The 46,233-nt window shown below is 44.4% G+C and carries 41 protein-coding genes and 1 riboswitch (1 of these 42 cut by a window edge); of the genes, 27 read left to right on the forward strand and 14 right to left on the reverse strand.

The window, feature by feature from the left end; all coding sequences use genetic code 11:
- On the forward strand, window positions 1-1,259 hold the 3' end of the coding sequence (locus RWY97_RS02775) for a hybrid sensor histidine kinase/response regulator transcription factor (protein WP_315565391.1). It extends 1,633 nt beyond the left edge of the window; 1,259 of the gene's 2,892 nt are visible here — the last part of the coding sequence; the start codon falls outside the window, past its left edge; its stop codon occupies window positions 1,257-1,259.
- Between the two features lie 14 nt (window positions 1,260-1,273).
- Here RWY97_RS02775 and RWY97_RS02780 read toward each other — a convergent pair whose 3' ends face one another.
- Window positions 1,274-1,759, reverse strand: a complete 486-nt coding sequence (locus RWY97_RS02780) for a PaaI family thioesterase (protein WP_021584546.1) — start codon at window positions 1,757-1,759, stop codon at window positions 1,274-1,276.
- Window positions 1,760-1,839: 80 nt separating this feature from the next.
- Between RWY97_RS02780 and RWY97_RS02785 the strand changes: the two genes are divergently transcribed.
- The 3 genes from RWY97_RS02785 to coaW all read left to right on the forward strand — a co-directional run bounded on the left by RWY97_RS02785 (window position 1,840) and on the right by coaW (window position 4,424).
- Window positions 1,840-2,511 carry a B3/B4 domain-containing protein gene (locus RWY97_RS02785; RefSeq protein ID WP_021584493.1) on the forward strand — a complete coding sequence of 224 codons (672 nt, stop codon included), beginning with the start codon at window positions 1,840-1,842 and terminating at the stop codon, window positions 2,509-2,511.
- 395 nt (window positions 2,512-2,906) lie between these two features.
- Complete coding sequence (locus RWY97_RS02790) at window positions 2,907-3,320, forward strand: hypothetical protein (protein WP_148295382.1); 414 nt, start codon at window positions 2,907-2,909, stop codon at window positions 3,318-3,320.
- Window positions 3,321-3,593: 273 nt separating this feature from the next.
- Complete coding sequence (gene coaW, locus RWY97_RS02795) at window positions 3,594-4,424, forward strand: type II pantothenate kinase (RefSeq protein ID WP_024991967.1); 831 nt, start codon at window positions 3,594-3,596, stop codon at window positions 4,422-4,424.
- 74 nt (window positions 4,425-4,498) lie between these two features.
- Here the strand turns inward: coaW and RWY97_RS02800 are convergent, their stop codons facing one another.
- Window positions 4,499-5,971: an SLC13 family permease gene (locus RWY97_RS02800; protein WP_021584569.1), complete on the reverse strand. Its 1,473-nt coding sequence runs from the start codon at window positions 5,969-5,971 to the stop codon at window positions 4,499-4,501.
- A gap of 118 nt (window positions 5,972-6,089) precedes the next feature.
- Window positions 6,090-6,275, forward strand: a riboswitch (cobalamin riboswitch).
- A gap of 65 nt (window positions 6,276-6,340) precedes the next feature.
- Between RWY97_RS02800 and RWY97_RS02805 the strand changes: the two genes are divergently transcribed.
- From RWY97_RS02805 to RWY97_RS02815, 3 genes are all read left to right on the forward strand, one after another.
- Complete coding sequence (locus RWY97_RS02805) at window positions 6,341-8,326, forward strand: TonB-dependent receptor plug domain-containing protein (protein WP_315565395.1); 1,986 nt, start codon at window positions 6,341-6,343, stop codon at window positions 8,324-8,326.
- Between the two features lie 239 nt (window positions 8,327-8,565).
- Complete coding sequence (locus RWY97_RS02810) at window positions 8,566-9,633, forward strand: YncE family protein (RefSeq protein WP_315565397.1); 1,068 nt, start codon at window positions 8,566-8,568, stop codon at window positions 9,631-9,633.
- Window positions 9,634-9,636: 3 nt separating this feature from the next.
- Window positions 9,637-10,776 (forward strand): ABC transporter substrate-binding protein, encoded by a 1,140-nt coding sequence (locus RWY97_RS02815; protein ID WP_315565399.1) that lies wholly within the window; start codon window positions 9,637-9,639, stop codon window positions 10,774-10,776.
- A 659-nt stretch (window positions 10,777-11,435) separates the two neighbouring features.
- Here the strand turns inward: RWY97_RS02815 and RWY97_RS02820 are convergent.
- From RWY97_RS02820 to RWY97_RS02830, 3 genes are all read right to left on the reverse strand, one after another.
- Window positions 11,436-11,786, reverse strand: coding sequence for a polymorphic toxin-type HINT domain-containing protein (locus tag RWY97_RS02820; protein ID WP_315565401.1), 351 nt, complete (start codon window positions 11,784-11,786; stop codon window positions 11,436-11,438).
- Window positions 11,787-11,795: 9 nt separating this feature from the next.
- Window positions 11,796-12,065, reverse strand: coding sequence for a hypothetical protein (locus tag RWY97_RS02825; protein WP_315565403.1), 270 nt, complete (start codon window positions 12,063-12,065; stop codon window positions 11,796-11,798).
- A gap of 629 nt (window positions 12,066-12,694) precedes the next feature.
- Window positions 12,695-14,527 (reverse strand): starch-binding protein, encoded by a 1,833-nt coding sequence (locus tag RWY97_RS02830; protein WP_315565404.1) that lies wholly within the window; start codon window positions 14,525-14,527, stop codon window positions 12,695-12,697.
- Between the two features lie 209 nt (window positions 14,528-14,736).
- Between RWY97_RS02830 and RWY97_RS02835 the strand changes: the two genes are divergently transcribed.
- The 4 genes from RWY97_RS02835 to RWY97_RS02850 all read left to right on the forward strand — a co-directional run bounded on the left by RWY97_RS02835 (window position 14,737) and on the right by RWY97_RS02850 (window position 17,673).
- Window positions 14,737-15,246 carry an RNA polymerase sigma factor gene (locus RWY97_RS02835; RefSeq protein ID WP_315565405.1) on the forward strand — a complete coding sequence of 170 codons (510 nt, stop codon included), beginning with the start codon at window positions 14,737-14,739 and terminating at the stop codon, window positions 15,244-15,246.
- Window positions 15,243-15,866 carry a PG0215 family putative anti-sigma factor gene (locus tag RWY97_RS02840; protein ID WP_315565407.1) on the forward strand — a complete coding sequence of 208 codons (624 nt, stop codon included), beginning with the start codon at window positions 15,243-15,245 and terminating at the stop codon, window positions 15,864-15,866. The genes RWY97_RS02835 and RWY97_RS02840 overlap by 4 nt, the downstream gene beginning before the upstream one ends.
- Before the next feature lie 11 nt (window positions 15,867-15,877).
- Window positions 15,878-16,867 (forward strand): hypothetical protein, encoded by a 990-nt coding sequence (locus tag RWY97_RS02845; RefSeq protein WP_315565408.1) that lies wholly within the window; start codon window positions 15,878-15,880, stop codon window positions 16,865-16,867.
- Between the two features lie 305 nt (window positions 16,868-17,172).
- Window positions 17,173-17,673, forward strand: coding sequence for a DUF4251 domain-containing protein (locus tag RWY97_RS02850; RefSeq protein ID WP_021584590.1), 501 nt, complete (start codon window positions 17,173-17,175; stop codon window positions 17,671-17,673).
- Window positions 17,674-18,098: 425 nt separating this feature from the next.
- Here the strand turns inward: RWY97_RS02850 and RWY97_RS02855 are convergent, their stop codons facing one another.
- The 7 genes from RWY97_RS02855 to RWY97_RS02885 form a co-directional block, all read right to left on the reverse strand.
- Window positions 18,099-18,848, reverse strand: coding sequence for an exodeoxyribonuclease III (locus RWY97_RS02855; protein WP_021582962.1), 750 nt, complete (start codon window positions 18,846-18,848; stop codon window positions 18,099-18,101).
- A gap of 1 nt (window position 18,849) precedes the next feature.
- On the reverse strand, window positions 18,850-19,539 hold the full coding sequence (locus tag RWY97_RS02860; protein ID WP_024991791.1) for a DUF4840 domain-containing protein: 690 nt from the start codon (window positions 19,537-19,539) through the stop codon (window positions 18,850-18,852).
- 78 nt (window positions 19,540-19,617) lie between these two features.
- Window positions 19,618-20,211 (reverse strand): GTP cyclohydrolase I FolE, encoded by a 594-nt coding sequence (gene folE / locus RWY97_RS02865; RefSeq protein WP_021582944.1) that lies wholly within the window; start codon window positions 20,209-20,211, stop codon window positions 19,618-19,620.
- A gap of 133 nt (window positions 20,212-20,344) precedes the next feature.
- A complete protein-coding gene (locus tag RWY97_RS02870; RefSeq protein ID WP_024991792.1) occupies window positions 20,345-21,001 on the reverse strand; it encodes an SPOR domain-containing protein in 657 nt (218 codons plus the stop codon).
- A 102-nt stretch (window positions 21,002-21,103) separates the two neighbouring features.
- Window positions 21,104-23,173 (reverse strand): BT_3928 family protein, encoded by a 2,070-nt coding sequence (locus tag RWY97_RS02875; RefSeq protein WP_315565413.1) that lies wholly within the window; start codon window positions 23,171-23,173, stop codon window positions 21,104-21,106.
- Entirely contained in the window at window positions 23,170-23,766 is a 597-nt protein-coding gene (locus RWY97_RS02880) for a DUF1599 domain-containing protein (RefSeq protein ID WP_051305164.1), read from the reverse strand. Before RWY97_RS02880 ends, RWY97_RS02875 begins: the two co-directional genes overlap by 4 nt.
- A 154-nt stretch (window positions 23,767-23,920) precedes the next feature.
- Entirely contained in the window at window positions 23,921-24,325 is a 405-nt protein-coding gene (locus RWY97_RS02885; protein ID WP_315565416.1) for a hypothetical protein, read from the reverse strand.
- A 572-nt stretch (window positions 24,326-24,897) separates the two neighbouring features.
- Between RWY97_RS02885 and RWY97_RS02890 the strand changes: the two genes are divergently transcribed.
- The 14 genes from RWY97_RS02890 to RWY97_RS02955 all read left to right on the forward strand — a co-directional run bounded on the left by RWY97_RS02890 (window position 24,898) and on the right by RWY97_RS02955 (window position 42,193).
- Window positions 24,898-25,419, forward strand: coding sequence for a hypothetical protein (locus RWY97_RS02890; protein WP_315565418.1), 522 nt, complete (start codon window positions 24,898-24,900; stop codon window positions 25,417-25,419).
- Between the two features lie 251 nt (window positions 25,420-25,670).
- On the forward strand, window positions 25,671-27,107 hold the full coding sequence (locus RWY97_RS02895) for a CCA tRNA nucleotidyltransferase (protein ID WP_315565449.1): 1,437 nt from the start codon (window positions 25,671-25,673) through the stop codon (window positions 27,105-27,107).
- A gap of 590 nt (window positions 27,108-27,697) precedes the next feature.
- Window positions 27,698-28,891 carry an efflux RND transporter periplasmic adaptor subunit gene (locus tag RWY97_RS02900; protein ID WP_315565420.1) on the forward strand — a complete coding sequence of 398 codons (1,194 nt, stop codon included), beginning with the start codon at window positions 27,698-27,700 and terminating at the stop codon, window positions 28,889-28,891.
- A 70-nt stretch (window positions 28,892-28,961) separates the two neighbouring features.
- Window positions 28,962-32,192 carry an efflux RND transporter permease subunit gene (locus RWY97_RS02905; RefSeq protein ID WP_315565421.1) on the forward strand — a complete coding sequence of 1,077 codons (3,231 nt, stop codon included), beginning with the start codon at window positions 28,962-28,964 and terminating at the stop codon, window positions 32,190-32,192.
- Between the two features lie 9 nt (window positions 32,193-32,201).
- Window positions 32,202-33,590, forward strand: a complete 1,389-nt coding sequence (locus RWY97_RS02910) for an efflux transporter outer membrane subunit (RefSeq protein WP_315565423.1) — start codon at window positions 32,202-32,204, stop codon at window positions 33,588-33,590.
- 108 nt (window positions 33,591-33,698) lie between these two features.
- The gene (lpxA, locus tag RWY97_RS02915) at window positions 33,699-34,481 is read left to right on the forward strand and encodes an acyl-ACP--UDP-N-acetylglucosamine O-acyltransferase (protein WP_315565425.1); all 783 of its coding nucleotides are present in this window, start codon (window positions 33,699-33,701) and stop codon (window positions 34,479-34,481) included.
- Window positions 34,482-34,960: 479 nt separating this feature from the next.
- A complete protein-coding gene (locus RWY97_RS02920) occupies window positions 34,961-35,842 on the forward strand; it encodes a cell division protein FtsX (RefSeq protein ID WP_314739177.1) in 882 nt (293 codons plus the stop codon).
- A 72-nt stretch (window positions 35,843-35,914) separates the two neighbouring features.
- Window positions 35,915-36,151, forward strand: a complete 237-nt coding sequence (locus RWY97_RS02925) for a DUF3098 domain-containing protein (RefSeq protein ID WP_021582958.1) — start codon at window positions 35,915-35,917, stop codon at window positions 36,149-36,151.
- Entirely contained in the window at window positions 36,151-37,011 is an 861-nt protein-coding gene (locus tag RWY97_RS02930) for an undecaprenyl-diphosphate phosphatase (protein ID WP_315565428.1), read from the forward strand. The genes RWY97_RS02925 and RWY97_RS02930 overlap by 1 nt, the downstream gene beginning before the upstream one ends.
- Window positions 37,012-37,713: a tRNA pseudouridine(55) synthase TruB gene (gene truB, locus RWY97_RS02935; protein ID WP_024991804.1), complete on the forward strand. Its 702-nt coding sequence runs from the start codon at window positions 37,012-37,014 to the stop codon at window positions 37,711-37,713. It begins immediately after the preceding gene.
- Between the two features lie 13 nt (window positions 37,714-37,726).
- Window positions 37,727-38,908, forward strand: coding sequence for a tRNA preQ1(34) S-adenosylmethionine ribosyltransferase-isomerase QueA (gene queA / locus RWY97_RS02940; RefSeq protein WP_021582928.1), 1,182 nt, complete (start codon window positions 37,727-37,729; stop codon window positions 38,906-38,908).
- Between the two features lie 9 nt (window positions 38,909-38,917).
- Window positions 38,918-39,325: a 2-amino-4-hydroxy-6-hydroxymethyldihydropteridine diphosphokinase gene (gene folK / locus RWY97_RS02945; protein ID WP_021582949.1), complete on the forward strand. Its 408-nt coding sequence runs from the start codon at window positions 38,918-38,920 to the stop codon at window positions 39,323-39,325.
- A gap of 4 nt (window positions 39,326-39,329) precedes the next feature.
- Window positions 39,330-40,721 (forward strand): SGNH/GDSL hydrolase family protein, encoded by a 1,392-nt coding sequence (locus RWY97_RS02950; protein WP_315565431.1) that lies wholly within the window; start codon window positions 39,330-39,332, stop codon window positions 40,719-40,721.
- Window positions 40,718-42,193: an MBOAT family O-acyltransferase gene (locus tag RWY97_RS02955; RefSeq protein ID WP_024991806.1), complete on the forward strand. Its 1,476-nt coding sequence runs from the start codon at window positions 40,718-40,720 to the stop codon at window positions 42,191-42,193. Before RWY97_RS02950 ends, RWY97_RS02955 begins: the two co-directional genes overlap by 4 nt.
- 105 nt (window positions 42,194-42,298) lie before the next feature.
- Here the strand turns inward: RWY97_RS02955 and rpsO are convergent, their stop codons facing one another.
- Window positions 42,299-42,568 carry a 30S ribosomal protein S15 gene (gene rpsO / locus RWY97_RS02960; protein WP_021582939.1) on the reverse strand — a complete coding sequence of 90 codons (270 nt, stop codon included), beginning with the start codon at window positions 42,566-42,568 and terminating at the stop codon, window positions 42,299-42,301.
- A 193-nt stretch (window positions 42,569-42,761) separates the two neighbouring features.
- On the opposite strand from rpsO, the gene typA reads away from it, so the two are divergent.
- Together typA and RWY97_RS02970 are read left to right on the forward strand one after the other, a co-directional pair.
- Complete coding sequence (gene typA, locus RWY97_RS02965; protein ID WP_021582943.1) at window positions 42,762-44,570, forward strand: translational GTPase TypA; 1,809 nt, start codon at window positions 42,762-42,764, stop codon at window positions 44,568-44,570.
- Between the two features lie 120 nt (window positions 44,571-44,690).
- Window positions 44,691-45,395 (forward strand): porin family protein, encoded by a 705-nt coding sequence (locus RWY97_RS02970; protein WP_315565433.1) that lies wholly within the window; start codon window positions 44,691-44,693, stop codon window positions 45,393-45,395.
- A 352-nt stretch (window positions 45,396-45,747) separates the two neighbouring features.
- Here RWY97_RS02970 and RWY97_RS02975 read toward each other — a convergent pair whose 3' ends face one another.
- Window positions 45,748-45,981 (reverse strand): MmcQ/YjbR family DNA-binding protein, encoded by a 234-nt coding sequence (locus tag RWY97_RS02975; protein ID WP_315565435.1) that lies wholly within the window; start codon window positions 45,979-45,981, stop codon window positions 45,748-45,750.
- Window positions 45,982-46,233: the final 252 nt, after the last annotated feature.

Below are 46,233 nucleotides of genomic sequence, written 5' to 3' on the forward strand. Positions count from 1 at the left end.
ATGCCCACAGCCGTGGCATCGATTTGCAGTTTATCTCGAAAGGCGACACCGTGATGGATTTCGTGCCCGACTATGTGAATAAGGTGCTGAACAATCTGATCTCCAACGCTTTGAAGTTCACGCCACAATACGGCAAAGTGAGCCTCAGCGTATGGCGCGAAGGTGAACGTGTACTGCTCGATATAGCCGATACGGGCAAAGGTATTCCGGCAGAAAGTCTCGCCCACGTCTTCGAACCATTTTATCAGGCCGAAAGCGAAGCGGCCCATCTCGGCACAGGTGTGGGATTGGCTTTGGTAAAGCAGATTGTTGATGCGGTGGGCGGTACTATTGAGATCGAAAGTACATTGGGTAAGGGCACGACATTTCATCTCTCCATTCCCGTCCGTCATGGTAAAAACATTCATGCTGCTGTCGGAACAGAAGAAGCTGTGAACACACCTCTGTTGCCCGAATGTCCCGTCACACCGAATGACAGCGAAGCAGAAGACAATGACAGTCAAAGGTTGCTCATTATCGAAGATAACAGCGATGTGGCTGCCTATATCGGTTCACAGTTGGCCGACCGTTACGCCATCTATTATGCATCGGATGGCCGTGGGGGATTGGAAAAAGCAAAGGAGCTCGTGCCCGATCTCATCATTACCGACTTAATGATGCCGGGTATGGACGGGTTGGAAGTGTGCCGGCGGGTGCGTGGCAACGAGATTATCAACCACGTGCCTATTATCATTGTTACGGCGAAAATTAGTGAAGAAGACCGCGTCAGAGGGTTGGAAGCCGGGGCCGACGCCTATCTTACCAAACCGTTTAGCAGCCAAGAATTACGTATGCGTGTGGAGAAGCTGGTGGAACAGCGCCGACTGCTACGGGAAAAATATTCGCAGGGAACGGAGAATAAGGAAGAAAATACATTACAAGATGTCGCCGATCACCGCTTCCTACTAGCCGTGACAGACCATATCTATCTTCTGCTGAACGCCGGGAAAAATGTGGACGTTACGCAGATTGCATCGAAGATGTGTATGAGCAATAGCCAGTTTTATCGCAAGATGACGGCTCTGACCGGCTATACGCCTACAACTTTCATCCAATACATCAAGATCAGGAAAGCGAGACAGCTACTTGACAAGAATCCCCAGATGAATTTCAAGGAAGTGTCTGAACTGAGCGGTTTCTCCGACTATTCCACTTTCGTTCGCGCATTTAAGAACATTTGCGGTGTCAAGCCTACGGAATATGTGAAAGAAACGGAATAAAAAGGCACTGCTTTCTACATCGACAAAAGTTGTTCGTCTTCTACATCACAATGCGTGAAACCCATTTCGCGGGCACGCTCCGTACTCATTGCGTAATATACGAGATCAGCTTCTACACAGACTTCACCCCTGCTGTTTTCTATCGTGGCTGCAATCGACACGAGATTACGTTTTTGTCCGGTGACATGAGCACGTACGGTGAGCTGCGAATCATCTGATTGCAGAGGATGGTTGTAATGCACATCGAGGCGTGTAGTCATTCCTGTGGTCTGCAACTTACGCGTAACCACCCAACCGGCTGTCTCGTCGACCAGCGTAGCCAAGATGCCGCCGTGCATCGTTCCCACCCAACCTTGGTAATGAGTTTGCGGATGCCAGAACGAGATCACATCGTCGCCGTCTTCAAAAAACTCCATTTTCAGGCCAATAGGATTGTCCGGTGCGCATCCGAAACAGTCATATCCCTCTTTATGCAACCAAGGATTCTTAATCTTTCTCATTGCTCTTCCAAATCAAGTAACGCCACAAAGATACTGATAAAATATGAGATTTCTCGCAGATAATCAGTAATTTTGTACCTATGAAAGTGATTGTTTCAAAAGAAATAGAGGCTGTTTGCCCTGGATTCGTAGGTGCGGCAGTTGAGGCAGAGGTTGTTAATTCACCTTATTCGGCAGCTCTTTGGACCGAGATCGACGCTTGGGGCGCACGTTATCGGTCAATGTTGACCACAGAAACGCTGAAAGATCTCAGTGCTGTTGCAGCCACGCGGCAGGTCTATCGGGCGTGCGGTAAAGACCCGTCGCGTTATCGTCCGTCGGCAGAAGCGCTTATTCGGCGACTCTTGCAAGGGAAGAATCTCTATCAAATCAATACGTTGGTGGATGTGATCAATTTGGCCAGCATTGTCTATGGATACAGCATCGGCGGTTTCGACGCCGATAAAATCGTCGGCAATGAATTGACCTTGGGTGTTGGTAAGGCCAAAGAACCTTACGAAGGAATCGGTCGAGGCCCTATCAATATAGAGGGATTACCCGTTTATCGAGACCGAGTGGGCGGTATCGGAACACCTACCAGTGACAACGAACGGACTAAAATCAGCCTTAAAACGCGTCGTCTTTTGATAGTGATCAACGGTTATGACGGCGATGAGGAGCGTGTTTGTGCCAATGTTGGGTTTATCAGGAATTTGCTGAAAACCTATTGTCAGAGTACGGACGATAACTTCACGCTTTTCCGTTTCTCTTAAATACCTTCATTCTTCAACTTTTCTAAGTTTGTGAGTATCAATCCTTCATCCTATTTGTAATAGACTGAAAACCAGCCGCATACAAGATGCCTTGCAATTTGCGGTTAAACGTGCTGCGATTAATCATTACTTGCACGATGAAAAGCCGTTAATCAGTGTCCGATTAACGGCTTTTCGTAGGCGTGTTAGTCCTATAAGGAAAAATTAACAGCTAAAAGTTGTTTTTCTTCATTAAATTGTTTATATTCGCAACATCATTTTCGTTTGAATTAATATGAATGAAACCTTTGATACTCCGCCTGATCATTCAGGCCTCCCAAGATAATGATTGGGAGGGTGAATGTGGCAGTTTGCCGAGAAAACTTATATAAATAATGACTTAAAAAACGACGACAATGAAACGGAAATTTATCTTATGGTCCTGTGTCTTGCTTCTGATGGGCACGTGGATGGGGTGTGACAAGAATAAGGATGACACGCCTGTACAGCCGGAAATGGAAATGATCAGTGGTTACTGGGAATTGATGAAAGCTCACAGAGGATTCGGCCGGATAGAAGAGTATCATTCCCAAGAGGTAGTCTACATCTTTGATGTAAAGGGAAACCTTGAAGTCAAGAATACACAGGGACGGGCTCCATTCTTGAAAGATGGAAATTACAACTATGCTTTTATCCCTGAGCACAAAGGTTACATACGTATCGGCAATGGAGCTCATGGTTATTCTCTCACCCGCAACCGGTTGGAAATATTCGATGATGTAGCAGCTGATGGCCCTCTTTATGAATTTCAGAGAATCATTAATTTCTAATAATTCAGAGCAATGAAAACGAAATTACTTATATTATGTTTTTTATCAATGTGTGTAAACAAGATGTTTTCACAGAGTTTTTTTAACGGAATCTTATTCAAATAATCTTGACATTTATTGATTTACGGTCTTTTGTCGTCTTTTTGCTTTCATTTCTCTTTTCTTTCAACTCATTTTGGCTACATATTTTTTTCTTGGAGCGTCTATTTTTATTTGAAGAAGTGTAAAAAGCAGATATTTTTTCGTATTTTTGCGACATAAAAATATCAGACAATGGCTATTGTAATAGGAATTGATGTAGGCATCAGTACGACCAAGATCGTGGGAATTCGTGAAGATGGGATTGTGGTATCGCCCATCCGTATCAAGGCAACCGACCCCGTGACATCGCTTTACGGTGCTTTCGGAAAGTATCTTCACGACAATAATATTCGGTTGGAAAATGTAGAGCAGGTGATGCTGACAGGGGTGGGCAGTGCCTATATCGACTCACCTATTTATGGTTTGCCCACGGGAAAGGCTGAGGAATTTATCGCTGATGGCTTGGGGGCACGTTATGAGTCGGCACTCGACCGAATGATTGTGGTGAGTATGGGCACGGGAACTTCACTTGTTCAATGCGATGGTGACCATATCGAGCATATCGGCGGTATTGGAATTGGCGGCGGAACACTGCAAGGTTTGGCGCGGATTATGCTTAAAACGGATGATATCAAGCAGATCTCGATGCTGGCGCAAGAGGGAGACATCTCGAATATCAACGTTCTGATCGGAGATATCAGTGCTCATCCGTTGCCCGGACTGCCGATGTCGGCCACGGCATCTCTGTTCGGTAATGCTAACAGCGATGCCTCTCGTGAAGACATTGCGCTGGGAATCATCTGTATGGTTTTGCAGGCTATCGGCAGCAGTACGATTCTTTCGTCGTTGGGTAGCGGCATTCGCGACTTCGTGCTGATAGGAAATCTCACGTTGCTTCCGCAATGTATGGAGGTTTTCCCGGCAATGGAGCAACTCTATGACGTGCATTTCAGCATACCCAAATATAGCGAGTTCTGCACTGCAATAGGGGCAGCGCTCTGTTATATCAATAAGAGAGAATGAGTCGGTGAGATCAACTCGTTCACTTGTTTACTCACCAACTCATTCACTTGTTTATTTTTTCACTTATGTAAAGATTAGCCCAAGAAGTGCATTTTCCCTACAAAGAAGAGTAGGGTGTATCCTAATGCCATACTGATGATACCTACTAAAAGTCCGATTTTCAGCATATCGTTCTGCTTTACCAAGCCGGTGGAGTAGGCTATGGCATTCGGCGGCGTGGAGATCGGCAGACACATCGCGCTGGATGCAGCCAAAGCAATGCCGATAATAATAGTAGAGGTGCCTCCGATGGCATTGAGCCTGTCGCCCATTCCGGTACATACTACGGCCAGAATTGGCACAAGCAGAGCAGCCGTAGCTGTATTTGAAATGAAATTCGACAGGAAATAACAAATCAATCCTGAGATGATCAGAATCACGAGCGGCGACCATTGTCCGAAAGGAATACTGGCAATGGCGGCGTCTGCAAGTCCTGATCCGTTCATCCCGAGGCCGAGTGCGAAACCGCCTGCCACCATCCAAATAACGCTCCAATCGATAGATTGTAAATCCTTACCGTTGATTACGCCCGTGATGGCGAAGACACCGATGGGTATCAATGCGACATTGTTGGCGTCGACACCTGTAAAAATGTCAAGCAACCACATCAGAATGGTAACGATAAACGTACCGGCTACAACCCACATACGCCATCCGTGGTGCACATTACCCGTTATTTCCAATTCGATCGTTTTCTTGGAAAAGGGAAAGAGTTTTTTAAGTACCACCCAACTGATGACCAACAATGTGATAGCAAGCGGGAACATAAATGCCATCCATTGTCCGAAGCTGATGCCGAGATTTAGTCCCTCGGGATTATTCAGCGCCTGCAAAGCAATTGCATTGGGTGGGGTTCCGATAGGAGTGGCCATTCCTCCAATATTGGCAGCAATGGGAATAGAAAGCGTCAAGGCAATGCGCCCCTTTCCGTTTGCAGGCAATGCGGCAAAGACTGGTGTTAGGAAAGTGAGCATCATTGCTGCCGTGGCAGTATTGCTGACGAACATTGAAAAGATGCCCGTGATGAGCAGGAAACCCAATAAAACGCTCTCACTCCTTTTGCCGAAAGGTTTGATGAGATTCTTGGCCAGCAAAACATCTAAACCCGATTTGGTGGCAGCAATTGCAAGAATAAATCCGCCGAGGAAAAGCATAATGACTGGATTGGCGAATGTAGCCATAATATCTTTCGAACTGAGCAATTTTCCGAAAGTACTGCTCTCTTCTCCTTTGAAGATTGATATGCTGTTATCGGATATTGTAAGGCACATCAGGGTAATGATACCTAATGATGTTGCCCACGAGGGGATAGCTTCGGTCAGCCACGACAGTGTGGCGAATACGAAAACCGCAATAACTCGCTGCTGAATGACAGTGAGTCCGTCAATACCGAAGCACGATTGTGGCAGATTCCATACAATAGCCGTGATAACGGCAATTACAATCAACTCAATGACTTTCTTACTTTCGATGTGGTTGGTCAGTACATTTGATTTTTCTTCTGACATAGTTTTGATCGTTTAACTAAAAGATTCAATGGGCACAAAGATAGTACTTTTCGCCGAAAAGCGGACTCATTGTAAGCAAAAATATTTGTATTTTAGTCAAGAAAGGTATTTTTTTTCGTACCTTTGTGGTGTGATCGGTTCATCATCAGTGATTAAAAAGGAATCAGGTGTAAATCCTGAACAGTCCCGCTGCTGTAAGCTGTCCTTTATCAAAGTACGAACAAAGATGCCACTGATTCTTTTCGGGAAGGCGTTCGTGTTCGGGCAGCAAAGTTAGAAGATCTGCCCATCGCGTGTGATTTCCCACAACTTGAGGAAAGAACGGGAAAATGTTAATAATTCATTCTGTAGAATAAAAGAGACGGACAGATGAGATTCAGGTTTCATATTCTGTTCTTATTGCTGTTGGTAGGGTTTCCTACTTACGGTCAGCAGATAGATACATTGCATGCGTATATGCTTGACAGTGTAGAGATTTCGGCTGCCAAAGCAGATAATCTGATTAAGTCAACAGTTCCGGTACAAGCATTGAGCAATGAGAAAATGCTGCAATTAGGCATTCAAGGGATTGCAGATGCTTTATTGCATATTGCGGGGATCACGGTTAGAGATTACGGAGGAGCCGGTGGTATGAAAACTGTGTCGGTAAGGGGAATAGGCAGTCGACATACAGGTGTGATTTATGACGGTGTGACTTTGAGCGATTGTCAAACGGGAGAGATAGATCTTTCGCGTTATGCCCTTGATTATGTATCGAATCTCTCACTGACGATCGGCGACGGTGATGATATTTTCATTCCGGCACGTAATGTGACCGCTGCGGCCAATGTGAGCTTTCGAACATTTCAGCCTCCTGCCGGCGATCGCTCTGCACATCTTCGAACACAGATAGCCTTGGGCTCTTGGGGGACGGTGAATCCGTCTTTTGGTATCGGCAAGCGTTTCAGTCGACAATTCGCTTGTGTTGCAATGGCCGAATATACTTATTCAAACAATAATTATCCTTTTACGCTTTATAATGTAGATTTAGTTACACGCGAACGCCGGAACAACAGTCGGATGAACGCCGGACACATAGAGACCAACGCCGTTTATGATTTCAATGATCGTCATTCGCTCTTCGGTAAAATATATTATTACGACAACGACAGGCAATTGCCGGGCATTGTGCATTACTATACCGATGAAAACAATGAGACATTGCGTGAACGTAACGCTTTCGTTCAGTTGCAATACCGCGGCAGATTCGGTAACCACTGGTCGTTGCTAATGACAGGTAAATTCAATTGGGCTATGTCCGACTATCACAACGGACAGCCTGGCGGAGGCGTTATCAGTGCGCAGTACTGGCAAAGAGAAAGTTATGGCTCGACCGCATTGCTTTATACACCCGTTCGTTGGTTAGCCGTTGACTATTCGATAGATTACGTTTGGCAGAATTTAAACAGTAGCCTGTCTGTTGCCGAACGTCCGTTCAGACATTCTCTTTTGCAGAGCCTTTCGTCTAAGATGACACTCGGACGTGTCACCGCGATAGCTCGATTGCTTGGTTCTGCTTATTTCAATGGGGCTAAAGGTGGAAAATCAGGACAGGATGAGTGCCGATTATCACCCTCGATAAGCCTTTCTTATCGATTGATACCGCACCAGGAATTTTACCTCAGAGCCTTTTGGAAAAGCATCTTTCGTATTCCCACGTTCAACGAACTTTATTATTATCACATCGGAAGTACCGATTTGAAGCCCGAGAAGGCCGAGCAGTTCAATCTCGGCATAACTTATGCTACGCCCGACAGGCAGCTTTCTTGGTTTGTGCGGCTTACGCTCGATGTCTATGTGAATAATGTGAAAGACAAAATTATTGCTATTCCGTTCAATATGTTCGTATGGAGGATGATGAATATGGCGAAGGTCAGAGCTTACGGGACGGATGTGACGGTAGATATCAAACGGCGAATCGCTATGCGCCAATCGATCGGTCTCACGGCTAATTATTCGTGGCAACGGGCTGAGAATCGCATTAATCCGGAGTCGGAATATTACAAGAACCAGATTGCCTACACACCCGTACATTCTTTTTCAGTTACATTGACGTGGCTAAACCCGTGGGCCAATTGGGCCGTTTCAATGGATGGGCAGAGCGAACGATGGGCGACGAGGGAACATAGCACGGGAACTTCTATTGCCGGATATACAGAAATGGATGTCAATGTCTATCGATCGTTCTCCTTAGGCAAGGGTATTTTGACGGCAAGGGTAGGCATGATGAATGCCACGGACAAGCAATACAGCATTGTGGCCCATTATCCGATGCCAGGCCGTTCGTGGCGAGTTGCGGTAAAGTATGAATTTTAGGATAGATGAAAGATAAAGGATTATGCAAGTTTGAGATAAGCATCTTCTTAGACGAGGTATCGCCCGGCTTACCCCGCGGGTGGTATGCAAAGACACCCTATGAGTGGGGTAAAAAGCATTGTCTGATGATATCTGTTATACCCTTTCGGAATTCACTCGCAAAATACCAGCTTATCTCGAACTGGCGTAAGGATCGATACCTACAAACTTATAAACTCACAAACTCAAAATAATCAAGTATGAAGAAGTATGTATTAAATTTCTTGTGGCTGTTTATAGCCCTCTCGGTAATCACGTCTTGTAGCGATGATGATAATAAGGGTAGGAGAGAACCGGTAACAGTAACCGACGGTGTGTTCGTTTTGAATCAAGGCAATTTCTATTCTAAGATCGACGGTTCGCTCGATTATCTGAACTATTCTACGAACATCATAACTCGCGATGCGTTTAAAAGAATGAATGGTCGTTCGTTAGGTGGAACACCCAATGATGCTGTTATTGTGGGTGGAAAGATGTATGTGGCAGTAGCTGATGAAAACCGGGTGGAGATATTGGATGTAAAGACGCTGAAAGCAGCGACTCCCGTTAGAATCAAGTCGCCCCGAGCTCTTGTCGCCGACAATCGTTTCGTCTATGTGACGAGCTACGCCGGTACGGTGTCTAAAATTGATGCATCTACCGGGAAAATTGTTGCGACATCGGTCAAGATAGGTGCCAATCTTGAAGGTATTACCATTTTGAACGGTCGACTCTATGTGTGCAATGCCTATAATCCCGATTATACCTATAATACCAATGTTGTCAAACTCAGTGCTTCTGACCTGTCTAAACAGACGGACATTACCGTTGCGGCTAATCCGAACCGGATATTGAACGACGGAACTAATGTCTATGTCATCAGTTGGGGTAATTATAAGGATGTGTCACCCTGCTTGCAGAAGATTGATCCGACCGACAAGGTGACAAAATTAGCCGATGGAGCTACTTATATGGCATATCGGCAGGGAAAGATCTATCTCGTGAGCAACGCCTTTTCCAAACCGACTTACACGGTATATGACTTGGCTAAGTCGACCACCTCTACGTTTACAGAAGGAAAAGAGTTATTCACACCTTACGCTATCGGTGTAGATCCCGTTACAGGCAAAGTATTTATCACCTCTTACAGCAAGGATCCCGATACTGGAAAGACCAGTTATACCACCGACGGATATATCGTAGAATATGCTCCTACGGGTGCTTCTCTTGGTAAATTCTCGGTTGGTATAGGTCCTGGGACCTTACTCTTTGCATCTCACGAGGAGTAACAGATGCGCCTAACGTTTTGTTTTCTCTTATGGGCAGTGGCATTGCTGTCATCGTGCGGCAGTCGGAAAATCGACCGACCAAGCGGTGATGGCGATACCATTCGCTTTACATATGCTTCTCAGATCGCAGCTGTCAGGTATAAAGACTATACGGTCGTTACCCTGAAAAATCCATGGCGGGCGGGTCAAGTGTTGCATACCTACGTCTTGGTGAACAGAGCCGATTCGGCTCGTGTAAAGAATTTGCCCCACGGAACGGTAGTATATATCCCCGTACAGCATAGTGTTGTGTTTACGACAGCGCATTGTCAATTGTTGGAATATCTGCATTCGGGCGATGCCATCGTGGGTGTTTGCGACTTGAAGTACATCCTGATACCGACAATTCGGCAGCGAGTGGAAAATAGAAAGATTATCGATTGCGGCGAGGGAATGACACCCGCAATAGAGAAGATCATCGACTTGCATCCACAGGCTTTGTTAGTCTCTCCCTTTGAGAATAGTGGTGGCTTCGGAAAGTTGGATAAGCTCGATATTCCGATTATTGAGTGTGCCGATTATATGGAAACTTCTTCCTTGGGAAGAGCCGAATGGATGAAGTTCTACGGATTGCTTTATGGGTGTGAGCAGCGTGCAGACTCGCTGTTTGCAGTCGTAGAAAGCAATTATAATCGTTTGAAAGCCATAGCTCGGAAGATGTCGCTCGGGCGTTCGGTGCTGCTTGAACGTAAGACTGGAAGCGTGTGGTATTGTCCCGGTGGACAGAGCACGATCGGCCGTATGATTGCCGATGCTAATGCCCGTTACGTCTTTTCGGCCGACACACACAGCGGATCGTTGGCTCTACCGTTTGAAACCGTGCTCGACAAAGCGGGAGATTCGGATGTCTGGCTCATCAAAACATTCGGCGAGAAGATGTCGTCTAAGAAAGATCTGTTGGCTGAGTATCAAGGATACAGTGCACTGAAAGCCTTTAAAACGGAGCAGATCTTTGTCTGTAATACCGCAGAGCGACCTTATTTTGAAGAGACGCCATTCCGCCCCGATTATTTGTTAGAAGAGTTGATCGGCATTCTCCACACAACCGATTCTCATTCTTACCAGAAAGGCAGGGGCTATTTTTCGCAAATCGGCGGTTTGTAATTTTGTTTCGCCATTGTACGAATTACGCCGATTCTCCGTCAAGACGTGAGTTTTGGATAAAATAAGTGCTTATATTAGGGGGCTCTCTTGACAAGTATACGACCAGTGCCCCACTACTCGTATAGGAGTGCCCCACAGGTATACGACTTGTCGTCTCATCCTTCCGTATCTTACGTCAATTCGGGATAAGAAAATACCCCAAAAGCAACTCTATCATTTATCTGCGAATGGAAAGAGAAGATTTTTTTGTGAGAAAGCGGCTCAATCCATCAGAAAATAAAGGAAAAGAAATATTCTCAAGACGACAAGGAAGCGTTAATAATAAGATATATTTTCTCTCTTTCTATCGTAAAATGCAAATAAACATAAACGAATTTCTTCTTTCCATTGGGAAGTGTAAATATATTTAAATTCATTTGCTGTTTCCGATGGAATTAGAAGAAAAACAAAGATTTATGAACAATTCCAGATGGAAACAGAGAAAAAAAAGTATTTTTTCGATCGGTTTCCGCAGATCGAGAATCGAAAAACGAAAAAGTTTGTTCCGCCGGCAGGAAAACAACTTTCCTCTTTCCGCATTCTCTCAAATACTGCTTTCCCCGTTTTACTGTTTTTCCCAGGTGTTCGTCCCATATATTTTAGGCGATTACTTACTTTCTTTATAATTCCGGAAAGACATTCTTAGCATTATGCACGATCCATGCCAACACTCTCACAAAGTAAGTATGCCAGTTAGAGACCTCAAAGTTATAAACTTTCCTCGGCTTATACGAGAACTTTATATCTTTTATTTCGACATCTTCCTTGTTTCTGCTCTTTATCCGGTCGCCTGTTTGCAGATCAGCGGTATCTTTCCAATCGTTTTCTGTAAGGAAAGGATGCTTGTTGGCAATAAGGCATCTCTGTATCTTGATATGCGTGTTGTGGGTCGGGAGGAAGAACGCAGGAGCGGCTTCCTTGTCGCACATCATTAGAACATTCCTGACGATATATTCCAACTGATCTGCCATAACTCTCTCTTAAACGATGTCAGTATCACTGGAAGATATGATCACACTTAAGAGAGTCGGCTTTCTCGCCGATGAGGTGTACAGTGTCAGAGGCTTTCCCAGCCACGCAGCACTGTCTTTCAAGTCGTGCACATACCGGTTGGCGCCTGTTTCTATGTCTATGACCAGCTCGAAGCAGTGGTGTGTATTGAGACTCTGTTTAAGTTTGAAGGACTTGAAAGCAAAAAGCCGACGGCCATCGATGCTGACGGAAGTCTTTTTGTCTATTAATTCTCCCATATATTTTATATTTATTAATAATCATATTAAGAAGCAAATTGACAAGATTTGTGAGGAAAGAGAAAGAAGATACAAAGCCTTGTCTGTTTCGATTTCAAAAATAGATAAAAACAGCTATAAGGATGATAGAGTAAAAATGATGAAATATAGAAGAAATTAATACTGTGAGCTTCTTTAGTGGATTCCATAAGTAAATGCTCATTAGTAAGCAAGATACTTCCCAAGTAACAGTTAATCGCAACACAACTGACGGTTAAATACTGTGCATTGTTTTATCGTTTTCTTTCAAAGTTAGATAAAAGAGTCCTATTGATAATGAAATTCGTAAAAGGAATGTTTAAATTGTTTTTTATACGTCTGTTTTGAAAATATATAAAAACAGAAAGGAAAAGCAGGGGTATTTTTACGATCGGGAAGGTATGCGTTGATTAATTTATATACTTTATTGTTTTTAATTGGCTATTTGTAATAAACGAGAAGTATATGAGGAGACGACAGGAAGTCTTATACTTCTCGTTGTCTCCTCGTATACTTCTCACGATAGGGTCCCGATAAGATAGCAGATCCTGAAAGGTGGGTGGAACGATCGCCCGGGAAATCCCACAGATCAGTGCTATGATTTGTGTACTTTATTTCACTACATACTTTTTCTTTCCTACGACATAAATGCCTTTATCAAGGTCTTGCAGGGGAGCTACTGGATTGGCATCGTGGCGCACGAGGCGCCCGTCAATCGTGTAAACTTTCATTGCTTTTCTTTTATCGTCTGTCCCTATGGTACGAGAAATCCCTGTTGTTGTACCTTTTACAGTGCCTTTCCATCCATCTAAACTATAATAACCGCCATTGACAAAAGTAAGGTTCGTCGTCTGTGGGTTACCATTGTTGCTGAATATGATACCTTCATTGGAAGCGATGGAGTTGATGGAAGCTTCATTCCAAGTCCATTTCCATACGGCTTTTCCTTCCGTGGTCGTTCCCACTTTGGTACAGGCCGTTCCCGGCCACTTACCGCCCGTGTAGTTGTGGGTTTTATCCCAACGCCAGCAGAAGACAGTATTTGTCCAATTGGAAGGCGCCTCAAAGAAAGCACAGGTCTCTCCTTCGTTGACTTTACAAAAATCGGGAGCAGTGAATGGCGGTGTATCTTCTTGAATGTCATTAATGGTCGAGATATCCACATTCTCACTCACATAGTACTTGAAATTCTCTCCCTCTACCGCAAGTTTATAACCGGCTAAATCGATACCTGTCGTAGTACCGAGCAGCAACAAAGTTTTGCCTATTGTACCCTGCACGTTAAGAATAAAACCATCGGCTTGTGCCATAGCGTTGAGAATGGTACTTTGATTGTTCAACCCCACGACTTTGCGTGCCGTGATGAGCTTCTTGATAATTGTTTTATGTGCCTTCCAATGACTCAGAAACACGCACGGTGTACCCGGCATTGCCAGAATATAAGCGTTGGCAGCAGTAACATTGGCATAGAGGGGTGCCCCGCCGCTTTCGGAAGATCTACCTGTATCGTGGTTGTCTACGAATGTGACGGAATATCGACTGTATGCTGCATCGTTGGTCAGGCTGCTTTCGGCAAGTCTGTTCCATTTTCCATTACCCAGTGCATCATTGATTGCATATTTCATCGGGAAATCGAATGCTGCACTTTGGATTACATTATCATATTTGGTTCCGTTAATCCAATTCTTGACTTTCGCCACGTCACCGTCCCAATATTCACCGACCGAATAAGCGGCGCCGACCGTATGATTATAAAGCCCTGTATATTGAGGTGCATAACCTTTCACAAAATCATAACGATAACCGATATAACCGAGATTCTCGTGCAAGTATTTCAGATAATTGATAACGTTTTTCTGCACATTGGTCCCTGTATGATCAAGATCGCGTGCACCGCTCCATCCTTCACCGGTATCTTTATTGGGTCCGACAATTTTTCCGTTTTGAGCAGCCTCGTCGTCAGAACAAATATCGACAGGTGTGAGTTGCCAACTTACGCCGTTCACCTTTTCTGTGGGAAAATCTGTCCAGTCGCTGGCACCGTTCCGATGATTGATCACCACATCCTCGATAAACCCCGTACCTTTTGTTTTGAACGTTTGGATCATTTTTCGCAGTGCAGCTTCAGTTCCGAATGCACTCTTATGATCGTACCAGTAAACGGGATGATACCCCATATTTTTTGTTAAAGAGCCAGCATAAGCAGAATTAGGCACCCAAATCAGATTGAAATACTGTGACAACTCATTGGCCTGCAACTCGAGTTTCGTCCATTGCGTGTCATCGTAACTGTCCCAATAAAAACCTTGCAACATTACACCGCCGTAATTGGCAGGCCATCCCTGTGCAAATACGCATACAGATGAGGTAAGCATCGCAAATAAAATTGTAAGAAACTGTTTCATAAATAAATGGCGTTTGATTTTCGCTACTAAATTAGCCATTACTTTGTGAATAACGAACCTTGATGCAGATCAATATACAGGATTCGGTGTGTAAACGATTGCACGCGTATCCGAATTAGTAAGATTCGATATGAAAGCAATCATGTGGTCGAGTATTTGTCTCGATTATCGGTATATAATAGATAATTAATGTTAACTGCTGTTTGTTTTTTTCTCTTTTATACGTTTTATAAACGAACAGCAAACCAATGACGCAAAACGAGTTTGAACATATCGCCAAAACAATCCGTGCGCAAGCGGTGAATGTAAGTCAATGTTGCGGTGCCGATTCGGTCGGAGCCGAAGATATCGCACAAGATACGATGCTGAAACTTTGGATGATACACGACACGCTTTCGGGACAAAAGGAGATGAGGGCATTAGCCGTTACAATTGCCAAGCGATTGACCATCGACAGTCATCGACGACAACACACGGAGCCGATCGATCCGACATACACTGTAATAGATGATTGTCAGCCAGCACCGGACATAGCCTTGGAAGCGAATGAAGATCAAGAATGGTTACGTTGTCGGCTTGACCGACTGCCTGCTACGGAGTTACAGATTCTGCGGATGCGGCAGGTTGAGTTACGAACGAATGACGAGATTGCTGCTATCTTGGGAATTGAACCGACATCGGTGTGTACGATGCTTTCACGTGCTCGCCACCGTTTGTTAGACGATATTAAGAAAAGAATGAAAGGGGAAAGTAAATGAAGACAGACGAAGATATTAAGATACAGATAGATCGGTTTATGGCTGGTGAAACTTCTATCGAAGACGAGGCTCGATTGGCAGAATATTTCCGTACGAATATAGTAAAAGAAGAATTACGACCCTATCAGGAGATGTTTGCCTATTTCGATCGCGGGATGCAGGAGCCGCATACTCACCGCCGACGCGTGCGCCCCTATTTGCTCTCAGTGGCTGCTGCAATTCTTGTCCTACTATTGCTGTTGATATGGCCTAAGGCACAACCGAATCAGAAGATCGTGCAACAAATACCGTCCGAAATGGTAAATCCCGTTGAAATAAGCAATAAGTCGACTCCTGACAAGGCCGTACGTAGTACGCTGCAAGGCGAATCTGTGCGGTCCGTTTATCGCCGATCGCATTATACCATTCGGTCTTCGCGTAAATTGATGGCAATCAATCCTGTTCGGACGAACGAGATGAATGCTGCAACAGAACAATTGATAGAGGAGAAAATGAGCAGTATCGAAGCAGGACAAGAATATATATTACAGCTGATTTCAGCCTTGGCTGATACTCAAAATCAAGACTTGGAACTGATAGTGGCGAGTATGTCGGCCAACAAAAACGAAGATGTTTACTAAAAGATACGGATATGAAAAGATTAATGACACTGACACTGATGATTGCACTGCTGCTGATACCTATTGGCATAGCAGCCCAGAAGAATGTCGTAAAAGCAATCGATCACTTTGTCTCAAATAAAAGTTATGCACAGTATATCACGCCGTCTGTCTCACGAGAGAACGACTCGCGGACTGGCAACCCAATAGCCTATTGCTATCATTATACGTTTGAGATACCGCGCAGCAAACAGAAAGCCTTGGCTGATCTCCGCGCAGCCTTTTACGAGGATATGCCCCAAGCCTATTCTACACTCGTCAAAATGTCCGGAAATACGGGAGGCGAGCGGATGCGCGTTTCTTATGGTGCGAGATTAGAGAAGAGCGTGCTGTTTGGCACGAGGCAAGCGAATAATTATCTTGTAATGGCCGTTGCCGACCCTACCGATTCGTTGCACCGTTTTGTCTATGCATTGGTGTGGAATGAAAACAAAGCAACAGATAAATTCACTGGTTCTATCTATAAGATTTATAGCAAAAATCCGCGAATGAAAACTAATCGGCAGTCAGTATTTGACAATTTTACAATCGATTTTAATGCCGATGAATATCGTGCAGTATTCGACTCATTGGGGAATCTCTATCGCGACTTGCCCAAGAATCTTGATGAGAAAGCACGGATGTGGATGATTCTTTCAGACAAGATTTGGCCGAAGAACCTGTCAAAATATCGTTTAAACAGGGTTTTCTCGTTCGTAGAAGACTCCGTGAAGACCGACCTTGATTTCCTTCATCGTTTTACGTCTCTGCGCACTGCTTATAAGATGTATACCGACAAAGGTAATCTGTCTCTCAAAACAGGGATTGTCAATAAACTGCTCCGCCTGTGTAAAGAGCATGGTTATCTGCTTTCGCCCCATCTGCGTGAGGTTTGTATTGCAGAGTTGCGGAATATGCAGTCGAGTTCCAAGGATAAATTTTTGATCGGATTATTAGACGATGCTATATTAAAACTTAAATAATAAGATAAGATTTGATGTTTTCGATTAGGGAAGGTGGGCAGTGATGTTCGCCTTTTTCTATTGTGTTTAAGTGAGTTCGACGATTTTATCAGCACTGTGTGGTGTTGTACTTCAGATGTTGAAAATATCAGCATTTAGATGCAAGAAGTCGGTAGGTGTAAAGTGAAATAAATAAAAGCAAAGGTGATGAAAATAATTGTAGGAAAATGGTCGAATATCGTAAAATAGTGGTATCTTAGCACAGAAATAGAAGGGGGAGGAGGGTAGAATCGCCTTACTGTCCGTGTAAAAGAAAGGAGACTGAGATGAAAAGATGGATTATTGTTGGTGCATTGGGCTTGTTAGTGTCGGCGTGTACAACATCACGACTTACATATGCAGAAAAGGAAGAGGCGCGTCGAATGTTAGCCCTGCGTGTGTCAGAGGTTCTTGAAAAGCGGCATTTGAGAATCGATGTCGATTATATAATGCCGAAACGAGGAAGCTCGCGCCATTTGAGTTATGGATATTCTTTGGAGGTGCGCGGTGATAGCGTGATTTCGTATTTACCGTATTTCGGTCGGGCTTATCACGTACCTTATGGTGGTGGAAAGGGATTGAATTTCAAAGCTTTACTGTCTAATTATCAGGTAACACGGAGCAAGAAAGATATGACACGTGTTGAATTACGAGTGCAGAATGATGAAGATACCTATGATTATATGATAGATGTGTTCGATAACGGACGTGTATTGTTGGATGTTTCGCCGCAAAATCGTGAGTCGGTCAGTTTTTCCGGTATGTTGAATCTGGACAAGGAGCGTTGAGAGTCGGAGAACTGTTATTGGAATGTCTGTACGTCGTCACGACTGACGCCGGTCGCTATGGAGTCGCCAACAGTTGCAAGACTGTCTGTTACGCTTTATGAATCTCGTTGAGGAGGATTATGGTCGAGCCCCGCTTCTGTACAGTTATTCGAGATTCTATAATGAAAACTTAGCTCCGGAATTTAATGGTTATCTTCTGTTTACTGTGTGTTGCAGTTCTAATTCACCCATTGTGAATGGCGCGGGTAGGCATTATGTCGGCAACATAGCTATCAAGGTGTCGTAGATGGTATTTCTACACCCGTAGATCTGGATGTTTTCGAGAGTGGAACGACGATTTTCGACATTCTGTTTCGATGATGAAAGAAGATAAATAAGGGGTGATATCTTGTTGAGAGATATCACCCCTTATGATGTTCAATGATTTATTTTAGGATTAATTCAATCGGACAATGGTCCGATCCTAATATTTCGGTGTGGATTCGAGCATCCTCCATTCGGTCTTTTAATCGGTCTGAGATCAGGAAATAGTCAATGCGCCATCCCGTATTCTTTTCTCTTGCACGGAAACGGTAAGACCACCACGAATAAGTTATCTGTTCCGGATATTTCGAGCGAAATGTATCGGTAAAACCATTAGTCAGTAATGTTGTCATCTTTTCACGTTCTTCATCCGTGAATCCGGCATTGCGGTGATTGGTCTTCGGATTTTTGAGGTCGATTTCTTCGTGCGCTACATTCATATCTCCACATACGATGACAGGCTTGCGAGCATCTAATTGTAGTAGATAGGTGCGGAAAGCGTCTTCCCAAGTCATTCGATAGTTGAGCCGACGAAGTTCATCTTGCGAGTTGGGGGTATAGACGGTAACGAGAAAGAAGTCATTCATTTCAAGGGTAATGACGCGCCCTTCGTGGTCGTGTTCATCAATGCCGAGTCCGTAAGTGACATTGAGCGGTGGGTGTTTCGTATAAATAGCCGTACCGGAATAGCCTTTTTTATCAGCATAATTCCAATAAGACATATAACCATTGAATTGCAAATCTAATTGACCTGCTTGCATCTTGGTCTCTTGTAAGCAAAAAAAGTCAGCATCAAGGGCTTTGAATGTTTCTTCAAAGCCCTTGTTGACACAGGCCCGCAGGCCATTGACATTCCAGGAAATAAACCTCATTTTATTTCTTACCTTCTACGAGAATGAATGCTCTTCCTTGTGAGTTATCGAACATTGTACCGTCGCTCAGTTTGATTTCTTTCGGTATCAAGAAGAATTGGAGAGCTTTCTTCGGTTTATAATACAGGTTTAAGCTGTTGTAGTTGAGTCCTACGCTTGCCCCTCCCGGTACGAAAGTGGCTGTCAAAGTCTGAGCTGCGCTATTGTGTGTATATGGATAAGAGAGCATCCACGGCTTGCCAGTCCCTAACTTTTGAGGCCATAATATGAAGAAATAAGCATTACCTCCATACAGATTCTTGATATAATTCGACTGAGAATAAAGCCTAATATCGCTGGTGAACTCGGCTGTCAGTTTCTCCAATGCTGTTTTTACCGTTCCGTTGGCAGCGTTTAAAGCAAAGAGTCTGACGGGGAAATCTTTCACTGTAATGATGGAATCCGTACCTACTGTGAAATGAACGACGGCACTGTCTGATTTTATCAGTCGGCCGTTAGGACTTGTGTACAATCTGGCTTTTCCTGTATATGTACCGGCCATTGCGTGGATTTGTGTCGTTTTTTCTGCTGGAGTAAGAGGCACAACAGTTGAGTCGATATCGTTACCGTTGTTACTGATACACGCGTTCAGCGAGAAAGCAGCTGTCACAAGACATGCTGCGGTTAAAAGGTTTTTTGTTAATGCTTTCATTTTTATTTATTATATTAAAATTGTTTATCTGTAAAATGCTGTGTATATCGAAATCTTGCACGAGATATAGTACTTTTTTTATATCTTTTTAGATTCACCTCTCAACAAATTCATAAATTCTTCGCGGGTCTTTGCTTGATTGAAAGCACCGCTGAAATCGCTGGTTGTCGTGATGGCGTTCTGTTTTTCTACACCGCGCATCTGCATACACATATGTTTGGCTTCGATGACGACCATCACGCCCAAGGGGTGCAATGTATTCTCGATACAGTCTTTAATCTGTTGTGTGAGACGCTCTTGCACTTGCAGCCGATGGCTGAAAATATCGACAACTCGCGCTATTTTGCTTAATCCGGTGATGTAACCGTTTGGGATATAGGCAACGTGGGCTTTGCCATAAAAGGGTAGGAGATGATGTTCGCACATCGAAAAGAAGTCGATGTCTTTGACTATCACCATTTGGTTATACTTCTCTTCAAAGAGTGCATCGGTCAGAACCTTATGCGGGTCTTGTGTATATCCGCGCGTTAAAACCTGCATAGCCTTGGCTACTCGTATCGGAGTTTTCTGTAATCCGTCGCGTTCAGGATCTTCTCCAAGCAATTCTAATACGCGCTCGTAATGCGAAGCAAGTTCATCAAGGCCGTCTCTCCATTCTGTTTCTGTATTCATTTCTGAGTTTTTAAGTTTGTAAGTGAGTTTCTAAGTTTATGAGTTTTAATGTTTTGAATTTAGTAAGTTTTAAGTTACAGTGGGTGAAAACTTATAAATTTAAGAACTCGTAAACTCAAATACTAACTCACCGTCACTCTTGCACCGTTATTTTTCCTCGTACCACGATGGACGATTTATAGCCCATTTTTTGTATTTGCAGCAACATTCTACTGGCTTCTTCGTAACTTCGATAGTTACCTACGCGACAGATCCAACGCGGTGAATAGAAGTGAACATAAACGGGTTGGTCGGGAAATCTCATTTTAATAGCATTGCCAATCTGCTGAGCCCGAGTTTTATCCGCCCGTGAATTTCCCCCTGCGAATGCCTGAACCCGGTAGCCGTCAACCTTGTAACTGCTACGCATCACTTTTTTCCGCATATCTACGACGGGAATATCAAACTCGTCATCGTCTTTATTTTCTTTCTTTGTTGTCGTTTCGAGTTTAACGGATTCCTCTTTTTTGATTGAGTCAGGATTGTGATGCTGTGGTTTGATGGGGGATGCCGATTTATTGGCTGCGACTTTCTCTTTAACCGGGATAGATTTGTCTTTTACAAGTGTCGCCTTGACTGGTTGTTTGGTTTGTGGTTTACCGTTAACCAATTCGTCGATTTCCTTGCTCTGGTTAACGGTCATGGTGCCCTGTCCTTTGTCCTTCCGCTGGATGTGTTCAATGAAAGTCTGTGCCTGAACGCATACCGTGGAGCACAGTGCGATCATCAGTGTAGTGACGAATTGTTTCATTTTATCCGGATTCAGTTTATGTGAGCTGTCTCAGGCGAATGGTTTAAGGTGGCAAGATTTGCTTGTCAAACCTTAAACCGATACGCCCTCAACCGTAAGTGATTATTTCTTCCAAGCGTCGATAATTCCTTTGAAGTCGGCTGCTTTCAGTGAGGCACCACCTATCAAACCACCATCGATATCAGGTTTGGAGAACAATTCTGGTGCATTGCTTGCTTTGCAGCTGCCGCCATAAAGAATGGTAGTCTCTTCGGCAACCTCTTTTCCGTATTTTTCTGCAATGACTGAACGCACGAAAGCGTGGATTTCCTCGGCCTGATCTGCCGTTGCAGTCTTACCGGTTCCTATGGCCCAGATAGGTTCGTAAGCAATGATTATATTCTTAAATTCCTCTGCTGACAGATTGAATACACTGCCTTCGAGTTCTGCCTTGCATACTTCATTCTGCTTGTTAGCTTCACGTTCTTCTAAGGTTTCACCGATACAGAAGATCACTTTGAGGTCGTTTTTCAAAGCCAGAAGTACTTTTTCTTTCAGGGTCTCGGGTGTATCATTGTAGTATTGACGGCGTTCCGAGTGACCAAGAATGACATATTGGGCACCGGTACTCTTTACCATCTCTGCCGAAACCTCTCCGGTAAAAGCTCCTTTCTCCTTATCGGCGCAGTTTTCTGCACCCAAATCGATAACATCTTGGTTCAAAACGTCAGCCACAGAAGCCAAATGAATAAACGGTGTGCAGATGATCACGCCGCAGTTAGGCTTTTCTGCTGTCAAGGCTGCATTCAATTCTTTGGCCAAAGCCACACCTTCTTGAAGGTTTAAATTCATCTTCCAGTTACCTGCTACAATTTTCTTTCTCATTTTCTTTTTTCTTTTTAAACGTTGATATATTTTGTTTGAATCTTCTTTTTGTTTCAACCAGCGAGTCCAAGCCCACATCCGGTCGGCTACAGTAAGTAAGAACAGCGGTAGCGCAAACCATAAAAGGATTCTCAATATCTTACTGGGGACGCTGTCGGTAGGTATTTTCCCAATGTCTAACTGCTGTAAAGGAGCATTCAATTCATCGCTTTTAGGCAGATCATTGTGGCTCCATTTGCGAATAATCGTACCGTTTTTGAGTAATACCAAGCCCGGATTACTTCTGATGATTGTCTTTAATGTTGTTTCGTCTGCTGTACAAAAGGGGTATTCAGCGCCTGTAATGTCTTCCCATTTGGTAATTGCTTTCTGCGTGCTTGCCGTCAAGCAATAGAATGGGATATGCTCTTCTTGCGCATATTCGTATACTTGATCGATGGCTCCGAAATTGCTGTCGTCGGCTTGTTCTAAATGAGGTGCAATGAGCAGGAAAGTATATCCTGAATCGGAAAGCACTTCATTGGTAATATCTTGACCGTCACTGAGGCGCTCAATAGTGAAATCGTGAATTGGCGGAACATATCCCGCTTCGGTCTGTACTGTCTTACTATCAACAAATTGCCACGTAGAGTCGGGGTAATCGGCCAATGTAAATACTTTCTCTACACCATTCTTGCGCATCAGAAAGGTTGTTTCAAACTTCGGTTTCGGGGCTCCTGGAGGTATCTTCATTCCAGCTTTGATATTCACCCCGATGCGGTAAGGCCGGAAATCGAACTGCGGTAGCTTGTAAAGGCTGTATCCGGCGGACATCAAAATAAAGATAATCGTGTAGTTGATGATGATCCATTGGTTGCTTTGAGAGATGAATCGCACCATTCTTAACGGCCAGACGGCCACTGTAATGGCACAAATCAACAGTCCAATATTTTTAATCAACGACTCGGTATTGGTCAGCACGATGATTTCTCCGAAACATCCGCAGTCTTTTACAGGGTCGGCTGCGACCAGCCAAACGGTGATAAGTGTCATCACTGACATCAGAACCGCAATTAGCCGAGATGTAAGTCGACGTCGGATTGCGAACAACATCAAGATACCTAATGTGAACTCAACCGCCGATAAACCCACCGAAGTACCCAAAGTTACCCAGTCGGGGATGTAACTGCGCAGGTTCAAGGCTGTGAGATAGTCCTGAATCTTATATTGTGTACCTAAGGGATCGATTGCTTTGACATACCCCGCGAAGATGAATGTTACTGCAATGATCAGTCGGCACAAGTTTACTATAATGCGCTTGACGTTCACACTTCTTGTTCCTGCTCTTTCAATTTGATGGCACCGAATGTTGCATAGTTGACAATGTCCATATAGTTGGCGTCGATTCCCTCTGAAACAAGGGCCTCACCGTTGATGTCTTCCAATTCTTTTATACGTTGGAGTTTGGTCAAAATAAAGTCCGTATAACTGCTGACACGCATTGCTCGCCATGCCTCATCATAGTCGTGGTTCTTCCGAAGCATCAGTTTCAATGCTTCGTTTGCGTACCGATCATAGAGTGTCAGTGCCTCGTCGGGATTAATATCCACCTCATCGGTGAAGCCTTTTGCCAATTGAATCAGCCCCACAATACCGTAGTTGATCAGCGCAATGAACTCCGGGCGAATACCTTCATCTACCATTGCCTCCTTTTTCAACTCCAAAGAACGAATGCGCTTGGCCTTGATGAAAAGTTGATCTGTCAGTGACGAAGGTCTCAGAATACGCCACGATGCACCGTAGTCGTGCAATTTCTTTTCAAAAAGAGCACGACATTCGCCCATCACTGTGGTGAATTGGTCTTCCGTTTTCAACGAATTATCTACCATAAAAGTCTGAAATCTGTGTGCAAATTTACGCATTTCATTTGAGACAACCAAATTAAATGATTTGAGTCATTTGATAATTGAAAATTGAGAATTAATTAATGCGATCTCTGTTTCGTAAATATATAAAATGCAGATGAGTATTAAGGCGGGTCCTGACAGCCGATTCTCAATTCTTAATTTTTAATTCTCAATGTTCCTTTTGTCGTTTATGAATCACGCGCACCGTGCTGCATAGCACGTCGTAGCGTATTTGTAGCGAATCGTGTTTTATTCGCAGGGCAGCCGGATAGACACGGTTGCCATATTGGGCAATCTGCCGTTGTACCGCTTGTAGTGCTGAATCGGTGTGGGCTATGTCGTTTTGCGTTATTTTCAATGACGCTTTCTGCCAGAATTCCAGTGCCTTTTTGCGCGCGTTGATAGCCTTGGGATAGCGCTTGCGGAGAGTTTTAATCGAATCGAGAGCTTGTCGATACTCCTTATTATAATATAGGGTCTCGATGCGGGCGATAGCTTCTGCCGCCCGTTCTTCATCAGTCTGACCGCACGCTATACACAGCGCCACGGTGAAAATCATTACAAGTTTCTTCATAATCAGGGGACAAATCTACAATAAATCGGTGGAAAAATCGAAAGAAACGGGAAGATTAACGTAATTCTTCCATTCATATAAAAGGCTTTCCACAATTAAATTATTCTCTTTTTCTTGCAAGTTTAGAATTTCTTAATTACTTTTGTCGCGGTGGTGGATTCCAAAAGTCTTGTAACACACACACAAGGAATGCTACTTTTACGACAAAATCGTGATAAAAAGTCAATGTCTTTATGGGAAACGATGTATTTATTAGAATTACAGGTCAAGAAACAGTCTCTCCCCTCATAAAGGTGCAATACAAATCCAGAATAGTTTTCTTATTCACAGCGGACCACCTACTTTGCAGGATAGCGGATGGGGAAGCGCCGGGTGCATTGAGATTATTGGAAACTTCTCCGACTTCAAGGAGGACATTAAGACCGTATCAGGAATAGGAGGATATTTGCCGAGTGATGAAATCATTTTCAGATTGATAAAGGCAGGAAAGTTATATATAGAGATTGAGGTAGCTTCCAAACCTAACGTTACCCCAATGTCAAATCAGTTTAAGCTCAAGATATAAAAGCAATATGAAGAGATTTGCATTATATTTCGTATGTCTGACTTGTATGCTTTGCAATTGCAAAGCGCAAACAGCACCGTCGCCAGCAAAAGATATGACACGGCAATATATGTATGAAAATCAGCTGGTGGATTCCATGGGATACCGAAATACGCCAACTTACCGTGTTATATCCGTTGAGAACACTTATACACTGCGATGGACAGGCAAGACTTTTACCGGCGTGCACAAAAACAAAGCTAATCTATGGCTTATCAGTGCCGTGGTGAAAGGTATGAATACCAAATGGCTGAACCATTCCATTTCGATTGCGACAAAAGATGTATGGGTGCTTAAAGACAGTATTCAGAAAGATGTAATAACCATTGTTGCCTTGAAGTCTGCCGAGACGGGGTGGAACATCAATACCTTTAACAGGGAATATTTTATGATAGTCGAATGCAAAGCGCCCTTGTATGTAGTTCCATACTTTTATAAACGGCAGTGTTTACGTCATCTGCATTATCTCATCATTCCAAATTGTGGGTAATGAGGTGCGTCCCGTCATCGACAGAAAAATCTTGTATGAAGATATATTGAAGCCACTTATGAATAAAGTTTTCCTGTAAAGGAATGTATCTTTTCGATTCTTTCCGGTGTTTCAGATAATTGGAAAGAATTGGAGAAAAGCAGAATGGGAGTATTCCTGGCACTCATTTGTGAAAATAAAAGAGGTAATCTGCAAGGTATATTTTGCTTTTCGACCGATTTGTCGTAATTTTGCAGGCAAATAAAAAGATGATGAGAAATCTCACAGATGCCGATTTGGCAAAGCTACTCGATAAAGACATATTCCATCAAATATCTGAAGCGGCCGACTCATTGGGCCTGGATTGTTATGTCGTCGGTGGCTATGTACGCGACCTTTTTCTTGAACGCAACTCCGGCGATATTGATGTTGTGGTGGTAGGAAGCGGTATTCAGGTGGCCGATGTGCTGAAACAGCGACTCGGGAAGCGTGCCCATATCTCCGTGTTTCGCAATTTTGGTACGGCACAAGTGAAATATAAAGATACCGAAGTGGAGTTTGTCGGTGCACGAAAAGAAAGTTATAGTCACGATTCTCGCAAGCCGATCGTGGAAGACGGAACATTGGAGGACGACCAAAACCGTCGAGATTTCACTATCAATGCATTGGCTGTATGCTTAAATAAAGACCGGTTCGGAGAGTTGGTTGACCCTTTTGACGGGCTAGCTGATATGGAAGACGGCATTATCCGGACGCCGCTCGACCCCGATATCACTTTCAATGACGACCCGCTGCGTATGCTCCGATGTGTGCGTTTTGCTGCTCAGTTGCGTTTCTTTATCGAGGATGAAACTTTCGATGCACTTGAACGCAATGTCGAACGCATCCGAATCGTCAGCGGCGAACGTATTGCCGATGAACTCAATAAAATAATGATGACCGATCAACCCAGTCGAGGCTTCTACGATTTATACCGTTGCGGACTCCTCTCCATTATCTTGCCGGAATTCGTTAGATTAGATATCGTGGAGACACGAAACGGAAAATCGCATAAAAATAACTTCTATCATACGCTTGAAGTGGTGGATAACATCAGTCGGAAAACGGATAATCTGTGGTTGCGTTGGGCTGCTTTGTTTCACGATATAGGCAAACCGAAAAGCAAAAGATGGGATAATGCGGCGGGATGGACATTTCATAATCACAACTATTTGGGTGCGAAGATGGTGCCGGAGATTTTCAGGCGGTTGAAGTTTCCGATGGACTCGAAGATGAAATATGTGCAAAAGCTGGTGGATTTGCATATGCGTCCCATCGTGATTGCTGATGATGTGGTGACCGATAGTGCCGTGCGCAGACTGATGAACGATGCAGGCGATGACATCGATGATCTGATGACGCTGTGCGAAGCCGATATAACGAGCAAAAGTCAAGTGCGAAAACAGCGTTTTCTTGATAATTTCCGCATTGTTCGCGGTAAGTTAGTCGATCTCAAAGAACGTGACTATAAGCGTTTGCTTCAACCTTGCATTGATGGAAATGAGATTATGGAGATGTTTTGTTTGCCTCCTTGTCGTGAGGTGGGATTATTGAAGCAAGCGCTCAAAGAGGCTGTTCTTGACAATCGAGTGCCTAATGAACGGGGGCCGTTGATGGAGCTGTTGATGAAGAAAGCAAAACAGATAGGGCTCATTAATGCCGACCGATGAATGGTGAAAGAGCGAAAAGGCGGAAAAGTGAAAAGAATACTTGAACAGCAGAATTTTCTTTTTACCTTTCTGTCTTTTCGCTTTTTCATTTTTCATTTACCGTTAATCACACTGCGAAAAGTCGTTAAACGGCGTGCGATTAACCGTTAATTGCATGGTGATTAACGGTTAATTGCACGCCCATTTCTATGTGTTTGATTTTCAGTAAGATACAGTCCTGTTTTAGGGAATGCATTGGCTGTGTTTTATGAAAGTATGTAATGAGAGGCAACGAGATTCTTGTCAAGAAGACAAAAGGTAATAAGTGTCGTGTTGACAAGGGTTATATGTTGTATTGCCAATGATTCGCAAGAATGTGATTTTGTTTTGATGTGCTTCTATGTGAATCTTTCCATCCTGCTACTTGATTGTCTTTCCGTTTTTTATTCCAATAATTATTGTTAAAAGGAGGTGCTTATCAGAACAACGTGTAAAGATTATTCGTACCTTTGTAGGTGAAAACTTGTAATTTATTTTGGGTTTCCTTTGTGGAGCATTAAGATTGTAATACAAGCGAAGTAGATAATTTTTATGTATATAATATATAAGGTATGAAACAAAACAGATCGTTTCTGATTAGTGCCTTGGCTGCTCTGATGATGTCGTGCGGTAATAAAGGAGGTATGGATTTAAGTGATAACGAATATCCGGTGCGTACGATCGAGGCACAGGATGCTGCTTCGCAGACTACGTATCCGGCTACGATTAAGGGTGTGCAGGATGTAGAGATCCGGCCGAAAATATCTGGCTTTATCACGAAAATATGTGTCTGCGAAGGTCAGCGTGTCAATGCGGGGCAACTATTATTCGTAATTGATAATGCGACTTACCAGGCATCAGTACGCCAAGCGGCGGCTGCGGTGAGCACGGCAAAGGCACAACTGGGTACGGCTAAGCTAACTTACGACAACAGTCAGCAGTTGTTTAAGAATAAAGTCATCGGTCAATACGAACTGCAATCGGCTCAAAACACCTATGAGAGTGCCAAAGCCTCTTTGGCACAAGCACAGGCTATGCTGGCTTCTGCCAAGGAAACGTTGGACTTTTGCTATGTTAAGAGTCCGACGAGTGGCGTTATCGGGAGTCTGCCTTACAAAGTGGGCGCCCTCGTCAGTGCATCGAGTCCCGACGCACTGACCACCGTTTCTAATACAAGTGCAGTGGAAGTGTATTTCTCGATGACTGAAAAAGATATTTTAGCTATGACCAAAACAGACGGAAGTGCAAGTGCGGCAATCGGCCGGATGCCATCGGTAAAGCTGCAATTGGCTGATGGAAGCCTTTACGATCATCCTGGGAAGGTGGTTAAAATGAGCGGAGTAATCAATCTGTCGACGGGTTCTACTTCGATGATTGCGCGTTTTGACAATCCTAAGCACTTGTTGAAGAGTGGTTCGTCCGGTTCGATTATCGTACCGTATACCAGTAATGGCGCCATTGTTGTGCCGCAAGAGGCTGTGTTGCAAGTACAGGATCGCTATTTCGTTTATGTGGTCGACAACAACGGAAAAGTGAAATATACCGAGGTAAAAGTGGACCCCAACGATGACGGAGTGAACTATGTGATTACCGCCGGACTGAAAGTAGGTGACCGTTTTGTGGTTAAGGGCACGTCGTCTCTGACCGACGGAATGGCAATTAAACCACTTACAGAGGCACAATATGCCGAGAAATTGAAAAAGACGGCGCAAATGGGCGCTGATCAAAGTGACTTGAACAAGCTGAAAAAAGATTTCGGAAAATAAGGCGAAACGGTCTGGCAGCATAGCAGTAGATGCTGAGTGTGCAGGCTGATGATAACTAAAATATACACAAATGAAACTTGATAATTTCATCAATCGCCCTGTTTTGTCGACGGTTATATCTATTTTAATCGTCATTCTGGGGCTTATCGGGTTGGTGTCGCTGCCTATCGAGGAGTATCCGAACATTGCCCCACCGACCATTATGGTGCGTGCCTACTATCCGGGAGCTAATGCGCAGACCGTGTTAAACTCGGTTGTGGCTCCGCTCGAAGAGCAAATCAATGGCGTGGAAGGTATGACCTATATGACATCTTCGGCTACAAACGAGGGCTCGGGTAGTATAACGGTATACTTTAAACAAGGAATGAACGCCGATATGGCGCAAGTCAATGTACAAAACCGTGTTACCCAAGCCAGTTCTTTGCTGCCGGCCGAAGTTACGCAAGGTGGTGTGAGTGTGGAAAAGCGCCAAAACTCTACTGTGCTTTTGTTTGCTCTGGTAGGCGATAGCACGCGATATGACGAGCAATTCCTTTCCAATTATGCGGATATCAATGTGGTCCCGGCTATTAAACGCGTTAATGGTGTGGGTAGTTGCGAGTCGATGGGAGCCAAAACGTATACGATGCGTCTATGGCTTGACCCTGCAAAGATGAAACAACACAACTTGATTCCATCGGATATTGCAGGTGTTCTCGCACAGCAAAATATCGAAGCTGCTCCCGGAAAGTTCGGAGAGCAAAGCCAAAATCAATATGAATACGCCATCAAATATAAAGGAAGGCTTCGGACTCCGGGAGAGTTTGGCAATATGATCATATCTACTGACAACAATGGTCAGACTATTCGGGTGAAAGATGTAGCCCGAGTGGAGATGGGCGCATTGTATTATGCGGTGCGACAGAGTCTTAATGGCAAGCCGTCGGTAATGATGATGGTGAGCCAAACGGCAGGTTCTAATGCTACACAAGTGGTGAACGACATTAAAAAAGTATTGATCGAGCAGGAGAAAACACTGCCGCCGGGACTGGAATTCAAGGCGATGCAGGATGTGACCGAGTTTCTCTATGCCTCTATCGAAGACCTTGTCAAGACGCTGGTCGAGGCTTTCGTACTCGTGTTCATTGTTGTTTACATCTTCTTACAAGACTTCCGGTCAACGCTTATACCATTAATCGCGGTGCCTGTATCGCTTGTCGGTACATTCTTTTTCCTCTATGTATTCGGGTTCTCACTCAATTTGCTGACTCTTGCGGCGTTAGTGCTGGCCATAGCCATTGTTGTCGACGATGCGATTGTGGTCGTCGAGGCTGTTCACGCGAAGTTGGATCTTGGCTATAAGTCGGCTAAAACGGCGTCTATTGACGCAATGAGTGAGATTTCCGGAGCCATTATCTCCATTACATTGGTGATGTCTGCGGTGTTCATTCCTGTCTCTTTCCTTGGCGGAACATCCGGAACGTTCTACAAAGAGTTTGGTATCACGATGGCTATAGCCATTGTTATCTCGGCTGTTAACGCTTTGACGCTTTCTCCGGCATTATGTGCCATCTTGCTGAAACCGAAAAACGAAGATGGAAGTAAGCGTAAAATGTCGATGATCGACCGTTTTCACACGAGCTTCAATGCCACATATGATAAGGTGTTGAATAAATATAAGGTGGGTGTTCGGCGTATTGTAGAGCGTCCGATCATTGCAAGTGTAGCTGTGTTGATAGGTATTGTGGTGCTGGGAATCACTGCAATGAACACGAAAACGGGTCTTGTACCCGACGAAGACACCGGAACGCTCTTCGTAATGGTATCTACTCCGCCTGGAACCAGTCTCGAAAAGACGAGTCAGGTAATGGATCAGGTAGACGCGATGTTAGCTACCAACCCGGCCATCGACGGTCGTACGCGAATCACCGGTTATAACTTCATTGCCGGACAAGGCTCCAATCAAGGTACATTTGTTCTGAAACTCAAACCGTTTGAGGAACGAAACAAAGATGAAGGACCGTTGAAGTATATCGGCGTGCATAACGAGGGTTCGATGATGGTACTCGGAATGATCTATAAACAGACTGCAGCTATCAAGGGAGCACAGGTTTTAGCCTTCCAGCCTCCTATGGTAATGGGTTACTCTTTGACCAATGGTTTGACCTTTTCAATGCAGGATCGCACCGGCGGTGATGTGGATAAGTTCTTCAAGATTACGCAAAACTTCCTGGAAGAGTTGAACAAACGACCCGAGATTAGCAATGCGATGACCACGTACAACTCTAATTATCCGCAGTATATGATGGATGTCGACGTGGCGAAATGCAAGCAGAGCGGAATTGCTCCAAGTGTAGTGCTCTCCACAATGCAAGGTTATTTCGGCGGACTTTATGCTTCTAACTTCAATGCTTACGGTAAACTGTACCGTGTTTACATTCAAGCTGCGCCCAGTGCACGCACGGATATCAAGAGTTTGAATAATATTTACGTGCGCACCAATGCCGGAATGGCACCTATCAATGAGTATGTGACGCTGAAAAAGGTATTTGGTCCGCAAGCCATCAATCGTTTCAACCTATTCACTTCCATTAATGTAAATGCCAGTGCAGCCGACGGTTATTCTACGGGTGATGCCATTCAAGCAATGGCCGAGGTTGCAAAGACGACACTGCCACAAGGTTATACCTATGATTTTTCAGGTTTGACGCGATCCGAACAGGAGTCGAGCAACTCGACAATGATGATTTTTGCGCTTTGCCTCACATTTGTTTACCTCATTCTGAGTGCGCAATACGAGAGCTATTTGTTGCCGCTTTCCGTCATTCTTTCTATTCCGTTCGGACTCGCCGGGGCGTTCCTCTTTACGCAACTCTTCGGTAGAAACAATGACATTTATATGCAAATCGCACTGATTATGCTCATCGGATTACTTGCCAAGAATGCAATCTTGATCGTAGAGTTCGCTCTTGAACGGCGGCGTACAGGTATGGCAGTGTCTTGGTCGGCCATTTTGGGAGCCGGAGCACGACTTCGTCCGATCCTGATGACATCTTTGGCGATGATCATCGGGCTATCACCGATGTTGGTTCCGACAGGTGTCGGTTACAACGGAAATATGACTTTGGGTGCGGCTGCTATTGGAGGAATGCTCATCGGAATGTTTTGCCAGATTATGATTGTACCTACTCTCTTTGTGATCTTCGAGCACTTGCAAGAACGAATCAAGCCGATTGTCTTTGAAGATGAGGAGAACCCTGAAGTGGCTCGTGAGTTACAACCGTTCAAGCGCAAACCGATCGAATATAAAATGGATGAATAAGATAAGGTTATGAAGATTAAAAATATAATCATTATGGGGCTTGCGGCAGTGGCATTCACAGGTTGTAAGAGCCTCTACGGTAGGTATGAGCGACCCGATATCAATACACGCGGATTAGTGCGCGACGCTGTTTCGGATACCGATACACTGGCTGTGGCCGATACTTCGAGCTTCGGTGATATGCCGTGGCGCACGGTTTTCACCGATTCTCAGTTACAAGCGCTTATTGAAAGAGGGCTGGTTAACAATACGGATCTGCTGAATGCTGCTCTCAATGTGAAGATGGCAGAAGCCCAACTCAAAGCAGCGAGACTGGCATTCGTTCCTTCTTTTACATTCTCTCCACAAGGAACAATTAGCTCTTGGGATGGAAATAAAGCTATGAAGACTTACCAGTTGCCCGTTGCTGCAAGCTGGTCGATTGACCTTTTCGGCAATCTGCTCTCGCAAAAGCGTAGTTCTCAGATGGCGCTTTTGGGCACACGGGATTATCAGTTGGTTGTCAAGACTAATGTGATCAGTAGCATTGCCAATATGTATTACACCCTTTTGATGCTCGACCGACAGTTGGCAATTGTCACAGATATGGAGAACCTCACAAAAGATACGTGGGAGTTGATGAAAGTTCAGAAGGATTTGGGGCGCGTTCGGTCGACAGGTGTGCAGAGCGCAGAGGCCAATTACTATTCTGTTCAGACTCAGCGGGTAGATCTCCAACGACAAATCCGCGAGACCGAGAACTCTCTTTCGCTACTGTTGGCACAACCTGTGCAGACCATTGCGCGTGGAAAACTTGAAGATCAATCGCTTCCTACGAGTCTCTCGATAGGTATTGGACTCCGAATGCTCAACAATCGTCCCGACATTCACTATGCCGAGATGTCTTTGGCACAATGTTTCTACAATGTGGAGACAGCTCGCAGTAAATTCTATCCTAACTTAACGATCTCCGGTTCGGGCACATTCACCAACAGCTTAGGTATTGGCATCGTCAATCCGGGTAAATGGCTGCTCTCAGCTGTGGGCAGTTTGGTGCAGCCGATATTCCAACACGGACAGATAGTTGCAGGACTTAAAGTGGCCAAAGCACAGTATGAGCAGGCTTATAACAAATGGAAGAATGCCATTCTGAGTGCTGGAAGCGAGGTGAGCAATGCTCTCGTGGTATATAACTCGGCCGAAGAAAAGAGTCGATTGGAGGCTAAACGCATCGCTACTCTTAAACAAAACGTAGAGGATACGAAACAATTGCTCAATCAATCGAACAGTACTTATCTTGAAGTTATTACCGCACAGCAGAATCTTCTCAATGCAGAGCTTTCGAAAGTGACGGATGATTTCAACAAGATGCAGGCTGTTGTGAATCTTTATCAGGCGTTAGGAGGTGGCGCGAAGTAATCGAGTTGATTGTTGAGAACGAATAATCGATAGTCGAAATTGAGTTCATAAACATAACAACTGCATAAGTCACAGACTCTAAAACTCATAAACTTAAAAACTGAAAATATGGCAAACGACATAAGTCCAAAGGCAGAAATCTCCCCCAAAGCGAAGATCGGAGACAACTGCAAGATATTTCCTTTCGTGTATATAGAGGCAGATGTGGAGATCGGAGACAATTGTATCATCTTTCCTTTTGTCTCGATACTGAATGGTTCGCGGCTCGGCGCTCACAACAAAATACATCAAGGATCAGTGATCGGCGCTCTTCCACAAGACTTCGATTTCACCGGAGAGAAGACCGAACTGATTATCGGCGACAATAATATCATCCGCGAGAATGTCGTTATCAATCGTGCGACCCACGCAGGAGGGCAAACCGTCATCGGAAACGACAATTTTCTGATGGAGGGTGCACACATCTCGCACGATACGAAAATAGGTAACGGCTGCATCTTCGGTTACGGAACCAAGATTGCCGGCGACTGTGAGATTGGCGACGGAGCCATTTTTTCCAGTAATGTTGTAGAAAAAGCGGGTACGCGTGTGGGTTGCCGGGCTGCTATTCAAGCCGGAGTTACGCTTTCGAAAGATGTCCCGCCGTATATTGTTGCAGGTGGATATCCTGTTGCTTACAGCGGACCGAATACTGTGATGATGACCGAAGACGGTATCTCCGATAAAGTACAGAAGCACATCGCGAATGCTTACAGATTGGTATTCCACGGTCAGACCAGCGTGTTCGACGCCATTATCCAGATCAACGAACAAGTACCCGACAGTCTGGAAATCCGTAATATCGTCGACTTTATCAATCAAACAAAGAAAGGTATTATTAGTAAGATGTAGCTCATACCTCTATATCTTACTATATTTGCAGAAGGGTTGTCCGTGAGGCTGGCCCTTCTTTTGTATCGACCGATTTGCAATTGATGTGATACCGCGTGCAGAATAAATGCTGCAAGACCGTGATCGTGGCATTGCGTTAAGCTCCTTGCGTAGGACTCTCTGTGATTTCCCACGTTTGATAAGATGTTCTTTAAAATATGTTTAATATTCTTATAAAATACAACAAATAAAGTTGTTGAGATTAATTTATATCCCTTTGATTATCAAACAGATAGATTCGACTTTGTGATTAGCCATTAATCACCGTGCATTCTACCGTTACTTGCACGGCGTTTAACGGCTTTTCGAAAGGCGATCAGATGCTTTTCGCAAAGCGATCAATGATGTGTTATTTTCAAGTTAATTGTAGTTAATCCGTCTTTAAATCATATTTTTTTTCGTTACTTTGCATCGAACTTGGTGTAATAGTAGCTTTGAGAATGAGAAAAAAGCGTAATAAAGCCGGCAGCCGACACGGTTTGCAGGCTGTAACTTTATGCATCAGCACCGCTTTGGTACTGATTCTATTAGGGTTGGTAGTGTTTTCCGTGCTGACGGGTAGAAATCTTTCGTCTTATGTGAAAGAAAATCTTGTAGTCACGATGATGCTCGAACAGGATATGACCAAACCCGAAGCACACAAGTTAGTGACGTCGCTCCACATGCGTCCTTACATCAAAAATATCACGTATATCAGTAAAGAACAGTCGCTGAAAGAAGCAACTCGTGAGATGGGAACGGACCCCTCGGAGTTCACTAACGGCGTAAACCCTTTTCCTCCGTCGATAGAACTCACGCTGAAATCCGATTATGCCAATACCGATTCATTGAGGTGGGTTTCTGCCGAACTGAAAAAGTATCCCAAAGTGAGTGAAATCACTTATCAGAAAGACTTGATCGAGAAAGTGAATCAGAATCTGACGAAGATCGGTTTCGTGTGGCTCGTTTTGGCAATGCTGCTCACTTTCGTTTCGTTTACACTCATCAATAACACCATTCGATTAGGAATCTACGCTCGAAGATTCTCTATTCACACGATGAAATTGGTCGGTGCGTCGTGGGGATTTATACGAGGCCCATTCGTTCGGAGGGCAGTTCTATCGGGCATTTTGGCTGCTTTGCTGGCCGATGCCGTGTTAGCCGGTTGCGTCTGTGCACTTTTCAATTATGAACCAGACGTTCTCGGTATCGTCACTTGGGAGATAATGGCTGTCACAGGTGCCTCGGTGATTTTGTTCGGAATTGTTCTCACGGCATTGTGTGCCTATATTTCGGTCAATAAGTTCTTGCGAATGAAGGCCGGAGAGTTATATAATATATAGGAGTTAAGGAGTTAAAGGAGTCGGGGAATTAAGTATATTATCTTAACTTCTCGCACAGATAAACGATTAATTATGGATAAAAGAAACTTTGCTTTTGATCGAATCAACTTCCTGTTGTTAGCTGTCGGGATGCTGATAGTTATCATTGGATTCATCCTGATGAGTGGAGGCAACTCTACGGACACGCACTTCGACCCGGCTATTTTCAGTGTACGGCGTATCAAAGTGGCCCCGATTATTTGCCTTGTCGGTTTTGTTTCGATGATTTATGCTATCATTCGTAAACCCAAAGACGAATTGAACAACTAATGACTGTATTGCAAACGATTATTCTGGCAATTGTAGAAGGATTGACAGAGTTTCTTCCCGTGTCGTCGACCGGGCATATGATAATCACGCAAAGCTTGTTGGGTATCCCCAGCGATGAGTTTGTCAAGGCGTTCACTGTTATCATTCAGTTCGGTGCCATACTGTCGGTTGTGGTGCTGTATTGGCGTCGTTTCTTCCGACTCGACCACAGTCCGGCACCAGAAAGAGCATCGAATGTGCAGCGATTTCTGCGCAAATGGAATTTCTATTACAAACTCCTCGTAGCTTTTCTACCTGCAATGGTTATTGGTGGACTGCTCAATAGCGTTATCGACAGACTCTTGGGATCGGTGATGGTGGTTGCAGTGATGCTGGTATTAGGTGGTGTTTTTATGCTCTTTTGCGACCGATTGTTCGACAAAGGCCGTGAAAACACGATGTTGACAACGCGCCGAGCATTGTACATCGGACTCTTTCAGTGTATCGCAATGATACCGGGCGTATCTCGCTCAATGGCTACCATTGTTGGCGGAATGGCCCAGAAGCTCACCCGAAAAGATGCAGCTGAGTTCTCGTTTTTCCTTGCCGTACCCACGATGTTTGCCGCAACGTGTCTCGATGTGCTGAAAATGGTGCTCCGGATGCACGAAACCGGTGATACGGGCGTATTTGTCGATCATCTCGGAACATTACTTTTGGGTAGTGTTGTCGCCTTTTTCGTGGCACTGCTGGCCATCAAAGGTTTTGTGGCTTTCCTCACCAAGTATGGTTTCAGAGCGTTCGGTGTTTATCGGATTATTGTCGGCGGATTCATCATTGTATGGCTTTTATTGGGACACTCATTAGTAATGGTAGACTAAATGAATTTCAACGAAGGAGAAATTATCTATATTAATAAGCCCTATCGACTGTCAAGTTTTGGGGCCTTGGCCCATATTCGCTATTTGATTTCGCAGAAGTTGGGTGTCAAACGGGTGAAAACGGGACATGCAGGAACGCTCGATCCCTTGGCTACAGGTGTCTTGATTTTGTGTACCGGACGTGCAACGAAGCAGATAGAAAGCCTGCAACGACACACAAAAGAATATATTGCGACTCTTCAATTGGGCGCAACTACGGCGAGCTATGATATGGAACATCCTGTAAATGCTGTTTTCCCGACAAATCATATTACGCGAGAGTTAATCGAAGAAACACTCAAACAGTTTGTTGGAATCATCGAACAGGTGCCACCTTCGTACAGTGCGTGCAAGATAAACGGTGATCGCGCCTATGATTTAAGGCGTAAAGGTAAGAAGGTTGAACTTAAACCGAAAACTTTGCAGATTGATGAGATCGAGCTGACTGCCTTTGATCGGATGTCGATGCGGATGAGTATCCGTGTGGTTTGCGGCAAAGGGACTTATATTCGGGCTTTAGCACGCGACATCGGACGGGCTCTCGGCAGTGGTGCTTACCTTACTTCGCTGTGCCGTACACGCGTAGGCGACGTACGATTGACGCAGTGTATCGACTACGATCGTTTTCAGGAATGGCTCGACCGACAAAACATTGAACAGTAAAGGAGAATAAATAATGAAGCTATCACAATTTAAATTCAAACTACCCGAGGAGCAAATCGCACTCTATCCGCATAGTATCATTCACTCGGTAACGAATGATGACGGTTCGGAAGGTTTGTTTCGTGTTACGCGTAGGGATGAATGCCGCTTGATGGTACTGCATCGGAAGTCGCAAACCATCGATATGTATAAGAAAGATAAGAAAGGAAAGCCCATCGAAGGCGAGTTTTTGGATTTCCGAAATGTACTCGATTATTTCGACGAAAACGATACTTTCGTGTTCAATGATACCAAAGTCTTCCCCGCAAGACTATATGGAATGAAGGAGAAAACAGATGCAAAGATCGAGGTTTTCCTGTTACGCGAGCTCAATGCAGAGATGAGACTTTGGGACGTTCTTGTCGAACCGGCCCGCAAGATACGCATAGGCAACAAGCTGTTTTTCGATGACAGCGGTACGATGGTGGCTGAAGTGATAGACAATACCACGAGTCGCGGACGCACGTTAAGGTTTCTTTACGACTGCCCTCACGATGAGTTCAAACGTGAATTGTTTGCTTTGGGCGAAGCTCCGTTGCCTCATTATATCATTGATCACAAAGATGCGGATGGTAATCCCGACCGACCTGCGACCAAGGAAGACTTAGATGACTTCCAAACGATATACGCCAAGAACGAAGGAGCGGTTACTGCGCCTGCATCTGGACTGCATTTCAGTCGCGAAATGATGAAAAGGATGGAGATAAAGGGTATCAACTTCGCTTACATTACATTGCATTGTGGGCTCGGAAACTTCCATGGCATCGAAGTGGAAGACCTTACTAAGCATAAGATGGACTCTGAACAGATGATCATTTCGGCTGAAGCCTGCAACACAGTAAACCGTACCAAGGAGGCTGGTCATCGTATCTGTGCTGTCGGAACGAGCGTGATTAAAGCCACAGAAACGGCTGCCGGCACCGACGGGCTATTGAAAGAGTATGACGGATGGACCAATCGCTTCATCTTTCCACCATATGATTTCAACATTGCCGATGCTATGATTGCCAATTTTTATCATCCTTTATCGACGCTGTTGATGTCTACCGCGGCTTTCGGTGGATATGACTTGGTGATGAAAGCTTATGAGTTGGCTGTTGAAAACGGTTATCTCTTTGGTTGTTATGGCGATGCACTCTTGATCGTCGATGATTGATTGACGTTGATGCACACTGTATATTTAGCTTTGGGAACCAATCTCGGTGATCGGGAAAAGGCCATTCAGGAGGCTGTGAGACGTATTGGCGAAGAAGTGGGGACCGTTGAACGCGAGTCGTCTCTGATAGAAACGAAGCCGTGGGGATTTACTTCGACACACAATTTTATCAATGCTGCTGTGCGAGTCAGTACCTCGTTGAGTCCACGCAATGTGTTAGAGACAACGCAACACATCGAACGCGAGATGGGACGAACGCGTAAATCGACAGAACGTCAATATCACGATCGTGTCATAGACATTGATATTCTGCTTTATGATAATATCGAAGTAGATGAGCCCGACTTGCATATCCCGCATCCATTGATGCACGAACGTGATTTCGTGATGCGTCCGTTGCAGGAGATTTTGAAGTAAACGAATGAATCAGTCAGTCAGAACTTTTGCGCTGGTAGGTATTATTGTGTCGATTCTTTTGCTGATGCACGCTCTGCCTTCTTTATCAATAGGAGGCACGGAATTACGCAAAGTCAACCTGCTCAGTGATATTTCGCCTTATAAACTCAATGAGACAGGTGTGGAAGTTGTTCCTCGTCCGGCTCCGCCTAAGCCTGTTTTGACGGCTAAGGTACACGGAAAGCGTGTGGAATTTAAAGAGATTTGGCCCAAAGGAGTAACTCCTATCATTGATTATTCAGGCGGATCCGCCGGCGGAATGGACCATTTCTATCAGGCATTGACTGCTGTCGGCAAACTGAATAAGCCTGTTCGTATTGCGTATTTCGGTGATTCGTTCATCGAAGGCGATATTTTGACATGCGATTTGCGCGAGATGTTTCAGCAAAAGTTCGGTGGAAGCGGTGTAGGATGGATTGATTGCGCGATGATGTCGGGTGTAGTTCGTCGCACGGTAACGCAAAAGAGTAGTGGGCTTACCGCTTATTCGGTGGTGAAAAAGCCGTTCGATCGAACACGACAAGGCATTAATGAACGCTATTTCATTCCCTCGGAAGGAGCCATGATGACAGCAACGGGCACGCGATATAAATCCAAATCCACTCGTTGGGACGTTGCCCGGCTTTTCCTTCGTACGTCAGGTGGCTTGAAAGTAACTGTTACCGGCGATGCAAGTAACCATCAATCGCAGTGTGTTCAACCGTTAAACGGCGTGCAAGAAACGGTCTTTCGCAACCCAACGAACAGTATTCGCTATCGGTTTAACGATATAGGAGTCGGCACTTACTTGTTCGGCGCCTCGTTGGAATCGAATCGTGGGGTGATACTCGATAATCTGAGCACGCGCGGATCGAATGGGCTGACACTGCGAAATATTCCGATTGGCACGCTGAAAGACTTTGCTCGGCTCAGATCTTACGACTTGATTATTGTGGGATTCGGCCTTAATGTGGCTGTGCATGGCAATCCTGACAGTGTGATGAAGCTGTATACGAAGAATATGGGAAAGGCTATCGGTCACCTGCGCGAAGCTTTTCCGCAGGCCAGTATATTAGTTATGAGTGTGTCGGATCGCGATGGTCGGTCGGCCGATGGCATCCGTACGTTGAAAGAAGTGGAACATCTCACGGCCTTTCAACAGCAGATGGCCGCCACGACTAAGGTCTCGTTTTTGAATCTTTATCAGGCAATGGGCGGCGCAGGAAGTATGAAACGCCTTGTAGACAAGCGTATGGCTAATAAAGATTATGCCCATTTAAGCTACGGAGGTGGAGCTTATGTGGCACAAAAAGTATTCTCTTCGTTCACCGCGGGACTTGAAAACTATAAGCGAAGGATAACTCTCGAAAAGCAATGATAGATAAAATTCTGACTCAACTGATGTATAATCCGCGCGAACCGATGATTTTTTCGAGTGGGCTTTTCCTCGTGTTGTTTCTCGGTTTCACGTTCGTTTATATGTTGTTGCAGCGTAAACTCACGGCAAGATTGCTTTTCGTGACGGCGTTTTCTTATTATTTCTATTATAAAAGCAGTGGATTCTATTTCTTTCTCTTGGCTGTAGTTACGGTGAGCGACTATCTTATAGCTCGCTCTATTAATGCAAACCGAGAGAATCGAACGCTCAGTCGGCGTCTTGTTTGCCTGAGTCTGCTTATTGATTTAGGTCTGTTAGGGTATTTCAAATACACAAACTTCTTTGTGGGAATGGTCGATAGGATGTTGGGTAATAATTTCCAACCCTGGGATATATTTCTACCCGTGGGCATTAGCTTCTTTACTTTCCAAAGTTTAAGCTACACCATCGATGTCTATCGCGGCAATTTAAAACCACTTCCGTCACTGCTCGATTACGCGTTCTACGTATCTTTCTTTCCGCAATTGGTCGCCGGACCCATTGTTCGAGCCTGTGACTTTGCGCCGCAGATACGTCGTCCGCTTGTCATTAGCCGTGAGATGTTCGCCCGCGGCGTTTATTTCATTGCTATCGGATTGTTTAAAAAAGCTGTTATCAGCGACTATATCAGTCTCAATTTTGTCGACCGAATCTTCGATAATCCGTCACTCTATTCAGGATTAGAGAATCTTCTCGGTGTGTATGGTTATGCAATGCAGATCTATTGCGACTTCAGCGGTTACAGTGATATGGCTATCGGCATCGCGTTATTATTGGGATTCCACTTCCCAATCAATTTCAATGCACCATATCGGAGCACGAGCATCACCGACTTTTGGCGTCGTTGGCACATCTCTTTGTCTACTTGGATACGCGATTATATTTACATTTCGCTCGGCGGTAACCGCAAGGGAAAGGTTCGTCAATATGTGAATCTCTTGTTGACGATGCTTTTGGGTGGTCTGTGGCACGGTGCAAGTCTCAGCTTTGTGGCGTGGGGCGGAATGCATGGAGTGGCTTTAGCTGTACACAAATACTTGCGAACGGATATTCTTCATCACAATCGCGCGTATCAAAGTACGGGCTTTCGCAAGTGGATTGCTATCTTTCTGACATTCAATTTTGTGTGTCTCACGTGGATATTCTTCCGTAACGGCACTTTCGAAGCATCTTGGTTGATGATTCGTCACATCTTTATTGACTTCCACGCAGAACTTTTTCCGCAGGTAATTGTTGGTTATAAATACGTCTTTGCACTGATACTCTTCGGGTATTTAACCCACTATTTGCCCGACAGTTGGCAGGAATCGATCATCACTTTACTTCGACGCGGCAACATCTTGGTTGATGCTGCTATTATCACAGCCGTTATTTATATTGTCATCCAGATCAAGAGCAGTGATATTCAACCCTTCATCTATTTCCAATTCTGATAATTACCTCTTATAATATAAGGTATTTCGACAGTAATTCAACAAAAACCGCCACAGTCACTTAGCGTGATTGCGGCGGTTTCAATTGCTTTCAGCAAATGCGCATTACTTGCGAAGTCCAAGAGCTTTGATAATAGCACGGTAGCGATTGATATCGCGATCGTACAAGTAATCAAGTAAAGCGCGGCGTTTTCCTACCAATTTCGTCAACGAACGGGCGGTAGTATGATCTTTATGGTTTCGCTTGAGGTGTTCCGTCAAGTGGGAAATACGGTATGAGAACAATGCTATCTGGCTCTCAGCTGACCCAGTATCAGAGTTAGACTTTCCGTAATTTCCAAAGATCTCTTGTTTTTTTGCCTTGTCTAAATACATAGAGCTTTGTTGTTATTAATTATTATTTTGCGAAAATGCGAGTGCAAAGTTAATACATTTAATTCATAATTCGTAATTCGTAATTCATAATTTGCTTGTTTTTAACATATTAGTCTATGAATTGTGGACCATCAACGGTGCGTTGTGAATTAATTTTCGTACTTTTGCATCGTAATTTTTTTAAGGTATTAAAATGCAAGACATCAGGAATATTGCAATCATCGCCCACGTCGATCACGGTAAGACGACACTTGTGGATAAGATGATGCTCGCCGGAAAACTCTTCCGTGACGGACAGGATAACAGCGGACAGATATTGGATTCGAACGATTTGGAACGCGAACGAGGCATTACCATTCTTTCCAAAAACGTCTCAATCAATTGGAAAGGCACTAAAATCAACATCATAGATACTCCGGGACACTCTGACTTCGGTGGTGAAGTAGAGCGCGTTCTCAATATGGCCGACGGGTGTATTTTGCTTGTCGATGCCTTTGAAGGGCCTATGCCGCAGACCCGTTTCGTGTTGCAGAAAGCCTTGCAAATAGGTTTGAAACCGTTGGTAGTAGTTAATAAGGTAGACAAACCTAACTGTCGGCCCGAGGAAGTATATGAAATGGTGTTCGACTTGATGTTTTCACTGAACGCAACAGAAGATCAACTTGACTTTCCGGTAGTCTATGGCTCGGCGAAAAACGGTTGGATGGCCGAAGATTGGAAATCACCTACGGACAATATAGACTATCTTCTCGATAAGATTATCGAAGTAATTCCCGCTCCGAAACACATTGAGGGAACCCCGCAAATGCTTATTACGAGTCTGGATTATTCGAGTTACACGGGCCGGATAGCCGTAGGGCGCGTACATCGAGGCACTTTGTGCGACGGGACGAACGTCACTATCTGCCATCGAGACGGGTCAATGGAGAAGACAAAAATCAAAGAACTGCATACGTTTGAAGGTATGGGACACTCCAAAACAGAGCAAGTTGCCAGCGGAGATATCTGTGCCGTCATCGGATTAGAGCGTTTTGAGATCGGTGATACTATCTGCGACTTCGACAATCCGGAGCCGTTGCCACCCATTGCAATCGATGAACCCACGATGAGTATGCTCTTCACGATCAACGACTCACCGTTTTTCGGCAAGGAAGGCAAGTTCTGCACGAGCCGGCACATCAACGAACGTTTGCAGAAAGAGCTTGAAAAGAATCTCGCTTTGCGTGTGCGCCCGTTTGAAGACAGTACAGACAGCTGGATTGTCAGCGGTCGTGGCGTGCTCCATCTGTCTGTTTTGATCGAGACGATGCGCCGAGAAGGCTATGAATTGCAGGTCGGTCAACCACAGGTTATTTATAAAGAGATTGATGGTACACGTTGCGAGCCCATCGAAGAACTTACAATCAATGTGCCCGAAGAGTTTTCGAGCAAGATGATCGATATGGTGACACGTCGCAAAGGAGAGATGATTTCGATGGAAAGTCAAGGCGAACGTGTGAATATTGAGTTCGACATACCCTCGCGTGGTATTATAGGCTTGCGCACGAATGTGCTCACAGCCAGTCAGGGTGAGGCTATTATGGCGCACCGATTCAAAGAATATCAACCCTATAAAGGTGAAATTACGCGTCGTGTCAACGGCTCGATGATTGCTTTGGAAACCGGAACGGCTTACGCTTATTCTATCGATAAGCTCCAGGATCGCGGTAAATTCTTTATCGATCCGGGTGAAGAAGTCTATGCAGGGCAGGTTGTCGGTGAGCACGTTCACGACAACGACCTTGTGATTAACGTAACGAAGGCCAAGCAGCTGACCAACGTTCGGGCATCGGGAAGCGACGAGAAAGCTCGCGTGATACCTAAGACCGTGATGAGTTTAGAGGAGTGTCTCGAATACATCAAAGCCGATGAGTATGTCGAGGTGACGCCGAAGAGTATGCGAATGCGTAAGATTCTTCTCGATCATCTTGAACGGAAGCGTGCCAATAAAGGAAACGAGTGAGCAGAAAAATAAGTGAATGAAGAAACGAGTTGGTAAGAAAACGAGGAATACGGATGGTCGGCTGAATAGAAATTCGGCCCTGTCGGTCGGTTGACTTGCCAACCCGTCAATAATTATTTAATGATGAAGAAACAGCTTTTGATACTGATACTCCTGTCGGGAGTATGTTTGGTGAATGCCCAAGGAATATCAGGACGATTTTCAATCATACCGAGACTTGGCGGGACTGTTGCCAATACGACCGATACAAAGGCGGCAACGGGGCGTAATAATGCGTCAATCGATTCACGATATAGAGGCGGATTCATTGCAGGTCTTGACATAGAGTATACTGTCTCGGAGCAGATCGGCATTGCGTTAGGTACCTGTTATGCGACGGAAGGCAGCAGATTTCCCGATATAGAAGTGTTCGGAAAGCAACCGAAATCGGCCGGTTATCACGATTGGCATACCGACTTGCATTATGTGAACGTCCCGTTGACTGCCAACTATTATATTCTTCCCGGACTGGCAGTCAAGGCCGGCATCCAAATCGGTTTTTTGTTAGATGCCAAAGAGAAGTTTCAGCGGATGGAGATAACCACTGATAAAACCGGAGCGAAGCAATACGGCGCTACCGAAGAGCATAGAAACTCGTTGAAAGATAAGTTCCGTCATACCGATTTTTCTATTCCCATTGGTTTTTCTTACGAGTATATGAATGTGATTCTCGATGCCCGTTACAATTTCGGTCTCACCCGAATTCATACCGGCGAATTGTTAAATACCGTGCATTCTAAGAATCGTTTCCTCACGTTTACGGTCGGTTATCGTTTCGGTTTGTAAGTGAAGAGTCGGTAATTGCCAATTAATACTTTTTTGATTGAGAGTAAAACGAGATACGATTAGATTTCAGACAATAGGACAAAAGGGGGTAAAGTAAAAGCGATAAATGTTGGTGTAGGCTCTCATCGAGTTCTCTCGCTTTGATGAAAAGGGGAGAAGTGAATATCATTTTATATCTGTTTGATGATTAACCATATACGGTTCATACAGGCAGTGAGCGTCTGTCCTTATAGTGATCGTATCTTTCTCTTATACTGTTGTTTCACAATCTCGTATGAATCTTGTATGAGTGAGCGCAGTATTCGGTCGTTTACGTCTCCGTGGAAGTGAATACTGATCCAGTATTTTCGATTCATATTATATAGGGATTGCTGATGGATTCGTAACGCTCTTTCAAACAATCGATTTGTGTAGTATTGCATTTGATGATACAAGCATCGAATTTGTCGATATCGAAATAGCAGAAGATGTGTCCCGATACATAGAAAGCACAAATGGATTGTGCCGCTTTGAACTGCTGAAACGGCATCTTTTCGGTTACACCATCGAATGAAAGGCAATAGTCTCTAAGTTCTTCTATGTTCATATTTCTATCGAATTTATTCTGTGTAAAGATAAAAAATATTTTGAAGAAAGACATTTCGCTAAATGGATTTTATTATCTGTGAGCTATTCAAGGATTATCTTCCCGATACCGTCTTGTATATATCTGATAATCAGTTATATATAAGGCGCCCTCCGATTAGCTGTTAATCAGCGTGCAACTAACAGTTAATCGCACTGCAAGATAATTATAAAAATATATCTGTCTGAAAATAAAGAAGTTACCTTGTTTGTA

The organism is Hoylesella pleuritidis, from assembly GCF_963541955.1.
Classification (GTDB): Bacteria; Bacteroidota; Bacteroidia; order Bacteroidales; family Bacteroidaceae; genus Prevotella; species Prevotella pleuritidis.

Coding starts and splice junctions, on each gene's coding strand:
- RWY97_RS02780 (WP_021584546.1), bottom strand. CDS start 1,759: ATGAGAAAGATTAAGAATCCTTGGTTGCATAAAGAGGGATATGACTGT.
- RWY97_RS02785 (WP_021584493.1), top strand. CDS start 1,840: ATGAAAGTGATTGTTTCAAAAGAAATAGAGGCTGTTTGCCCTGGATTC.
- RWY97_RS02790 (WP_148295382.1), top strand. CDS start 2,907: ATGAAACGGAAATTTATCTTATGGTCCTGTGTCTTGCTTCTGATGGGC.
- coaW (WP_024991967.1), top strand. CDS start 3,594: ATGGCTATTGTAATAGGAATTGATGTAGGCATCAGTACGACCAAGATC.
- RWY97_RS02800 (WP_021584569.1), bottom strand. CDS start 5,971: ATGTCAGAAGAAAAATCAAATGTACTGACCAACCACATCGAAAGTAAG.
- RWY97_RS02805 (WP_315565395.1), top strand. CDS start 6,341: ATGAGATTCAGGTTTCATATTCTGTTCTTATTGCTGTTGGTAGGGTTT.
- RWY97_RS02810 (WP_315565397.1), top strand. CDS start 8,566: ATGAAGAAGTATGTATTAAATTTCTTGTGGCTGTTTATAGCCCTCTCG.
- RWY97_RS02815 (WP_315565399.1), top strand. CDS start 9,637: ATGCGCCTAACGTTTTGTTTTCTCTTATGGGCAGTGGCATTGCTGTCA.
- RWY97_RS02820 (WP_315565401.1), bottom strand. CDS start 11,786: ATGGCAGATCAGTTGGAATATATCGTCAGGAATGTTCTAATGATGTGC.
- RWY97_RS02825 (WP_315565403.1), bottom strand. CDS start 12,065: ATGGGAGAATTAATAGACAAAAAGACTTCCGTCAGCATCGATGGCCGT.
- RWY97_RS02830 (WP_315565404.1), bottom strand. CDS start 14,527: ATGGCTAATTTAGTAGCGAAAATCAAACGCCATTTATTTATGAAACAG.
- RWY97_RS02835 (WP_315565405.1), top strand. CDS start 14,737: ATGACGCAAAACGAGTTTGAACATATCGCCAAAACAATCCGTGCGCAA.
- RWY97_RS02840 (WP_315565407.1), top strand. CDS start 15,243: ATGAAGACAGACGAAGATATTAAGATACAGATAGATCGGTTTATGGCT.
- RWY97_RS02845 (WP_315565408.1), top strand. CDS start 15,878: ATGAAAAGATTAATGACACTGACACTGATGATTGCACTGCTGCTGATA.
- RWY97_RS02850 (WP_021584590.1), top strand. CDS start 17,173: ATGAAAAGATGGATTATTGTTGGTGCATTGGGCTTGTTAGTGTCGGCG.
- RWY97_RS02855 (WP_021582962.1), bottom strand. CDS start 18,848: ATGAGGTTTATTTCCTGGAATGTCAATGGCCTGCGGGCCTGTGTCAAC.
- RWY97_RS02860 (WP_024991791.1), bottom strand. CDS start 19,539: ATGAAAGCATTAACAAAAAACCTTTTAACCGCAGCATGTCTTGTGACA.
- folE (WP_021582944.1), bottom strand. CDS start 20,211: ATGAATACAGAAACAGAATGGAGAGACGGCCTTGATGAACTTGCTTCG.
- RWY97_RS02870 (WP_024991792.1), bottom strand. CDS start 21,001: ATGAAACAATTCGTCACTACACTGATGATCGCACTGTGCTCCACGGTA.
- RWY97_RS02880 (WP_051305164.1), bottom strand. CDS start 23,766: ATGCGTAAATTTGCACACAGATTTCAGACTTTTATGGTAGATAATTCG.
- RWY97_RS02885 (WP_315565416.1), bottom strand. CDS start 24,325: ATGAAGAAACTTGTAATGATTTTCACCGTGGCGCTGTGTATAGCGTGC.
- RWY97_RS02890 (WP_315565418.1), top strand. CDS start 24,898: ATGAAGAGATTTGCATTATATTTCGTATGTCTGACTTGTATGCTTTGC.
- RWY97_RS02895 (WP_315565449.1), top strand. CDS start 25,671: ATGAGAAATCTCACAGATGCCGATTTGGCAAAGCTACTCGATAAAGAC.
- RWY97_RS02900 (WP_315565420.1), top strand. CDS start 27,698: ATGAAACAAAACAGATCGTTTCTGATTAGTGCCTTGGCTGCTCTGATG.
- RWY97_RS02905 (WP_315565421.1), top strand. CDS start 28,962: ATGAAACTTGATAATTTCATCAATCGCCCTGTTTTGTCGACGGTTATA.
- RWY97_RS02910 (WP_315565423.1), top strand. CDS start 32,202: ATGAAGATTAAAAATATAATCATTATGGGGCTTGCGGCAGTGGCATTC.
- lpxA (WP_315565425.1), top strand. CDS start 33,699: ATGGCAAACGACATAAGTCCAAAGGCAGAAATCTCCCCCAAAGCGAAG.
- RWY97_RS02920 (WP_314739177.1), top strand. CDS start 34,961: ATGAGAAAAAAGCGTAATAAAGCCGGCAGCCGACACGGTTTGCAGGCT.
- RWY97_RS02925 (WP_021582958.1), top strand. CDS start 35,915: ATGGATAAAAGAAACTTTGCTTTTGATCGAATCAACTTCCTGTTGTTA.
- RWY97_RS02930 (WP_315565428.1), top strand. CDS start 36,151: ATGACTGTATTGCAAACGATTATTCTGGCAATTGTAGAAGGATTGACA.
- truB (WP_024991804.1), top strand. CDS start 37,012: ATGAATTTCAACGAAGGAGAAATTATCTATATTAATAAGCCCTATCGA.
- queA (WP_021582928.1), top strand. CDS start 37,727: ATGAAGCTATCACAATTTAAATTCAAACTACCCGAGGAGCAAATCGCA.
- folK (WP_021582949.1), top strand. CDS start 38,918: ATGCACACTGTATATTTAGCTTTGGGAACCAATCTCGGTGATCGGGAA.
- RWY97_RS02950 (WP_315565431.1), top strand. CDS start 39,330: ATGAATCAGTCAGTCAGAACTTTTGCGCTGGTAGGTATTATTGTGTCG.
- RWY97_RS02955 (WP_024991806.1), top strand. CDS start 40,718: ATGATAGATAAAATTCTGACTCAACTGATGTATAATCCGCGCGAACCG.
- rpsO (WP_021582939.1), bottom strand. CDS start 42,568: ATGTATTTAGACAAGGCAAAAAAACAAGAGATCTTTGGAAATTACGGA.
- typA (WP_021582943.1), top strand. CDS start 42,762: ATGCAAGACATCAGGAATATTGCAATCATCGCCCACGTCGATCACGGT.
- RWY97_RS02970 (WP_315565433.1), top strand. CDS start 44,691: ATGATGAAGAAACAGCTTTTGATACTGATACTCCTGTCGGGAGTATGT.
- RWY97_RS02975 (WP_315565435.1), bottom strand. CDS start 45,981: ATGAACATAGAAGAACTTAGAGACTATTGCCTTTCATTCGATGGTGTA.